Consider the following 56,675-nt stretch of genomic DNA (forward strand, 5'->3'; position numbering starts at 1 on the left):
TCTGATCAGGCGCTTCCAGGGCAGCATCGAGTGATCTCCTTGCGGCTCAAGGGACGTGCGACGACGTTCGCCCTGTGATCCGGATCACGAGGATGCTGTTCTAATGCGCCAAGTTACGGGCGAGTAGAAAAAGTGGGAAGTTACGCGTCAGTAAAAACTTCAAGTGAGCGCCGAGCACACTGACACGTGACGTCGAACCGTCACCAGGCGGGCCTGATGGGACCGTAGGGCGCGATACGTCCCAACCGCTCACGCAACGCCCGCACCTCACCCTCCCCGCCCAGCAACTCACCCCACCCGGCGACCACCTCGGCCGCCACCTCCTCCGCCGCCCGGGCGCAGGCCCACCCCCGCCCGGTCATCACCACCAGTCGGGCCCGCGCGTCACCCGGGTGCGGCCGCCGCTCCACATACCCCTTGCGCACCAGCTCGTCGACGAGCTGACTGGCCGCCTGCTTGGTCACCCCGAGATGGACGGCGAGCTCGGTGACCGTCGCCCCGTCCGGGGAGAGCCGGGTGAACGCGAAGCCGTACGAGGGCCGCCCGTCGAAGCCGCGGGCGGTCACGCCCTCGTCGATACGTCGCGTCAACTCACCGGCGGCGGCGAGGAGGGCGGCGGTCAGGGCCAGGGCTTCGGAGTTCTGCACGCCTGCATTGAAACACCCTTGACGAAGCGGTCAAGCTGCTTGACCATGTTCATATAGTCAAGTTGCTTGACCATTTGCCCCGAAGGCCCACCGACCCCAGGAGACCCGTATGCCTGTTGTCCGCCCCTCCGAAGCCGTCGTCCACGAGATCCACGGCGCCCGCTTCGTCTCGTACGCCACTCCGCGCACCGGCAGCGAGGAACTGGCCGCCTGGCGTGGGGAGATCCCCGCCGGGACCAAGGCCCCCGCGCACACCGTCAACCGGGAGGAGATCCTGCATCTGCTCGGCGGTGAGCTGCTGATCACCCTCGACGGCGGGACCCACCACGTCACGGCCGGCGACACGGTGATCATCAACCCCGGGGCCACCCTCGCCGTCGAGAACCCGACGACGGAAACCGCCGTCACCTGGGTGACCACCTCCCTCGGCCTGGAGGCGGAGCTGGTCGACGGCACGCGGATCGTGCCGCCGTGGGCCAACTGACCGACGGAAGAGGGGAGTTACGCCGCCAGCGTCCCCGGGAGCACTGCGTGCGGGCCGAACTTCGCCCGGGCCTGGTCCGCGACCTCCTCGATGCGGCGGGTCTTCTCGTCGACCGGGTCGAAGGCCAGCTGGTGGGAGGCCTGGTCGGCGGGGGTGAGCCCCTCCGCGCGCAGGGCGATCGCGCGGACGCGGGCGCGCTGGAGGCCGAGGGCGTCGTACAGGGCGTAGGCCGCCCTGGTGAGCGCCGGGGAGTGCGCGGTCGGCTCCTTCAGGGTGCGGGTGCGGACGGTGGAGGAGCGGTCGGCGTAGCGGACGGTGAGGGTCAGGGTGCGGCAGACCTTGTCCAGGGCGCGCAGCCGGGAGCCCAGTTCCCCGGCACCGGCGAGCAGTGCGCGGCGGTGCCGGTCGGGGTCCAACTCGTCGAGGGAGAAGGGGTGTTCGGTGGCGAGGGAGCGCGCGACGGCGTTCGGTACGACGCGGCCCCGGTCGACGCCGTTCGCCTTCTCGTGCAGTTCGCGCCCGGTCCGCGCGCCGACGAGGCGCTGGAGCGTGGACAGGGGCGCGCAGGCGACCGCGCCGAGGGTGTCGAGGCCGTACTCGCGCAGCGTGCGGGCGGTCGCCGTGCCGACGCCGGGCAGCGCGCCGACCGGCAGTTCGGCGAGGAAGTCCACGACCAGGTCCTCGGGCACCGCGCACGGCGACCCGGGCGCCGCAGCCCCCAGCGCCAGCCGTGCCGTCAGCGGCCCGGGCCCGGCGCCGATCAGACAGTCGACGCCGTACAGGGCGAGGGCGCGGACCCGGATCAGCCGCGCCAGCTCCTCGGCGTCCCGGCCGAAGTACCGCTCGGCGCCCCGCAGATCGGCCAGCATCCCGTCCGGCGGCAGCGCCTCCACGACCGGGGTGAAGTCCTCGACCAGCCCGAGGAGACCGGGCAGCGCGGCCTCGTACTTCGGCGGCAGCTGGAAACGTACGCAGAGGATGGTCATCCCGCACTCCCTGGACTCTGGTGCCACAACTTCCGTACCTGAGAAGGACCTTGTGCGGGCTCTTCGCCCGCGGGCCGCAGATCGGCCCATGGATGCATCTCGTAGCCGGTGGACATCCGGATCCGGCGGCCCGTGTCGCCGCGCCGCCCGCCGTCGGTGTCCCCGCTCGCCGGAACGCCTCCGGTGTCCCTGGGCTCCGGCTCCGCCAGCCGGGGCGCCACCGCGTCGAGGCCGCCCTCGCGCCGCAGCTCCACCAGCTCGGCGAGGTTCCAGGCCGCCGCGCCCACCACGCTGAGGCTGCGCGGGCCGCGCCGCTGCACCACCCCGCGCACCAGCAGCAGCCAGGAGTGGAAGACGGTGTGGGCGCAGGCGTCGTGGGAGTCGTCGAAGAAGGCGAGGTCGACCAGGCCGGTGCCGTCGTCGAGGGTGGTGAAGACGACCCGTTTGCCGGAGCGGATCGGCGGGGTCTGGGTCGCCGCCTTGGCACCCGCGACCAGCACCGTCTCACCGTGCCGCACCTCGCGCAGCCGCCGCGCCGACACCACGCCCAACTCGTCGAGGAACGCCCGGTGGTCGTCCATCAAATTGCGTGAGACGTCCATCGACAGCACGCCCAGCTCGGCGCTGAGCCGCTCGGCGGAGGACAGGTCCGGCAGCCCGGCCGAGGCGGTCTTCCGACCCCCGGACAGCGGGAGTTGGCCGCCGCCCGCCCCCCGGGCGCCCCGGTGCAGCTCGGTCAAGTGCAGTTGCAGATCACGGCGGTTGGCCCCGAACTCATCCAACGCACCGACCTGGGCCAGCCGTTGGGCCAGCGGACGGCTCGGCCGCGCCCGCTCCCAGAAGTCCAGCAGCGAGGCGTACGGCTGCCCGTCCGCGATCCGCGCCGCCTCGGCCTCACTGATCCCGTGCACATCGGAGAGCGCGAGCCGTAGCCCCCACATCGCAGGGGAATCAGACACCAGTTCGATACGGTGGGCGACCGCCGACCGGTTCACGTCCAACGGCAGGACCGGCACCCCCCGCCGCCGCGCGTCCGCCAGCAGCAGCCGCTTGGGGTACATCCCGGGGTCATGGGTGAGCAGCCCCGCGTAGAACGCCGCCGGATGATGCGTCTTCAGCCACGCCGACTGGTAGGTCGGCACCGCGAACGCCACCGCGTGCGCCTTGCAGAAGCCGTACGACCCGAAGGCCTCGACGATCTCCCAGGTCCGGGCGATCGTCTCGGCGTCGTACCCCTTCGCGGCGGCGTGCTGGGCGAACCAGACCCGGATCCGTCCCTGCGACTCGGGGTCGGAGAGCCCGCGCCGCACCCGGTCCGCCTCGTCCCGGCCGCAGCCGGTCATCAGGTGCACGATGTCGATGATCTGCTCATGGAAGACGACCACGCCGTACGTCTCCCGCAGCGGCTCCGCCAGATCCTCGTGCGGGTAGCGGACCGGCGCCCGCCCGTGCCGGGCCGCGATGAACGGCCGCACCATGTCGGCGGCGACCGGACCGGGCCGGAAGAGGGAGATGTCCACCACGAGGTCGTGGAACGTGGCCGGCTGGAGCCGCCCCACCAGGTCCCGCTGCCCCGGCGACTCGATCTGGAAGCAGCCCAAGGTCTCGGTGGAACGGATGAGTTCGTACGTCGCCGGGTCGCCCTCGCCCCGCTCGAAGTCGAGCGCGTCCAGGTCCACCCGCTCCCCCGTCGCCCGCGCCACCTCCGCCACCGCGTGCGCCATCGCCGACTGCATCCGCACACCCAGGACATCGAGCTTGAGCAGCCCGAGGTCCTCGACGTCGTCCTTGTCGAACTGGGACATGGGGAACCCCTCGCCGCTGGTCGGCATCACCGGCGTACGGCGGAGCAGGGAGGCGTCGGAGAGGAGCACCCCGCACGGGTGCATGGCGACTCCGCGCGGCAGCGCGTCCAGCGCCTCGACCAGCTCCCACAGCTGGCCGTACTTCTCCTTCTCCCCCGCCAACCGCCGTAGCTCGGGCAGCTCTTCGAGCGCCGCGCGCGCGTCCCGCGCCCGGATGTGCGGGAAGGACTTGGCGATCCGGTCGATGTCGGCGGGGTCCAGGGAGAGGGCCGCGCCCACATCGCGGACGGCGTGCCGGACGCGGTACGTCTCCGGCATCGCGACGGTCGCGACCCGCTCGGTGCCGAACCGGCCGATGATCGCGCGGTAGACCTCCAGCCGGCGCGCGGACTCCACGTCGATGTCGATGTCGGGCAGCACGACCCGCCGTTTGGACAGGAACCGCTCCATCAGCAGGCCGTGTTCGACGGGGTCGGCGTGCGCGATGTCCAGGAGGTGGTTCACCAGGGACCCCGCGCCGGAGCCCCGCGCGGCGACCCGGATCCCCATCTTCCGTACGTCGTCGACGACTTGAGCGACCGTCAGGAAGTAGGAGGCGAAGCCGTGGTGGGCGATCACGTCCAGCTCCCGGTGCATGCGCTCCCAGTACGCGCGCCGGGTGTCGTAGCCGTGCCGCACCATCCCGGCCGCCGCCCGGGAGGCCAGCGCCCGCTGGGCGGTGCGGCGGCCCGCGCCGACGAGACGCGGCTCGGGGAAGTGGACGGTGCCGAGGCCGAGGTCGTCCTCCGGGTCGACCAGACACTCGGCGGCCGTGGCCCGGGTCTGCTCCAGCAGCCGGTACGCGGTGTCGCGGCGGTATCCGGCGGCCTCCACGACCCGCTCGGCGACACCCAGCATGGCGTCCGCGCCCTTGAGCCAGGCCTCCCCGGAGTCCAGCTCGCCCCGGGGGTCGACGGGGACGAGCCGCCGGGCCGCGTCCAGGACGTCGGCGACCGGGCCCATGCCGGGGTCGGCGTACCGGACGGCGTTGCTGAGCACGGGCCGTACGCGCTGCTCGGCGGCGAAGCCCACGGTCCGGGCGGCCAGCCGCAGCGAACCGGGCCCGGTGCCCTCGCGGCCGTGCCACACCGCTTCGAGGCGCAGGGCGTCGCCGTACACCTCCCGCCAGGGCACGAGGAGCCTCGCGGCGCGGTCGGGGCGCCCGGCGGCCAGCGCGCGCCCCACGTCGGAGGCGGGCCCGAGCAGCACGGTCAGGCCCTCGGCGGCGCACTCCGCCCAGGGCAGCAGCGGCGGAGTCTCGGTCCTGCCCCCGCCCGGGCCACCGCCCGCATGCGCCGCCGAAACGATTCTGCACAGCTCGGCCCAGCCGACCTCCCCCTCGCGCGCGAGGAACGTCACCCGGGGAGTCGACTCATCGACAAAGGCACCCCCGCGCACGGGAGCGCGCCGCCGCGCCTGCCGCACCGTGGCGGCGGACGTGACGGCGGGTGCCTCCACCGCCAGATCCACCCCGAACAGCGGACGGATCCCGGCCCCGGCACAGGCCTTGGCGAACCGGACGGCACCCGCGAGGGTGTCCCGGTCGGTGAGCGCGAGGGCGTCCATACCCCGTTCGGAGGCGCGCCCGGCCAGCCGCTCCGGATGCGAGGCCCCATATCTGAGGGAGAACCCGGAGACGGTGCGCAGATGCGTGAACCCCGGCACCCGCACCTCCCGCACTCGATCAATCGACCAGCAGATCAGCCGGTGGGCCGATCAGCGATCAGCCACTCGACTCGACTCGAACATCAGTTCACAGCCTTCTCGCCTCCACCATAGACCACTTTTCGAACTTCTGTACGACAGCCGTTCAGCCCCGTCCCACCTGCGCAAACGTCCTCCGGCCCGGACCGTGGGGACATGACACAGACGCCGGACCGTGGGGAGACGACACCGACGGCCGACCCCGCCCCCAGAACATTCCTGGACGAGCTCAAGGACGGGGTCACCCCACGGGCCACCCTGCTCGTCATCGGGGTGCTCGCCCTGCAACTGCTCTTCATCGCCTCGTACGTGGGGGCGCTGCACCACCCGAAACCCAGGGACGTGCCGTTCGGGGTGGTCGCGCCGAGCGCCGCGGCGGCCGAGCAGGCGGCGACCCGGCTGGAGCGGCTGCAGGGTGAGCCGCTGGACCCGCGCACGGTGGCCGACCGGGCGGCGGCACGCGAGCAGATCGTGGACCGGGAGATCGACGGCGCCCTGCTGATCGACCCGGCCGGCACCACCGACACCCTGCTGGTCGCCTCCGGCGGTGGCCGCAGCCTCGCGAACGCGCTGGTCACGCTCGTCACCGCGCTGGAGAAGTCCGAGGGCCGCACCCTGCGGACGGTGGACGTGGCCCCGGCCGACCTCGGGGACGCCAACGGGCTCACGTCCTTCTATCTGGTCGTGGGCTGGTGCGTGGGCGGCTATCTGTGCGCGTCGGCGCTGGCGATGAGCGCGGGGGCGCGGCCCACCAACATCCGGCGCGGGATCATCCGGCTGGCTGCCCTGGCCCTGTTCGCGATCCTCGGCGGACTCGGCGGCGCGGTGATCGCCGGGCCGGTCCTGACCGCCCTGCCGGGCAGCGTGGCGGCGCTGTGGGGGCTGGGGGCGCTGGTCGTCTTCGCGGTGGGCGCGGTCACCCTGGCGCTGCAGTGCGTCTTCGGGATCGCCGGTATCGGCGTGGCCGTGCTGCTGGTGGTGATCGCGGGCAATCCGAGCGCGGGCGGCGCGCTGCCGGCGCCGCTGCTGCCGCCGTTCTGGGCGGCGATCGGCCCGGCCCTGCCACCGGGTGCGGGCGTCTGGGTGGCCCGCTCGATCGCGTACTTCGAGGGCAACGACGTCACCGGGCCGCTGCTGGTGCTCTCGGCCTGGGCAGTGGCGGGGGCCGCCATCACCGTGGTGATGGCGGCCCTGAAGAGGAAACCGGCAGCCGGCCGACAGGCCGATTGAACAGCCGATCGAAGGATCAGCCGCTCGTCTGATCTGATCAGCCGATCTCCGTATCCGTCGCCGACAGTGCCTCGGTGACGGGCTGGAAGAAGGTCTCGCCGCCCGAGGTGCAGTCGCCGCTGCCGCCGGAGGTGAGGCCGACGGCCTTGTCGCCGGAGAAGAGCGAGCCGCCGCTGTCGCCGGGCTCGGCGCAGACGTCGGTCTGGATGAGGCCGTTGACGATGTCGCCGTTGCCGTAGTTCACGGTGGCGTCGAGGCCGGTGACCGTGCCGCTGTGGACCTGGGTGGTCGAGCCGCTGCGGGTGACCTTCATGCCGACGGTCGCCTCGGCGGCCCCGGAGATGGCCTGGGCGGAGCCGTTGTAGAGGTTGACCTCGCTGGGGTGGTCGACGTCCGCGGTGTACTTGACCAGGCCGTAGTCGTCGCCGGGGAAGCTGGAGACCTCGTTCTCGCCGATGACCTGGCCGCCGGCCGACCATTCGGAGATGCCCTCGGTGCAGTGACCGGCCGTCAGGAAGAAGGGCTCGCCGCCCTTGACCACGTTGAAGCCGAGGGAGCACCGGCCGCTGCCGCCGGTGATGGCGTCGCCGCCCGCGGCGAAGGGCTTGTACTCGCCCTGGGTGCGCCTGAGTTCGGCCTTGGCGCCGAGGCCGTCCACCACCTCGGTGAGTCTCGCCAGCTCGGCCTTGGAGACGGTGCGGTCCGCGGTGACGACGACCTTGTTGGTGGTCGGGTCGGTGGCCCAGGCGGTACCGGGGATGGTGGCGTCCGCCTTGAGGGTGGTCCGGGCGCTCTTCAGCTCGGCGAGGGAGTGCTCGACGATGCGAGCCTTGGCGCCGGCCGCCTCGACGGTCTCGGCGGCGGCCTCGTCCAGCACGTTCACGACGAGGAGCTTGCTCTTCGCGTCGTAGTACGTGCCCGCCGCGTCGGCGCCGAGGTCCGCGTCGAGGGTCAGGGCGAGCTTTCCGGCCGCGGTGATGGAGAGCGCTTTCGGCTCGGGGGCCGGCGCGGTCTCGCTCGCGTTCGCACTCTGGAAGGTCACTCCGGCGGCGACCAGTGCGGCGATGCCCGCACCTGTCACGACGGCACGGCGCCTGGGTATGCGTCGGTGCTTCAACTCACGTCCTCCTGTGGGGGGTTGGCCGCGCGGGGCGTGGGGGCCCCACGCGACCGGAAGTCGTACGGGCAAGGAGGCGACAGACGACAAAAAACGCCGCGTCCATGCCAACTGTGCGGCGCCCACTATTCCTAGGCGCGAGGGGGGCACACAAGGTCGACTTCAGGCCGGACGAGCGACCGGGGCGCACGCCCTCTATGCCGCTACCGTCCGGTAACACCCCACCTCAGGGTCGCGGAGATTCGCACTGCAAACACGGGAAGCAACGACCCCTTCAGCAACGGGTGAGGTCTACTCCTGTCCGAAACTCGCCCCTCGCGTGAGGGAATCAGAGTGCGTGGGTTAAGGGCCTACGGCCCTTTCGGCCCGAAAAAGCACGGGGCGCAGCCCCTGCTTTTTCAGGGGCGCGGGGAACTGCGCGAGAAGCCCCACCGACCCGCACCCGACAATGCGCCGCACCAACTACGGCGCCCCCTGCACCGGCGGAGCCCCTTGCGCCCGCTCAAGGAACCGCAGCAACTCCACCGGAAACGGCAGCACCAACGTGGAGTTCTTCTCCGCCGCCACGGCCACCACGGTCTGCAACAGCCGCAGTTGCAGCGCGGCAGGCTGCTCGGACATCTCCTTGGCCGCCTCGGCGAGCTTCTTGGACGCCTGCAACTCGGCGTCGGCGTTGATGACCCGCGCCCGCCGCTCCCGGTCCGCCTCGGCCTGCCGGGCCATGGACCGCTTCATGGTCTCCGGCAGCGACACGTCCTTGATCTCGACCCGGTCGATGGTGACACCCCACTCCACCGCCGGACTGTCGATCATCAGCTCCAGCCCCTGGTTGAGCTTCTCCCGGTCGGAGAGCAGATCGTCCAGCTCGCTCTTGCCGATGATGGACCGCAGCGAGGTCTGGGCCATCTGCGAGACGGCGAACCGGTAGTCCTCCACCCGGACGATCGCGTCCGCCGCCGAGGTCACCTTGAAGTACACGACGGCGTCCACCCGCACGGTGACGTTGTCCCGGGTGATGCCCTCCTGCGCGGGCACCGGCATCGTCACGATCTGCAGGTTGACCTTCTGGAGCCGGTCGACGAACGGCACGATCATCGTGAAGCCGGGCCCGCGCTCCGCCGGCCTCAGCCGGCCGAGCCGGAAGACCACCCCCCGCTCGTACTGCTTCACGACCCGCGCCGCCGCCGCCACGTACACCGCGCCGACGGACGCGAGGGCCACCCCCGCCGTCACCAGCTCCTCGACCATCACGGCCCCCAGGGTCCGAAGTGGGCGTATATGAGGGAGAACTCAGTCAGGTCGACGGTAACTCCGCCGCCCGAACAAGGGCGAGCCCCCGCACACGATGTGTGCGGGGGCTCGCCTGCTGCCGGCTGCAGCGGGGTGGGACCCGACGCCGGGGGGAAGTGCGCCGGTCCCGTTCGGCCTGATGCGTACGGCCTGGTGAGTGCTACCCGATATGTACCGCCCAGCGCCTAGTAGACGCTGACCCCGTACGCGCTCAGGGCCTCGGTGACCGGCTGGAAGAAGGTCGTACCGCCGGAGGTGCAGTTGCCGCTGCCGCCGGAGGTGAGACCGTACGCCACGCCGTTGCTGCCGTAGAGCGGGCCGCCGGAATCGCCGGGCTCGGCACAGACCGTGGTCTGGATCATGCCGTAGACGATGTCGCCGCCACCGTAGTTCACGGTCGCGTTGAGAGCGGTCACGCGTCCGGTACGGGTACCGGTGGTGGAGCCGGTGCGGATGACATTGGTGCCCACGCTCGGGGTGGCCGCGCTGGTGATGTCCACGCTGCCCGCGGTGCCGTCCTTGGCGATGGTGGTGTTGCTGTAGCGCACGAGGCCGTAGTCGTTGGTCGGGAAGCTCGACCCTGCGGTCGGGCCGAGGACCGTGGTGCGGCCGGAGTTGGAGTACCAGGTGCCCGCGCCGTCGGTGCAGTGACCGGCGGTCACGAAGTAGTACGTGCTCCCGCTGCGGACGTTGAAGCCCAGCGAGCAGCGCCAGCTACTCGCATAGATGGCGTCGCCGCCCTTGATCAGCTTGTTGAACTTGCCCGGGGTCCGCTTGATCGTCAGGGCGTCGGCGTTCTCGCCCGCCGCCTGCTTGATCTGCGCCAGCTCGCCCTGGGAGACGGTGCTGTCGATGGTGACGACGACCTTGTCCGTCGCCGGGTCGATCGCCCAGGCGGTGCCCGGGATATCGGCCTTGAGCACCGATGAGCTGGCGCTCTTGAGCTCGGAGGCGCTGAACGTCTGGGTGCCTGCCGCGTTGGCGGTGGGGACCGTGACGGCGGCGGCGGCCGCGAGTCCGGCGGTCACGGCGATCAGCCGGGTCCGTCTCGCTATACCGCTGCGGGGGGTGGTGCGCGTGATCCTCACTGGTCGTTCCCTCCAAAGGGAAGTCGGGGGCCCGCGTGGGGTCGGGGCCCGTGAGGCGCAGATCAGGGACATCGGTCCGGATTCCGGACACGCCGTGCCCCTGACAAGGCGCTGGGGGGAAGTATTCGGCCGTACCGCCGACCCACGCAAGGGTGCCTTTCGGCCTCTCGGAAACCAACCGGCGCGCCCTCCACGTCCGTTGACCTCACCAGGCCATATGTGCGGGTTCTGTGTGAATGCTGAGCGGCTCCCGGAGTGACCGGCTGACGGGTCGTCGGAGCAGGCCGCAGGGCCCGGGGGCGTCGATCACCACTATCGTCCGCCGCGCCGCAGGACACTCTCCGAGGCGCCCGGTCGGAGTACCCGGGTCCACCGCCCGGGGGTGTCCGGAACTCATCCGTTGGGCCGTTCGGCCGTCAGCTCCCCTCCGGACCCACGGGTCCCACGGGTCCCACCCTCCCCGCCACGGCCTACCGGTTGGCGGGCCGGGTGAGGCCGAGGTGCTCGCGGAGGGTGCTGCCCGGGTAGAAGGTGCGGAACAGCCCGCGGTACTGGAGCAGTGCCACCGTCCCGTTGACGAGTCGTTCCAGGTCACGGCGGGGTTCGACGGGGACGAGGTGGAAGCCGTCCGCGGCCCCGGCCCGGTGCCAGGCGGTGATCAGCTCGGCGAGGTCGACGGGCCCGCCCCGGTACAGCGGGCCGTGCGCGGTCTGCCGGGGCCCGCCCCCGCCGTGCCCCGGCTCGGCCGCGTGCTCGCCACCCCCGAGATCCACCCGCAGACTCACCAGCACCCGCAGCTCATCGGGATCCCGCCCAGCCCCGATCGCCACGTCCCGCAGCTCCTGCCGTACGGCGTCGGCGTGGTCCGGAGAGACCACCCGCACGAGGGCGACATCCGCGTACGCGCCGGCGGGGCCACGGCTCTCCCCCTCGGTCGCGTCGACGACCCGCACGGGATGCCCCTGGAACGGGCGGGGCACGATCGAGGACCCCCGAACGGAGAACCCGGCACCCCCGGCACCCCCGACCCCCTCGACACCCCCGGCCCCCTCGACACCCTCGATGCCTTCGACGCCCTCGAAGTCGACGTGACGCACCTGTCCCCGGTCGATGCAGCGACCGGTCCCGGCATCGCGGACCTCGGCGTCGCCCTCCCAGCCGTCCCAGCCGTCCCCCAACCGGGCGGCAGCGTCGGCCACTTCACCGGCCTCCCGCCCCGGCACGTGGGCGGGCGCCGCGGGCCGCCGTCCGAACAGCCGGGCCTCCGCCTCCGTGCCGGACACCTCGATCCACCACCCGGCGCGCCCCCGGCTGATCCGGTCGAGCGTCGCCACGGCAGCCTGCGGACAGTACGGCTCGGTGTGGGTCGTCGGCACCGCCGGCACCAGCCCGACCCGGCCGGTCTCCGGCGCCACCCGCGCCAGCACCGCCGCCGCGTCCGGCCCCGGCCGCCCGAACGGGTCCCCGACCGTCACGAAGTCCAGCGCCCCCCGCTCCGCCAGCCGCCCCAGCTCCACGAACGCCCCGGCATCACACACTCCCGGCTGATCAATGGCGGCGGCCAGGTGCAACCGCCCCCGACCGTACGACGACCCCATCCCGACCGACCTCTCTCCACCACTCGAACGACACGCCCCCGGGGGCGCCTCTCAGGACGACACGACCCGTTCCGCCCGCCCCTCACGCGGCCGCGCGGCACTCCAGGTCGCGCAGGAACTCCAGTACGGCCCGGGCCGTCGCGTCGTTCTGGCGGAAGGCGGGCCCGCCGGTGCGGGGACGGGTGAAGGCGCCCGGGGTGCGGCTGTTGGTGTAGGGCCCGAGGGCGAACCGCCGGGGGTGCGGGCGCCCGGACCGGTCCAGCACCCGCCCGTCCGCGGGGTCCACGGCGACCAGCCCCTCGGCCGTCTCGACGACGCCCCCCGCGTCGTACAGCCCGCGCAGCAGTCCGTCCCGGACCCGCGCCACCGTCGGCTCCGGCAGCCGGGCCTCGACCAGCGCTCTCGCCTCGACCGACGCCCCGGGCACGGTGGCACCGGACGCCCGGAACACCCCGTCCTCGGCGGTCACGCGCATGTCCGCCCCGACGAAGTGCAGCAGGCCGGCCCGCGACAGGGCGAGCAACTGCCGCAGCCGGGGCCCGGGCGGCCCGGAGGCGAGATAGCTGAAGAACCCGTGCCACCAGGTCCCCACGTCACCGAGCCTGATCAACTGCCCGTAGACGGACAGCAGTCCGAAGAAAACCCCCAAGTCGGCGCTGAAGGACGGATCATGACGGCGTCTCAGATCGTCCTCGACATAGCCGCGCAGCCCGTCCTGGAACTCCTCGTACGACCCGTACCGCACCCCCTCCAACGGCCGGTCCACCGCGGCGAGGTCGAGCCGGTCGGCCGCGTCCGGGACCGCCGACGCCGCCAGCGCCTCCCGCTCCCCGGTGTCCACCGCCGCCGCGTACTTCTCCTCGAAGTCCGCCCAGGCCATGGCGGTCCGTTCGGGATGGGCGTGGAACAGCCGGTGGTAGTGCGCGAATCCCAGCTCCTTCTCCACGGCCGGCCACACATCCCGCCGGAAGTCCAGCCCGCCGACCCGGCCCGCCCGTTCCAGCAGCTCGTCGACCTCGGCCGGCCCGAAGAACCTCGGCAGCGGCGGCCGTTCCCCCTCCAGGTCGTAGCCGATCTTCGAGTGGTACGGCACCCCGCGCCGCGACCCGACGTACAGCACCGGCTCCCGCCCGGACGGGTGGTACGTCAACTCCCCGTCGGGATCGTCGGGATCGTCGGCGCCCCCTTCATAGCGCCCGCCGCGCCCCTCCGTCAGCAGCACCATGAGGTCGACGAAGGCGAGCCCGAAGCCCCGCACGAGCACCGGTTCGCCGGGGGCCAACGCGGACAGGTCGCTGTCGGCGGTGAAGTCGGGCGGCAGATGGACGAGCCCGTGGGTGCGGGCATACGCCGCCAACTCCCGCTGTTCGTCGTCGAGTTCGGCGTCCAGATGGCCGAGTGCGAGGACGACGAGGTCCGCGGGCAGCGGCCGTGGGCGCCCCTCCAGCCACACCTGCTGTCGCCCCTCGGGCGGCCCGTCGATCCGCAGCGCCCGCCGCGGGTGATGGTGGACGGCGACCCCCTCGGGCAGGTCGGCCACGGCACTGTCGTGGACCCAGCGCAGATACTCGCCCTGGGTCCGCCGGTCCGAGAAGGTCCGCCCGTCGAGACCCGCCCACTCGTGCAGGGTGGGCCCCTGCCGCACGGGCCCCTCCATCCGCACCGTCTCGTCCGTGAACATGGTGATGTCCTCGGCCTGCGAGTTCATCCACAGCAACGGCGACTGGTCCGCCCGCCAGATACGCCCGGCACCCGGCGCGTGCGGATCGACGAGATGGATGTCGAAGCCCGTACCCGCGTACAGCGCACCGGCGTTGGCGGCGATCCGCTCGATGAGCCCGGTACCGCGCGGCCCGGCACCGACGATCACCAGGGACGGCCGCGGGGCACGCGGAGCGGGAAGAGAAGCAGAGGCAGAGGCAGAGGCAGACGGCATGCGAGAGGCTCCGTGATGTCCGAGTCGAACACGGGTGCCTTCACACGGAGCGCGTCCAAGGACGTCCAGAACGTGGACGGGAACGCGAGCGACCGAGCCCCTCAGCAGCGGTCTGTGCCGAGAGTACGGCGGTCTTTCCCCCCACTGTCAAGGTTGTCCGAACTGTGAGCGCTACGTCTCAAGTCGGTTGACGCGCAATCGGATGCCTGTTCCACTTACTCCATGCATCCGCAGCAGTGGCTGGTCAAGCGCTCCCACATCGACCTCGGTCGCGTGTGGTCCTCCTCCTGTTGAGCTGAGCCGACCCCACCGCGCGCCCCGATTCCCGAGGGGCGCCGTTCGTGTTCTCCCTCTCGGCCTTCACACGCGCGCCCCTCCCCTCGCGTTCCCTCTCTCCTTTCCTCAGCAGTCGCAACCGCAGCACTCGCACGCGTCACAGCAGTCGCAGTCCCGGCAGCAGCCCTCGCGCTTCTTCCGGGACCAGGGGCCCTCGTACTCCTTCGCACAGCACATCTGGCAGGTGCAGCACAGCAGGGTGAACATCCCGCACCCCGCCCAGAACCCCCGCCGCCGCGGCGGCTGCGGCCCCGGCACACCACCGAAGCCACCGCCCCCACCACCGCCGCCGAAGGGGTTCCCACCACCACCGCCGAAGGGGTTCCCACCGCCGCCGGCATACGGATCGCCGGCGCCGCCCGCGTACGGATTCCCCGGCCCGGGCACCGGCGCCTGACCGTGCTGATGTGCTCCGCCGTACTGCTGTGCCCCGCCGTGCTGATGCGCCGCGCACATCGGCACCGTCCCGAACGCCCGGTCCACCGACCTGCGCAGTTCGTGCACGAGCAGCAGATGGGCCAGTCGGCCGTCCGTGAACTCGGCCTCGCGCAGGGCGAGCCGGATGCCGTGCAGCGCGTCGTCGGCGAGCCGCCGTGCCTCGGTCATCGAGGTCCCCGTCGCGGTCAGCGGATTCCACGCGCCGGCGGCGGCGTCGGCGGTCCGGTCCTCCACCGCGTCCAGCAGATGGGCGAGGCGTCCGAAAAGGCGTCCGGCCTCGGCGAGCGGTGGGGCGTTCTCCGGCCGTCCGGCCAGGATCGCGGTGTGCGCGAAGGCCGCCGCGGTCGCCGTCTCGGTCGGCTCGGTGACCGTCAGCAGCGGGGTGCCGGGACCGGCCAGCGCCTCGATGCCGATCTGCCGGTCCACGGCGTCGACCAGCACCGCCGTGTCGAACCCGATGTCCGCCCCCGTACGCGCTCCCGCGCTCCCCCAGTTCGTCGCGACCCGGCGCGCGGCGCGCGCGACCGGCTTGCGCGCGAGCAGTCCGTCCCCGTCGGCCACATGGTCACGCACCTTGGCCGAGGCGAGCACCAGCGAGACGGCGGCGGCGAGCCGCGCGCCCCCGCCCTGGGCGACGGAGGCGGTACGCATCCCGCGCAGCGGACAGGGCCCGGCGGTGCGCCGCCCTCCCGTGCCGCGCTCGGCCTGAGCCTCCGTCAGAACCGAGACCAGCAAACCGTCATAGTTGGTGACGATCCGGGCGAACTGCCCGTGGTCTCCGCGCAGTGCGAGACAGAGTCCGCACAGATGCGCCATCCATTGCGTCCACAGCCCGTCGCTGAGCCGGTGGCCGCAGGGCCTCACTATTCCGAACACGACACTCCCCCGTGTCTCCCCGTGCCTTCACACACCCGTCGGCGTGGCCGCATCGTAGCCGCCGGAACGTTCACCCGGACGGACCGCGACTCACCCAAACGCCGCGAACAATATTATTTCACTCCCTGTCAGCGGGTGTGTACAGCGGAGCCCTTGGGGCACATGGACTCTCGACGAATTCGTTCTGCACCAGTACCGTCACGAAACCCCCGTGCGGCGTCTATCCACTTGGCGAGACATCCGCATCATGGACGACGATAGGGATGCGGAAAGCACGAAAGACCGCTGCGAGAGGAGGCGTCCATGGGATCGGTGCGCAAGGCGAGTGCCTGGCTTGGCCTCGTCGACGACAACGACGACGAGCGTTACTACGACGACGACTACGCCGATGAGCGGGAGTCCGGCTCCGGCGAGGCCTGGGTCACCGACCCTCGTGTCAAGGTCGCGTCCGAGGCCGCGCAGGACCACGGCCGCCGGATCGGCACGGTCACACCGGACAGCTTCCGTGACGCCCGGCACATCGGCGAGCTCTTCCGGGACGGCGTCCCGGTCATCATGAACCTCACGAACATGGAGTCCGCCGACGCCAAGCGGGTCGTGGACTTCGCGGCAGGCCTGATCTTCGGTCTGCGCGGTTCGATCGAGCGGGTCTCCAACCGCGTGTTCCTGCTGACCCCCGCCGACACGGAGATCGTCAGCGGCGAGGTCGCGAGCCGTCCGGTGGACGGTTTCTTCAACCAGAGCTGAGGCAGGGCCGCCTGTCGGCCCTGCCTCCGGCATCCGGGCGTGCGACGCGGCTCAGACGTGGCTCACCGGAAGGCGTCGAGACCGGTGAGCGCCTTGCCCAGCACGAGTTGGTGCATTTCGACGGTGCCCTCGTAGGTGAGCACGGACTCCAGATTCGTCGCGTGCCGCATCACCGGGTACTCCAGGGAGATCCCGTTCGCGCCGAGAATCGTGCGGGCGGTACGGCAGATCTCGATCGCCTCCCGTACGTTGTTCAGCTTGCCGAAACTGATCTGCTCGGGACGGAGCCGTCCCGCGTCCATCCGCCGCCCCAGATGGTGGGCGAGCAGAATCCCCTTGTGCAACTCGACCGCCATGTCGGCGAGTTTGGCCTGGGTGAGCTGGAATCCACCGATCGGCTTCCCGAACTGCTCCCGCGTCTTGGCGTATTCCACGGCCGACTGGAAACTGGCGCGCGCCGCACCCATCGAACCCCACACGATTCCGTAGCGGGCGTGCGAGAGACAACTCAGCGGGCCTTTCAGCCCCTTGACCTCCGGCAGTACGGCGTCCCCGGGCAACCGCACGTCGTCCAGGACGAGTTCACTGGTGACGGAGGCGCGCAGGGACCACTTGTGCTTGATCTCCGGCGCGGAGAACCCGGCGGTGTCCGTCGGTACGACGAAGCCCCGGATGCCGTCGTCGGTCTGTGCCCAGACGACGGCGACCCCGGCGACGGAGCCGTTGGTGATCCACATCTTCCGGCCGTTGAGGATCCAGTCGCCGCCGTCCCGCTTGGCGTACGTACGCATCGACGCCGGGTCGGACCCGTGGTCGGGCTCGGTGAGACCGAAGCACCCGATCACCTCACCGGAGGCCATCCGCGGCAGCCAGGTCCGCTTCTGCTCCTCGCTGCCGAACCGGTGGATGGCGTACATGGCGAGGGAGCCCTGCACGGAGACGAGCGAGCGGATCCCCGAGTCCGCGGCCTCCAGCTCCAGACAGGCGAGCCCGTACTGTACGGCGCTCGCCCCCGCGCACCCGTACCCCTGGAGCGACATCCCGAGGGCCCCGATCGCCCCCAACTCCCGTGCCAGCTCCCGGATCCGGGGCAGTTCCCCCCGCTCGTACCACTCGGCGACATACGGCATCACCCGCTCCCCGGCCCACCTCCGCACGGTGTCCCGCACGGCAAGGTCCTCGGGTTCGAGCAGATCATCGAGGCCGAGGAGATCGGCAGGGTCGAAGCTCACGGGTGCACCTCCGGCTCATAAAACTAGCGACGCTAACCACCGTACCCATCCACCCACTCAGCCGCAGCGGCACCCGGCAAGCGCCGGTGAGCGAAACCCCGCCCATGCTCAGCCCCGGCGGAGGGTGCCGAGACAGCTCAGCGCACCGACTCCGCCCGTACAGGCGCGGCGGCGGCAGCCTCCCGCGGCCCCGGCACCTCCGCGGAAGCACCCCCGCACTCCATCCCCCGAGGCAGCCGCAGCGCCATCACCGCGCCGAGCACCAGCAGTGCCGCGCTGACCAGCAAGGTGATGTGCAGCCCGTGCACGAACGAGTCGCGCGCGGCGTGCCGCAGCGCCTCCCCCGAGGACCCGCCCAGCCGGTCCGCGACCTCGTACGCCTCGCCGAGCGAGTGCCCGGCGGCGGCGGACGCCGACGACGGCACCCCCGGCACGGACGACAACCCGGGCGCGTACGCCGCGTTCATGACGCTGCCGAGGAGGGCGATCCCGATGCCGGCGCCCAGCTGGTAGGAGGTCTCGCCGATCGCCGCCGCCCCGCCCGCCGAGGACGCGGGCGCCTCGCTGAGCATGGACTCGTACGCCCCGAAGAGCGTCGTCTCCAGCCCGAAGCCGAGCAGCACGAACCCGGCGAGCAGCAGCCCCGCGTTGTCGTGGCGCCCCATCGCCGTCAGCAGGACGACCGCGAAGGCGGTGAGGCAGAAGCCGAGGGAGACCATGCGGCGCGGCCCGAAGCGGTGCAGCAGATGGGAGCCGACGAGCCCGGCCGCCATCGCGGCGATGGTCAGCGGCAGCAGCCGTAGACCCGTCTCCAGCGGGGACAGGCCGAGGACCAGTTGCAGATACTGCGCGGCGATCAGCTCCAGGCCGACCAGCGCGAGCATGGCCAGCACGATGCAGCCGACGGAGGTGCTGAACGCGGGGCGGGCGAACATCCGCAGGTCGACCAGCGGATGCGCCCGGCGCCGCTGCCGTCGTACGAACGCGGTCAGCAGTCCGCCGCCGGCGAGGAGGGCGAGCGCGGTGCCCGGGTCGAACGGCGGGTGTCCGCCGCCGAGCCGCTTCACCGCGAGGACGACGCCGAAGAGGCCGACGGCCGCCATCAGGGCGCCGACCACGTCCCAGGGGCCGTCGCGGTCGCCCGTCGACTCGGGCAGCAGGAGCCGTCCGATCGGCAGGCTGACGAGCATCAGCGGGATGTTGACGAGGAAGACCGAGCCCCACCAGAAGTGCTCCAGCAGGAACCCGCCGAGCAGGGGTCCGACGGCCGCGCCGACGGCCGCGACCGCGCTCCAGATGCCGATGGCGAGGGCCCGTTCGCGCCGGTCGGGGAAGACCTGGCGCAGGATCGACAGGGTCGCGGGCATGATCATCGCGCCGCCGACGCCGAGCAGGGCGCGGGCCGCGATCAGGACGTGCGGGTTGTCGGCGCAGGCCGCGAGGGCGGAGGCGACGCCGAAGAGGGCGTATCCGAGCAGGAGGATCCGTCTGCGGCCGACCCGGTCGCCGAGCGTGCCGAAGAGGATCAGCAGCGAGGCGCAGACCAGCGGGTAGACGTCGACGATCCAGAGCAGCTCCATGGCGCTCGGCCTGATGTCCTCGGTGACCGCGGGCACCGCCACGTGCAGCACGGTGGCGTCGACGGCGACCAGGAGCAGGCTGACGCAGAGGACGACGAGGACGACCCAGCGGTTGGCATGGGCCCCGGTGTCCCGACGGCGGAGTGCGGCGGCCGTGGGCGTCCCGGACATGTACGTACCTCCCAGATGCTCTCGCGTTCGGCGGAACCAGCGGGGTGGGGACTCCCCGGCGGTCACGGCCCGGGAGGAGCGGTGGTCCCGGGCCCGCGCATCGAATGGCGAGCGAGCCGTCAGCGTACGCGAGTCCCGGCCGGTGAAAGGTGGCGGGTGTCTCATGGAACCCTCATGCGAGGTGTGGCATACGCCACGCCGCGGGCCGCCCACCGGTCCTCCATGACTCCTTCATCACTCGTCCGTGGTGCGTCCGTCACGGTCCATCACGGCTCCGTCACCGACGACCACGGGACCGTGTCCCGGCCGGTTCCCGACTCCGCCGATAATCGAGCGCGTGACCGATCTTGCTACGCGCCCGGCGCCGCCTCTGCTGAGCCGGGCCGCCCCCGCGCTCCTCGGGTACGCCGCCGTGCGCGCCCTGGGCCTCGTCGCCCTCGCCGGGTGGAGCGCGGCGCGGGACAAGAGCGCCCTGACACTGCTGTCGGCCCGGTGGGACTCGCTCTGGTACACCCGTGTCGCCGAACTCGGTTACGGCTACGAGGTGCGCCTGCCGGGCGGCGACGTCCACTCGAACCTGGCGTTCTTCCCGCTGCTGCCGTGGCTGGAGCGGGCGGTGTCGGCGGTGACCCCGCTGTCGTACGCCCACGCCGGCCTGGTCGTCGCCACCCTCGCCTCGCTCGCCGCGGCCTGGGGGATCTTCGCGGTCGCCGACCGGGTGTACGGGCGCCGGGTGGGGGTGTGCGCGGTGCTGCTGTGGGCGGTGCTGCCGGTGGGGATCGTGCAGTCGATGGCGTACACGGAGTCGCTGTTCACCGCGCTGGCCGCCTGGTCGCTGTACGCCGTGCTGACCGGCCGCTGGGTGGCGGCGGGTGCCCTGGCCGCTCTCGCCGGGCTGACCCGCCCGGTGGGGCTGGCGGTGGTCGCGGCGGTCTGGGCGGCGGCGGTCGTGTCGTACGTACGGGAGCGGCGGCTCGAACCCGCTCCGCCGTCCGTACGAAGCCGGAGTGCGGAGGCATCGGGCGGCGCTCGGCTCTGGCCGCGCGCCCTCGGTATGGTCCTCGCGCCCCTGGGCGCCGGTGGCTACGTCCTGTGGGTCGGCCATCGCACGGGCAAGGGCCCGCTCGGCTATCTCCACGTCCAGGCGGGGTGGCGCAACGGCTTCGACGGCGGCTACGCCTTCGCCCGTTTCGTCGCCGAAAAGTTCACGTCGTTCCCGTCCGCCCTGGCCGGTGTCGGACTGATCATCGGGGTGGCGTCGCTCGTCTGGCTGTACGTGGTGTGCGTAAGACAAGGACAGCCGCTGCCGCTGCTGGTCTACGCGGGGGTCGTGACCGCGCTGGCGCTGTGCGCGTCGAGCTACTTCGGCTCCAAGCCCCGGCTGCTGATGCCCGCGTTCCCGCTGCTGCTGCCCCTCGCCCGCGCCCTGGCGAACGCGCGTACGCGCAGGTCAGCGGCGATTCTCGGGGCCGTGGCGGTGGTGTCGGCGGGCTACGGGGCGTTCTGGCTGAATGGCTCCGGCCCGCCCTGACCCGTCTGCCACGGAGGGCGAGCGAACGGGTAATTCCACGCAAGCATTCGGTGAACGAATTCAAAAGGGCCGTAAAACGACCGCTCAGTATTAGGCCATGGAATTGAAGGCCAAGTGGCGCAACGATTCGTCATTCAGCAGAAATAAACATCAATCTGAGAGCAATCCCACATCACGGCGTCATCACAAAGCCGGTGATTCACGCCGCGTCGGAGCTCACTCGCTGTAACGTCGATTGAGTGCGTACCGAACTAAAGCCGACCCGTCTGGACCGGGTCTTCTCCAGGCTGGACCGTGAGCCGGAACGACCGGCCCACATCGATGTGCCGGTGATGACCCGGCACCGGGTGGTGCTCTTCGGCTCCACCCTGGCCTTCTACGTGGCCATCGTGTGGGCCGTCGTGATCACCTCGTGGCTGGTCCGGCTCGACTGGCAGATCATGTTCTTCCGGCCGTACCAGCAGTGGCAGCAGATCCACGCCTTCCTGGACTACTACGTGGTCCTCGGCCAGCGCGGCCCCACCGCCGTGATGGTCGCCGCCTGGCTGGGCTGGCGCTCCTGGAGACAGCACACCCTGCGGCCGATGCTGGCCCTCGGTGTCTCGCTGCTGCTGCTGAACATCACGGTCGGTGCCGCCAAGCTCGGCATGGGCCGGCTCGGTCCGCACTACGCCACCGAGATCGGCTCCAACGAGATGTGGCTCGGCGGCGACATATTTCCTTCGGGCCATACCGCCAACGCCGTGGTGACCTGGGGCATCCTGGCCTATCTGGCGTCGACGCCGCGGGCCAGGCGCTGGCTGTCCGCGCTCTCCGCCGTGATCTCGCTCGGCGTCGGACTCACCACGGTCTACCTCGGTACGCACTGGTTGAGCGATGTCCTGCTGGGCTGGGCCGCCGGTCTGCTGATCATGCTGGCGCTGCCCTGGTTCGAGCCGCTGATCGCCCGCGCCGAGGCCTGGCTCTTCTCGCTGCGGGACTCCTGGCGCGACCGTCGTACGGCATCCGCCCCGGCATCTGCCCCGGCGTCCGCGCCCGCGTCCGCGCCGACGCCCGCCGCCGTGGGCAGCGTGGGGGCCGCCCCGCTGCGCACGCCCGGCGAGGAGCCCGCGACCGCTCGGGAGACCGGGATCGCGGCCCGCGCCGCCCACCCGTCGATCGTGCCCGTGCATCTGGCCCCCGGACCGCATCTGAGCAGGTCGGAGCGGGCCCCGGTCACCCCGGCCGGCTCCCGCCGGCCGCCGCACGCGGACCGGGTCGCGCACAACGCGACCTCGGCCCGCCCCCTGGCGGGCGGCTGACACGAGACAGCGGGGCCGGTACGCACAGCCCATGCCCCGCACCGTCCCCACCGCCGCACGGCGAAGGCCCGGCTCCCCATCGGAGCCGGGCCTTCGCCCGTCCTGGACCTGACCCGACGCGCGGTCAGCCCTTCCAGGCGCGCCTCACCCGGCCGTCCTCGACCTCCAGGTTCAGCCGGCCGAAGCGGTACTCCATGGTGATGATCGCGCCCGGCGGCAGCTTTCTGACGGTGGACCAGCCGCGTTCCACGGCGCGGCGCTCGGCGTTCGGCGCCTCCAGGCCGACGTAGGCGTCGGGGTCGTCCCGGGGCTCTTCGGAGGGGGTGGGAATGGGTGCCATGCCCGCCACGGTAGGCCGCCGGAGGTCCCGCTGTCCTCCCGCAGTCACGCTTCTGTCACAGAACCACGACACCCGATTCGGCCCAACCCAGTCACACGTACGAGCGGTTCCTTACGCCTTCCGCGCGCTGCCGAACGGAATTCCCGACCCCTTCGGCACCATCGCGAATAGCCCGTCGGAATGCATGTCCGGGGCCGTGTGTGTCCGGTGCATGTCCAGCCTTTTCCCACCGATTCCCGGACGGCTCCCGGAAGCCCCCACCTCATGGGAAATACACGGTTCCCGCACACTTCCCCCCTACGCCCCCTGTCGGAGCGACCGGGACCGCGCGCATCATGGCGTGCATCACGGGCCCAGGACGCGGCAGCGAAGGGGCGAGCGATGGGGACCGAGACCGTACAGGCGCCGGCACGACCCGTACGGACCAGGAAGCCCGGACGCGTGGTGGTCGACTGGCTGACCACGACGGACCACAAGAAGATCGGGCACCTCTACCTGGTCACGTCGTTCCTGTTCTTCCTGGCCGCCGGTCTGATGGCGCTGGTGATGCGCGCGGAGCTGGCCCGGCCGGGCACCCAGATCGTGGACAACGAGCAGTTCAACCAGCTGTTCACGCTGCACGGCACGATCATGCTGCTGCTCTTCGCGACGCCGACCTTCGCCGGGTTCGCCAACGAGATCATGCCGCTGCAGATCGGCGCGCCCGATGTCGCCTTCCCCCGGCTGAACATGTTGTCGTACTGGCTGTTCCTGTTCGGCGGGCTGATCGTGCTGGGCTCGCTGCTGGTGCCGTCGGGGCCCGCCGCCTTCGGGTGGTTCGCCTATGCGCCGCTGAACAGTCTGGAGCGGTCACCGGGGATCGGGGCCGATATGTGGATCATGGGGCTGGCGCTGTCCGGCTTCGGCACGATCCTGGGCGCGGTGAACTTCCTGACCACGATCGTCGCGATGCGCGCCCCCGGGATGACGATGTTCCGGATGCCGATCTTCACCTGGAACACGCTGTTCACGTCGATCCTGATCCTGATGGCGTTCCCGGTGCTCGCCGCCGCGCTGCTGGTCCTGGAGGCGGACCGGCGGTTCGGCTCGCAGGTCTTCGACGCGGCGAACGGCGGGGCGCTGCTGTGGCAGCACCTGTTCTGGTTCTTCGGGCACCCGGAGGTCTACATCATCGCCCTGCCGTTCTTCGGGATCATCACGGAGATCATCCCGGTCTTCAGCCGCAAGCCGATCTTCGGCTATCTGACGCTGGTCGGGGCGACGATGGCGATCACGGGGCTGTCGATCGTGGTGTGGGCGCACCACATGTTCGCCACGGGCGCGGTGCTGCTGCCGTTCTTCTCGTTCATGAGCTTCCTGATCGCCGTGCCGACGGGGGTGAAGTTCTTCAACTGGACGGGGACGATGCTGAAGGGCTCGCTGTCGTTCGAGACACCGATGCTGTGGGCGACCGGCTTCCTGGTGTCGTTCCTGTTCGGCGGGCTGACCGGGGTGATCCTGGCGTCGCCGCCGATGGACTTCCATGTCACCGACTCGTACTTCGTGGTCGCGCACTTCCACTACGTCGTCTTCGGCACGGTCGTCTTCGCCACCTTCGCGGGGTTCTTCTTCTGGTGGCCGAAGTTCACCGGGAAGATGCTCGACGAGCGGCTCGGCAAGATCCAGTTCTGGACGCTGTTCGTCGGCTTCCACACCACGTTCCTGGTGCAGCACTGGCTGGGCGCCGAGGGCATGCCCCGGCGGTACGCGGACTATCTGGCCGCCGACGGCTTCACCGCCCTCAACACCGTCTCGACCATCGGCGCGTTCCTGCTGGGCCTGTCGACGCTGCCGTTCCTCTACAACGTCTGGAAGACCTCCCGGTACGGGGTGAAGGTCGACGTGGACGACCCGTGGGGGTACGGCCGGTCGCTGGAGTGGGCGACCTCCTGTCCGCCGCCGCGCCACAACTTCGTGACGCTGCCCCGGGTCCGCTCCGAGGCCCCGGCGTTCGATCTGCACCATCCGAAGTTCGCGGCGATCACCCCGCCGCAGACCCGGAAGGGCCAGGAGGGGACGCCGCATCCCCGGTTCGGTCAAGAGCGGCCGACAGGCGGTCCCGAAGTGTCCTGATCGTCTCGGTCAGCCCCTCCGGTTCGACGACCTCGAAGTCGACGCCGGTCATCATCACGTGAATGGCCATCACATCGAGGCTCGGGGCCCCGGTGCGCAGCAGACAGCTGTGCGCGTCGTAGGGCTCCAGGGTGCCCGCCGAGGGCGAGATCCGGGCGGCGGCCTCGTCGAGGGGCACCAGCAGCCGTACGACGGCCTGAGAGGCGTACACGCCCCTGGAGACGCCCTGGGAGACGTACGCGGCGAGGTCCTCGGCCGGGGGCTCGCGGGGTGTGAAGCGCGGGCCGTGCGGCGGCCGGGGCGTGAGGCGGTCCACGCGGAAGGTGCGCCAGTTGGCGCGTTCGACGTCCCAGGCGACCAGGTACCAGCGGCGCTCGGTGCACACCAGGCGGTGCGGCTCGACGGTACGGCGGGTGGCGGCGCCGGTGTGGTCGCGGTACTCGAAGCGCAGCCGCTCGGCGTCCCGGCAGGCGTTCGCCAGTTCGGTGAGCACCGCCGGGTCGATCGCGGAGAGCTGGGGGCCGCGCAGCAGCGGCACGGTGAAGGCGTTCAGGGCGCCCACCCGGCGGCGCAGCCGGCTCGGCAGCACCTGTTCGAGTTTGGCGAGGGCACGTACGGAGGACTCGCCGATGCCGTCGATGCCCTGTCCTGCGGCCGAGCGCAGTCCGACGGCCACCGCGACCGCCTCCTCGTCGTCGAGGAGCAGCGGCGGCAGCTCGGCACCCGCGCCGAGCTGGTAGCCGCCGCCGGTGCCCGGGCTGGCGTTGACCGGGTAGCCCAGCTCGCGCAGCCGGTCCACGTCCCGGCGGACGGTGCGCGCGGTCACACCGAGCCGGCCGGCGAGTTCGGAGCCGGACCATTCGCGGTGGGACTGCAGGAGCGAGAGCAGCCGCAGCAGCCGTGCCGAAGTCTCCAACATGGGGGCGAGTCTGCCAGCGGTCGAGGACAGGGTGTGTCCTCGACCGCGGCCGGTTCGGTGCGGGGCGGTTCAGCTCACGGCGGCTCAGCTCACGACAGCTCAGCTCACGGCGACCACCGTGACGGACAGGTCGTTGTGGGCCGTGTAGTACGGCTCGCCCTCCACCGGGCCGCCCTGCCCCGACTCGGCGCGGGACCGGGGATAGACGAAGACCGGGTGCTTGTCGACGATGTCGTCGAGCAGCCGCGCGACCCGCACCCTCGGACCCGGCTCCCCCTCGGGGCGCAGCCACAGGTCCCAGTGGCCGGGCGGCAGTTCGCCGTACGCGACGGTGAAGCGGACGCCGCCCGGGGCGTCCGAGGCGGTGAGGTCGGCGCGTACCGCGGGTGCCACGCCGTTCTGGTCGGTGATCTCGACGTACGCGCCGGGCGCGGTCTCGGCGCCGTACAGCCGGGCGGTGACCTCCAGCCGGCCGTCGCCGATGTGGAGTGCGCCGGCCTCGGCGTGCGGGGAGCGCTCCCAGGCGCGGAGCGTGAGGTTGCCGTGCTTGGTGCCGTACGGGATGCGGACGACGATCCGGTCGGCGGCGGGAGCCGGGGCGCGGTCGACGAGGGAGCGCAGGTCGTTGACGCCGGGGGACAGCCGGAGCGGCTCGCCGTCGGCCACCTGGAGGTGGACGTCCCAGTAGCCCTCGGGAAGGTCCAGGCTGCCCGGCAGCGCGGCCCGCAGACGGCCGTCGCCGGCCGGGGTAAGGGGCAGACGGACCTCCGGGGCACCGTCGCGGGAGACGAGGACCAGGTGGGCGGGGCCGGACTCGCCGCGGTCGGCGACCTCGAAGGTCAGACCGCCGGCGAAGTCGGCGACACAGTCGGCGCGGAGCGGCGCGATCCTGTCCTCCCGGTCGTCGCGGCGGGCGGGCTGCTGCGGAGCCAGCGTCATCATGCGGTGCGCCCCTTCTTGAGAGCGGAACGTCCGGCATCCCGAACGGCGTACGCGCCGCCGAGCAGAGCGCCACGGGTGCGGTGCAGGGAGCCCCGCATCCGGCCCACCGAGGAGGCGCCGCCACGGGCGACGAGGTCGCCGAAGAGCGTCTCGTAGCGCTCCGCGATCCGGGACGGGTCGAAGCGCTCGGAGTCCTCCAGCGCCGCGTGCGCCATCCGCTGCCGCTTGTCGTCGTCGTTGATGAGTTCCAGCAGACCGCCGGCGATGGCCTTGACGTTGCCGACCTTGACCAGGCGGCCGTCGACGCCGTCGTCGATGATCTCGCCGGGCCCGTGCGGGCAGTTGGTGGAGACCACCGGCAGTCCGCAGCGCATGGCCTCGACGATGGTCATGCCGAACGACTCCAGGCTGGAGGTGACGGCGGCGATGGAGCCCTTGGCCCACTCGGGCTCGATGGGGTTGGCGGGGCCCATCAGATAGACGTGGTTGTAGAGGCCCAACTTGTCGACGAGGGCGCGGAGTTTGTCCTTCTGCTTGCCGCCGCCGTAGATCCGCAGGCGCCAGTCGGGCCGCTCCTCGCGCACCTTGTCGAAGGCCTTGATCAGCAGGTCGTAACGCTTCACGGGCGCGAGCCGCCCGGCGGCCACGACCCACTTGCCGGTGCCGTCGGCCGGGTCGATGCCGGGCGCGGGCACCGGGTTGGGGACGGCCTGCACCCGGACGCCGGGCAGCCGCATCTTCGAGTTGTACGCGCGCGCGTCGGCCTCGGTGGTCGTGGTGAGCGCGTCGAGCCTCGGGTAGACGCCGCGCAGGGTGGCGCGCAGGGCCGGGGAGTGGCTGTCGAGCGTCAGATGCTCCTGGCCCACGCGGATCGGCCCGCGGCGGGTCTGCCGGGCCATGTGCACGTTCAGCCCGGGGCGGGTGCCGACCAGGACGTCGGCGTCGACCGAGGCGAGATGCTCGGCGATCCGGCGGTCGGTCAGGGCGCTGTACTGGTGGTGCCGGCCCTCGGCGCGCGGGAAGACCTTGGCGGGACGCTCCAGGTCGGCGTGGCCCTTGTCGGCGCCGCCCTCCCGGATGTCGACCAGGCCGCGCAGCCGGACCTTCGGGCTCACGTCGAAGACGGGCTCGTCACGGTGGCGGAAGACGGAGACGATCTCCACGTCGTGCTGTTCTGCCAGGGTGTTCGCAAGGTTGTACGTCGTACGGATCGTTCCGCCGATCCCGTACGCGTTGTGTATGAGAAAAGATATGTGCATGCGTCCCCCGAACCCCCTGGTTTCCCTGGTCATCAGCCGATTTCCCCGACCGTCCGTCCATGGCGGTGCTGGTCCACCACCACACGCTTAGACCCGGGATCCCTGGGAATGGTTGGACATCATCATCAACTCGTTCTGCAACGGTTGCCCGATCGATAGGCGCCGGAGGGAACCTGTTCGCCTCTGCGTGCATCAGGGCCTGTAGGGCAGTTGGGGCACGTCGAAGCAGGTGTCGTTCATCTCCCCCTGGCTCAGCCACCCCTTCCCGTCCTGCCAACGGGCCACGGACACACAGGTCCTGCGGGTCTTCGGGGGCTCGGCGAGCCGTTCGAAGCGGACCGGGACGAGCAGTCCGTCGGCGCTGTAGGGCTCGGCACGGTTCATGAACCGGTCGACGCACGCGCGCGTGACGCCCTCCTCCCCGCCCGCGCACGATCTCGCCGCGTCCGTGAACCACATCGCCGCGGCCCAGCCCTCCAACTGCCACTGGGAGTGCGTCTCCAGGTCCTTCGTCGCGTCCCGGAACTCCCGTACGGCCGCGTCGGATTCGTCCGCGTGGTTGCGGCTGGAGCCGGTCGCCCACAGGGCGTTGCGGCAGCGCGGGGCGTCCTTGTAGTCGTCGGCGACCGTGGAGGTCCAGTTCTGGACGTTGGTGACCTTGGCGGTGACGTCGGCGCCCACCTCGTCCAGCGCCTCGCAGAGCCGGGCGTTGCCGTGTCCGTCGATGGCGTCGAAGACCAGGTCGGCGCCCTGCTCCTTGATGTCGGCCGCCGCCGCGCGGAAGTTGGGCAGCGCGAAGTCGAGCTGCTCGGTGACCACGCGGTACCCCTCGGCCTTCAGCCCCTGGACGACCAGGCGCGCGTAGGCGGCCGACGCGGACTGGTTGTACGAGACCACGGCGGCGGTGCGGGCGCCGTGCTCCCGCTTGAAGTACCGGTACACCTCGGTGCCGCCGTACTGCTCCCCGTCCCAGCCGGTGGTGCCGTTCCGGGGCGCGAGGCTGCCGTAGACGCTGTACAGGTACGGATACGTGTCGTACGCCGGGCCGATGGGCTGGCCGCCGATGTCGGGCACGCGCGCGCGGGCGACACGGGCGGCGCCCGCGTAGTCGAGGGCGGTGGTGGCGACCAGCGCCACCACACGGTCCTCCTCGACGAGCCGGTGCACGCACTCGTTGTTGCCGACGCCGCTGCCGCCGTCGTCGCACTCCCGCACCTCGACCCGGCGGCCGTCGATGCCGCCGCGCGCGTTGAGCGCGGCGAACCAGGCCTTCGCCCCGTCGCGCGGCCCGGTGAACGCGGTCCCGCCGACCGGGCTGGTGACGCTGGTGACGATCCCGACGCGCAGCGGCTCGGCGCTCGCCGGGGCCGTGGCCGTGTCCCGGCGTTCGAAGTCGCTCTCCGGGAGCCGGCTGCCGCAGGCCGTCGCCATCGCCGTCGCCAGAAGCAGCAGCAGACCCGCGGCGGCCGTCTCAGCAGCCCGGGCCCGGGGTCGCATTGCCGCTCAGTGCGACCAGCCCGCACAGCGTCTTGACGGACACCTTCCAGGTGCCGTCCTGCTCGACGGCCGTGCCCGCCGCGTCCGGCAGGGCCGTGGCGCCCTCCAGAAGCAGGGTGTACGTCACGTCGGCGCCGGTCGCGGAGGTGAAGGCGACCTTCTGGACCTCGGCCTCCACCTGCCCGCCGCGCTCGTCGCCGCTGAACGCCGCGAGGACCGGGCCCATCTCGTCGCCGTTCTCCAGCACGGCCTGTTTCTCCTCGGTGGAGGTGGAGGGGTCGAAGAACGTCTTCCAGTTCTCCTGGATCTCCTTCTCCGCCGCCGCCGTGTCGGCGGGCCCGCTCGCGCTCGTGGTCTCCTCGGCCGGTTCGCTCGCCGTCCGTTCCACGGAGGGGGTGGGCGGTGCCGAGTCGCCGCCGCCCCCGCTGTCGTCGCTGCACGCCGCGAGGGCCGGGGCCAGGAGGAGGACCAGGGCGGCGGCCAGCGCCGTGCCCCGTCCCGCCGCCCCTGGACCACGTCCCCGCCGTCCGTTCGCCCGCCTGAGGTCGCTCCCGAGAACCATCTGGCTCACCACCGGGTGTCGGTCCGGGCGGCACGCGCCCGGTTCTTTCAGGGTCAGCTTGCAGAAGGCATAGTGCAAGCCATCGGCTGGGATGGACAGACACACGACGTGTGGGAGCCACGGATGCCCTGGATGCCCCGTACGAGGACAGCTCGACCGTGGACCGTGCATCCCGCCGCCCTCTGGACCGGCTGGGCGGGGTGGGCCGCGCTCGCCGGGGGCGCGGTGCTGTGCGTCGTCGGCTGGTACGGCGTCTCCGGTGAGCGCTTCGCCGAACGGCAGCTCCCCTATCTGGCCTCCTGCACGGTCCCCGGCGCCGCGCTGATCGTCGCCGGCGCGGTCCTCCTCGCCCACGGCCGCGAGGCCCTGGCCGCCACCCGCGTCGAGGAGCTGTACGGCCTCCTCGTCGCCGCCGAACCGGACGACGCCGGCGCGGAGTCCGGGACGACGACGGCGCCCCTCGCCGTCAGCGGCAGGCTGCTGATGGTGCCCGGCGGCACCCTCTGGCACCGCGCGGACTGCCCGCTGGTGTCCGGCAAGGCGGAGGCGGTGCCGGTGGACTCCCGGGTCCTGGCCGGCGGCGAACTGCGGCCGTGCCCGATCTGCGAGGCCCCCGACCGGGACGACGACCCCGCGGCCCCCGAAGCAAACTCCGCAGCCGACACCGCGGCCGATTCCGCCGCCGACTCCGAAACGGACTCCGAAGCGGACTCCGAAGAGGTCTGATGGCGTCTCTGACGTACGACCTCACCCTCGCGGGGCTCTCGGTCGGCAGCGCGGCGGCCCTCACCGGGATCGGGCTGGTCGTGACGTACCGGGCTACCGGTGTGCTCAACTTCGCGCACGGGGCGATCGCGATGGTGTGCGCGTATCTGCTGCGCCAGTTCGCCGTGGAGTGGGGGTGGCCCCTCTGGCTCGGCGCCCTCGTGACCCTGCTGCTGGTCGCCCCCGCCGTCGGCCTGGTCCTGGAGCGCTTCGTCTTCCGCCCGCTCGCCGTGCTCGGCGGCGAACCCGCGCGGACCCTCGTCGCCTCCATCGGCGTCTTCGTCCTCCTCGTCGGCGGGGCCGCGCTGCTGTGGGGCCAGGGCGCGCGGGACGACGCGCCCACGCTGGTGCCGGCCGACCCGTGGGGCCAACTGGCGGTGGCCGTCGCGGTCGCGGCGGCCGTGGGCGCGGTCACCCGCTGGACGCGCTTCGGCCGCGAACTGCGGGCCGTCGTGGACGACCGCTCCCTCGCCGTGCTCGGCGGCATCGACGCGGACCGGGTCGCCGCCGCGGGCTGGGCGTTCGGTTCCTTCACCGCGGGCCTGACGGGCGTGCTCCTGGCGCCCTACGTCCGCCTCGACCCGTACGGCATGCCGCTGCTGGTGATGGAGGTGGTCGCGGTGGCGGTCGCCGCCCGGATGCGGAGCCTCCCGGTGGCCGTCCTGGTCGCGCTCGGCATCGGGATCGCCCAGAGCCAGCTGACCCGGCTCCACCCCTCCGGCTGGGCGGAACCACTCCTCCAGGCCGTGGCCACCAACCTCTTCGTCGTGGCCCTCCTGATCGCGGCACTCGTCCTGCCGGGCGTGGGCACCCGCGACGCGCTGCCCCGCCCGGCGGCCGCGCGGACCGGCACCCCCGCCGGGGCGTGGATCGTGGCCCTCCTGCTGTTCCTGATCCCGCTGGGCTTCGCGGGCCATGACCTGCACACGGCCGTCCAGGTACCGGCGCTGGGCGTGGTCCTGCTCTCCCTGGTGGTGGTGACGGGCCGGGGCGGCCAGATCTCCCTGGGCCAGGCGGGATACGCGGGCCTGGGCGCCCTGTTCATGGCCCTCCTGACGGCCGGGCGCCTCCCCTTCCTCCCGGCGCTCCCCGAACCGGCCGCGCTCCTGGTGGCCGTGGTCCTGGTGGCCCCCCTCGGTCTGCTCACCGGCTGGCCCGCGATCAGCCGCCACGGGCTGGCCCTGGCCCTCGCCACGTTCGCCGTCGGCGTCGGTGTGAGCCGCTTCGTCTTCGCCCAGCCGTACGCGACCTCGGGCCTCACCGTCACCCGCCCCCAGGGCTTCGAGGGCGACCGCGCGTACTACGCCCTGGAGTTGCTCCTCCTCGCCCTCGCCCTCCTGGCCACCCACGCCCTGCGCCGGGGCCGCACGGGACGGGCACTGGCCGCCATGCGGGACCACGAGGCGGGGGCCTCCGCGGCGGGTGTCCGCGTCCCCGCGCTGAAGCTGGCGGCGTTCGTGACGGGCGCCGCGCTGGCCGCGCTCGGCGGGGGGATGCTCGCGATGGGCGTCCGCGCGTTCGACCCCGCCGCCTACGACCCCGTCCGCGGCCTCCTCTGGTTCGCCGCGATCGTCGTCCTCGGCGCCGACAGCCCCCTCGGCGCCCTCACGGCGGCCGCCCTCCTGGTGGGCCTCGACGCGGGCACCGAGGGCGGCGTGGCGGCGGCAGTCATCGGCCTCCTGGCCCTCCTCGTGGGCCGCTTCCCCAGCGGCCCCTACGAGACGGCACGCGCGGGCTACGCCCACCTCCGGGCAAGAGCGGAAGGCCGCGGCGAGCTGACAGCGGTGGGACGACGGACACGGGAGAGGGTACGGGCGGGGGTGGCGACCGGAGCGAGGGTGGCGACCGGGGCGAGGAGCGGGGGGCCTGCGGGGCTTGGCGGTAGGGCGGGGCACAGGGAGGCGGCGGGGCTTGGCGGGAGCGCGGGACCCAGCGGCGCGGCAGAGCTTGACGGGAGCGCGGGACCCAGCGGCGCGGCAGAGCTTGACGAAAGGGCGGGACCCAGCGGCGCGGCGAGGCATGGCGGGAAGGCAGGACCCAGCGGCGCGGCAGGGCTTGACGGAAGGGCAGGACCCAGCGGCGCGGCAGGGCTTGACGGAAGGGCGGAACCCAACGGCGCGGCAGGGCCTGGCGGGAAGGCGGGACCCAGCGGCGCGGCAGGGGTCGGGGGGAGCGGGGGTCCGGCGGCGGTCCGCACCATGGGTGGCTCGGCAGGGGGTTGGTGGGGTGGTGCGGAGGCGAGGGAGGACTTGCCGGCGGACGCGTCCGAGGCGACGACGGCGACGGGCGGCCCGGCAGCAGCCGGTGCCAGCGGGGCGGCGGAGCCCGGCACGGGGGGCCACCGAGCCGGTGGTCGAGATTCCGCCGAGAGTCGTTCCACGCACCGTGGCATGCCCGCCCGCAGAGCCCCCGACGACGACCGAGCACGCGGCGGCACCGGCCCCGGGCGGGCCTCGGCCGAGGCCCGACGCCCGTCGCAGGACGAGACGGGACCGGGCGAGGCCGAGCCCGGCACGAGCACCAGGCACAACCCCGGCGTCCCCGCCAGCCCCCCTCCTCGTACCTCTCCCGGCGCCACCCCGGCCGACCACACCCACCGCACCCCGCACCCCCCTTCCGTCGGCCCCTCCCCCTCCCTCCAAGCCCGTCACCTCCGCCTCGGCTACGGCGAGTTCACGGCGCTCGACGGGGTCGATCTCGATGTGCTGCCCGGTCGGGTGAGTGCCGTCGTGGGTCCGAACGGGGCCGGGAAGAGCACTCTTTTCCACTGTCTCGCCGGGACGCTGCGGCCCGGGGGCGGTCAGGTGCGCCTCGGTGGGCGGGATGTCACACGGCTGGCCGCGCACACCCGCACCCGGCTCGGGATCGCACGCACGTTTCAACAGCTCGCGGTCTTCCCGTCGTTGAGCGTGGCCGAGAACGTCCGCGTGGGCGCCGAGCAGGGACGGGTCGCCGACCCCGGCGCCGTGGAGCGGGCGTTGCGGCTGCTGGGGCTGGACGGACCGGTACGGACGGCCCCGGCGGCCGGACTGCCGACCGGGACACTACGACGGGTCGAGCTGGCGAGGGCGCTCGCCGGCAGCCCCCGCGTACTGCTGCTCGACGAGCCCGCCGCCGGACTCGACACCGCCGAGGTCGCCGCCCTCGCCCGCGTCCTGCGCGCCCTCGCCGACGACGGCATGGCCCTGCTGGTCGTGGAGCACGACCTCGACCTCGTCGCGGACCTCGCGGACGTCGTGCACGTCATGGCGGCGGGCCGGATCGTCACCTCCGGCCCCGCCACCCACGTCCTGCGCCCACCGGCCCCCTCCGTCCCGCACGACCCGGCGGCCGGACGATGACCCTCCTCTCCCTGCGCCGCGCCCGCGTCCGCTACGGCCCCCTCGAAGCCCTGCACGGACTCACCCTCGCCGCCCCGGGCCCCGGCCTCACCGTACTGCTCGGCCGCAACGGCTCCGGCCGTACGACCGCGCTGCGGGCCCTCGCCGGGACGGTGCCGCTGTCCGGCGGGGCGGTGGTGTGGGACGGGGTGGACATCTCCCGGACGCCCGCGCACGAGCGGGCCCGGCGAGGCCTCGTCCTCGTGCCGGAGCGGCGGGCCGTCTTCGGTTCGCTGACCGTGCGCGAGAACCTCGAACTCGCCGCGCCGGACCTCACGTACGCCTTGGACGCCTATCCGCCGCTCGAACCCCTGCTCCCCCGCCGCGCCGACACCCTCTCCGGGGGCGAGCAGCGCATGCTCGCCCTCGCCCGTGCCCTGTCGGCCCACGCGCGCGTGGTCCTCGTCGACGAACCCGCCCAGGGCATGTCACCGGCGGTCGCGGCCCGTACGTACGAGCTGCTGGGCGGTCTCGACGCGTGCGTGGTGATCGCCGAACAGCGGCTGCCGCCGGGGCTGCGCGACGTACCGGGCGTGCTCGTGTACGAACTCCGACGCGGGGCACTGGCGTTCGCCGGCGAGGCGGCCGAACTCGCCTGATCCGGCACCGCGCGGGCCCCGCCCGGCACAGCGGGCCGGACGGGACCTCGGCGCCCCGGGCCCGGGCACACCGGCCAAGGAGCAACCGGCCAGGGGTCAGAGGTCGAGGCGCTGCCCGGGCACGATCATGTTCGGGTCGCCGCCGATGACGGCCCTGTTCGCGGCGTAGACCTGCCGCCAGGTGGTCCCGTGCCCGGCGGCGATGCCGCTCAGGGTGTCGCCCTGCCGGACGGTGTAGTCACCGCGTGACGCGCTGCGGTCCGGGTGGGCGGGGGCGCGCGACGGCGCCTGCTTCACGGTCTTCCCGGATCCGGCGGGGGCCACCGGCTTGACGGACTTGGCGGGGGCCGAGCCCGTGGCGGGCGCCGCCGGCGCGCTGCCGGAGGCTCCGGCGCGACCGGAGCAGGTGGGCCACGCTCCCCAGCCCTGCGCGCGCTGGACCTTGGTGGCGACGGCGATCTGCTGGGACTTGGAGGCCTTGTCGGCGGTGGCCGCGTAGGCCGTGCCGCCGTAGGCGCGCCAGGTGGAGGCGGCGAACTGCAGGCCGCCGTAGTAGCCGTTGCCGGTGTTGATGTGCCAGTCGCCGCCGCTCTCGCACTTGGCGATGCGGTCCCACACTCCGCTGTCGGCCGCCGAGGCGCTGCCGGTGACGGCCAGGAGTCCCAGCGGGGCGAGCAGGACCGCCCCGGCGAGAACCGCCGTCGTACGCGTCCTGCGAGCGCTGCCGCGCGTGGTATCGGCGCATTCGGACATGAAGATTCCTCTCCACGGACCCGGGATCCCCCAAGGCGGGGCGCTTCCCGCGCTTGGACGCGGGTGTCGCGCTCCGCCCCGTCCGCCGGAGCTGGTGCTCGCGCGCTGTCTGGCTCTGCGCGGCCGGCGGACGTACCCGAGCGGTGCTCGTTGCACACGGCCGGGAATGTAGGGAGGTTGACGGGCTGTCAGCAAGCAATCGCTTGTCATACGAGGCCAGTTCACCGTTACCCCGAGTAGCGACCAGTTCCGGCCACCCACTTCATTCCCTGATTTCCTGATATGTCGGCCAGGTGTCCTGCTGATCTGTGACCCACTTCACCGGGTCAACTTCGCCGGACGCTCGGGAAGTTGGCGCGGAGTAACTGATTCCGCCCAGGGATTCACCCTGTGCTGCGGTTGGTTCGATTCCGTTCGTCGTCGGGCGTGACTCCGGCCACAGATCGCCCGTTGTCTTCTGCATGGGCCGGAACCTCCGCGCTCATGGGCCGGGCGCCACCCGGCACCGACACCGCACCGCATCCCGAGGAGCCACCGTGCCGCGCATGCTCGACGTCAGCGACGAGGTACGCGCCGAGATCGGCGACGAAGAAGCCGACCGGCTGCTCGCCGGAGAGAACGCCCCCGGCGGCTACGACTGCACGTCGTGCCGCACCCCCGGCGACTCCGAGCAGGAGCGCACCAGCACCGTCCTCTTCGTCGGCGACGAGACAGCCGTGCTCGCCTTCGCCCACGCCACCTGTCTGCCCTCCCAGGTCGTCCAGGTCACCGAGGAGCAGCTGCAGGGCGCCGCTCGTTCCATCGCCGGGGACGCCCCGGCCCAGGCCGCGCCCGAGCAGGCCGTGCTCGGCGTCACCAGCGGACTGATCCTGCTCAGCGGCGAGCTGCACCCGGCGCTGGTCGTCGAGCCGACCGCCCCCATCGCCCGCCCGGGTACGACGGGCGTGGGCGACGACTTCCTGCCGCTGCTCATCGAGCAGGGCTTCATGCCGCTCCCCCAGATCGACGCCGTACCGCCCGTGCTGCACGGCTGGTCCGTGCTGCTCGCCATGGGCCAGCTGCACGCCATCCTGCAGCCGGGTGGCTCCGGTGGTTCGCCGGTCGCGTGGTGGCAGGCCCATCAGGCGCTGCAGGTCGCCGACGCGTGGCGGGCCGCCGCGAACAAGCACCAGCAGGTGCTGATGTTCGCGGCGCCGGTGGGGTCGATCGGGCGGCAGCCGCGTGAGGATCTGCTGCGGGACGCGCTCGACAAGGCGGCGGCGAACGGGAAGTTGGTGGCGGCGACCCTGCCGCTGGCCGGGACCTGATCGCTTCACCTCGGGTGCACTTCGAGTGCACTTCGGAGTCACGCCGTAAGACTTTCGCTGGTCAGCCGGCCGCGGGTCGATCGTGGTTGATCGCGCAGTTCCCCGCGCCCCTTTCGGGGCGCTCCGCCGACCCGGAGGCTGAATGGTGGAGGCAGCGCATCTCTTGCCCCGTGGGGTCGTTGGCACAGACGTGCACGCATACGACGTACCTCGCCGTCAGTCCTATCAGTCGATCCCGTCCATGCGGCCGACTCAGGATCCGTCGGGCGGGCCCTCGGCCACGCCCATCTACGACTCGCTCTACGCGGAGTGGGTCAGGACCTACCGGACCCTGCCGGGCGACCGGCACGGGGAGGAAGGGTTGGGGTTCACAGGTTTCGGCAGTCTGTCGCACGGCTCGGGCGGACATCGCACCACCGGGACGTACGCCTCCGACTCGTACGGCGCCCGGCACGCGGCGGGGCATCTCGCCACCCAGCGCGAGACCCAGCCCGGTCAGACGACCACGACGGCGGCCGTGTGGCAGCCGGTCGGGCGGATCCCCACCGGACACACCGGGATGCACCACATCCCGTCCCCGCTGCCGCCGGGACCGCGCCGGGGTCTTTGAAGCGGGCACCTCGGGCACATGAGGAGGCGGCCACCCGGATTTCCGGGTGGCCGCCTCCTCATGTCGTAAGGCCTCGCCTCAGCGCCTTGCTACTTCTTCCAGCCGCCTACTTCTTCTTGCCGCGCTTCTCGCGCACCCGCACCGAGATGTGGATCGGGGTGCCGTCGAAGCCGAACTCCTCGCGCAGCCGACGCTCGATGAAGCGGCGGTAGCCCGCCTCGATGAAGCCGGAGGCGAAGAGGACGAAGCGCGGCGGCTTGGTGCCCGCCTGGGTACCGAAGAGGATGCGGGGCTGCTTGCCGCCCCGGATGGGGTGCGGGTGGGCCGCGACCAGCTCGCCGAGGAAGGCGTTCAGGCGGCCCGTCGGGACCCGGGTCTCCCAGCCGGCGAGGGCCGTCTCGATCGCGGGGACCAGCTTCTCCATGTGCCGGCCGGTGCGGGCCGAGACATTGACCCGGGGCGCCCAGGCGACCTGGCCGAACTCGGTCTCGATCTCCCGCTCCAGGTAGTAGCGGCGCTCCTCGTCGAGGGTGTCCCACTTGTTGTAGGCGATGACCATCGCACGGCCCGCCTCGACGGCCATCGTCACGATCCGCTGGTCCTGCACCGAGATGGACTCGGAGGCGTCGATGAGGATGACGGCCACCTCCGCCTTCTCGACGGCGGCGGCGGTGCGCAGCGAGGCGTAGTAGTCGGCGCCCTGCTGGAGGTGGACGCGCTTGCGGATGCCCGCCGTGTCGACGAACTTCCAGACGACACCGCCGAGTTCGATCAGCTCGTCGACCGGGTCACGGGTGGTGCCCGCGATCTCGTTGACGACGACACGCTCCTCGTTGGCCACCTTGTTGAGGAGCGAGGACTTGCCGACGTTCGGGCGGCCGATGAGCGCGATCCGGCGGGGGCCGCCGACGGCCGTGCCGAAGCTCTGCTCGGGCGCCTCCGGCAGGGCCTCCAGGACGGCGTCCAGCATGTCGCCGGTGCCGCGGCCGTGCAGCGAGGAGACCGGGTGCGGCTCGCCGATGCCGAGGGACCACAGCGCGGTCGCGTCGGCCTCGCCGCTCGGGCCGTCGACCTTGTTGGCGCAGAGCACCACGGGCTTGTTGGCCTTGCGGAGCAGCCGGACGACGGCCTCGTCGGTGTCGGTGACGCCGACCTTGGCGTCCACGACGAAGACGACCGCGTCGGCGGCCTCGATGGCGTACTCGGCCTGGGCGGCGACGGAGGCGTCGATGCCGAGGACGTCCTGCTCCCAGCCGCCGGTGTCGACGACCTTGAAGCGGCGGCCCGCCCACTCGGCCTCGTAGGTGACACGGTCGCGGGTGACGCCGGGCTTGTCCTCGACGACCGCCTCGCGGCGGCCGATGATGCGGTTCACCAGGGTCGACTTGCCGACGTTCGGACGGCCGACGACGGCGAGGACGGGCAGCGGGCCGTGGCCCGCCTCCTCGATCGCGCCCTCGACGTCCTCGAGGTCGAAGCCCTCTACCGCGGCGAGCTCCATGAACTCCGCGTACTCGGCGTCGCCAAGCTCTCCGTGCTCGTGCTCGGAGGGAAACTGGTCGTTCATGAAGTCCGTACCTCGTAGTTCATCGTGGTGATCGGTGGGCCACCCGGCGTGTCCGCCGGCCGGTCCACTACTCAGTGTCGCCCAGCGCCCGATCGGACGCCCGGCGTTTTACCGGCGGCCGGTGAGCCGCCGGGCGTGGTCCAGGTGTGCGCCGAGCTGCTGCTGGATGCGCACGGTCGCCTCGTCGAGTGCCTTGCGGGTGCGCCGTCCGCTGCCGTCGCCCGCCTCGAACGGGTCGCCGAAGACGATGTCGACGCGGGAGCGCAGCGGGGGCAGCCCCTTGATCAGCCGTCCGCGCCGCTCGGTGCTGCCCAGGACGGCGACCGGGACGATCGGGGCGCCGCTGCGCACGGCGAAGTAGGAGAGCCCGGCGCGCAGCGAGGCGAAGTCGCCCTCGCCACGGGTGCCCTCCGGGAAGATGCCGAGCACGCCGCCGCCCGCGAGGACGGCGAGCGCGCGGGTGATGGCGGTGCGGTCGGCGGTCGAACGGTCCACCTCCACCTGGCCGACGGCGCGCATGAACGGGCCGAGCGGACCGACGAACGCCTCCTTCTTGACCAGGAAGTGCGAGGCCCTGGGTGCCACCCCGATGACCATGGGGCCGTCGACGATGTGGGAGTGGTTGGGGGCGAGGATCACCGGGCCGGTCGCGGGGACCTTCCAGGCGCCCAGCACACGCGGCTTCCACAGCCCGTACATCAGGCCGACGCCGATGCGCCGGCCCACCTCGGCGCCGAGCGGCGAAGGAACCTCGGCCGACGGTGTCCCGGCCGAGGTCGTCCGGGCCGACGGGGCGCGGTCCGCGGAAGCCTCGCTCACTTACCCGCCCGCTTCTCCTCGACGAGGGTGACGACGCACTCGATGACCTGCTGGAGGGTGAGGTCCGAGGTGTCCACCTCGACCGCGTCGTCCGCCTTGGCGAGCGGCGAGGTCTTGCGGCTGGAGTCGGCCGCGTCCCGCTTGAGCAGGGCCTCGCGGGTCGCCTGGACGTCGGCGCCCTTCAGCTCGCCGCTGCGGCGGGCGGCGCGGGCCTCCGGGGAGGCGGTGAGGAAGATCTTGAGGTCGGCGTCCGGCAGGACGGTCGTGCCGATGTCGCGGCCCTCGACGACGATGCCGTTCTCCGCGCCCGCCGCGATGGAGCGCTGCAGCTCCGTGATCCGGGCCCGCACCTCGGGGACGGCGCTCACGGCGCTGACCTTGGAGGTGACCTCCTGGGTGCGGATCGGGCCGCCGACGTCCGTCCCGTCGACGGTGATCGTCGGCGCGGACGGGTCGGTGCCCGAGACGATCTCCGGCTTGCCCGCCACGGCGGCGATCGCGGACGGGTCTTCTATGTCGATGCCGTTGGTGACCATCCACCAGGTGATCGCCCGGTACTGGGCGCCGGTGTCCAGATAGCTCAGCCCGAGCTGCGCGGCCACGGCCTTCGAGGTGCTCGACTTGCCCGTGCCGGAGGGGCCGTCAATGGCAACGATCACTGTGGCGCGTTCCACTGGGGAGCACCTTTCCTGGTCCGAGGTGGTGGGGCGAGACGGAAAGCGCCCCGGACAAGGGTACTGGTTGCGCGTAGCCCATCCGGCCGCACCCGCCACCACCCCTACCGGAAGCGTTCCGGTACCGGAGGCGTTCCGGCCCCTACTGCCGGATCGCCCAGCCCCGCTCCCGCAGCGCCCCCGTCAGCACCGCCGCGGCCTTCGGCTCCACCATCAGCTGCACCAGACCGGCCTGCTGCCCGGTGGCGTGCTCGATCCGTACGTCCTCGATGTTGATCCCGGCGGCCCCCGCGTCGGCGAAGATGCGGGCCAGCTGCCCCGGCTGGTCGTCGATCAGGACGGCGACGATCTCGTAGGCGCGCGGAGCGGACCCGTGCTTGCCGGGGACGCGGACCTGGCCGGCGTTGCCGCGGCGCAGGACGTCCTCGATGCCGGTGACGCCCTCGCGGCGCTTGGCCTCGTCGGAGGCCTGGAGGGCGCGCAGGGCCTGGACGGTCTCGTCGAGGTCGGCGGAGACGTCGGCGAGGAGGTCGGCGACCGGGCCGGGGTTGGCGGAGAGGATGTCGATCCACATGCGCGGGTCGGAGGCCGCGATCCGGGTCACGTCCCGGATGCCCTGCCCGCACAGGCGTACGGCTGACTCCTCGGCGTGCTCCAGCCGGGCAGCGACCAGGCTGGAGACGAGGTGCGGCATGTGGGAGACCAGGGCGACGGCCCGGTCGTGGGCGTCGGCGTCCATGACCACCGGGACGGCCCGGCAGTGCGAGACCAGTTCCAGGGCGAGGTTCAGGACCTCGGTGTCGGTGTCCCGGGTCGGGGTGAGCACCCAGGGCCGGCCCTCGAAGAGGTCGCCGGTGGCGGCCAGCGGGCCGGACTTCTCCCGGCCCGACATGGGGTGGCTGCCGATGTAGGCGGAGAGGTCGAGGCCCAGCTCCTCCAGCTCCCGGCGGGGGCCGCCCTTGACGGAGGCCACGTCGAGGTAGCCCCGGGCCAGGCCCCGGCGCATGGCGTCGGCGAGGGTCGCGGCCACGTGCGCGGGCGGGGCGGCGACGATCACGAGGTCCACCGGGCCGTCGGGCGCCTCGTCGGTCCCGGCGCCGAGCGCGGCGGCCGTACGGGCCTGCTCCGGGTCGTGGTCGGTGAGGTGGACGGTGACCCCGCGCTGGGCCAGGGCGAGGGCGGCGGAGGTGCCGATCAGCCCGGTGCCGATGACGAGTGCGGTTCTCACTGGGCGATGTCCTTGCGGAGTGCGGCGGCGGCCCCCAGGTACACATGGGCGATCTCCGCGCGCGGCCGGTCGGACTCGATGTGGGCGAGTATCCGGACGACCCGGGGCATGGCGCCCTCGATGTCCAGCTCCTGCGCGCAGATCAGCGGGACGTCGGCGAAGCCGTCGCCGAGCTTGCGGGCGGCGGCGGCCGGGAAGTCGCTGTGCAGGTCGGGCGTGGCCGTGAACCAGATGCTGATCAGGTCGTCCGGGCCGAGCCCGTTGCGCTCCAGGACGGTGGTGAGCAGCTCGCCCACCCGCTCGTCCATGTGCCCCGCCTCGTCCCGTTCGAGTTGGACGGCGCCCCGGACCGCTCGTACCGCCACGGCTGTGCTCCTCGCTGATGTGCATCCCGGCTCGTTGTACGACCAGCCTAGTCAGCCCTCCCCGGGCCGGTGCGCGGCGCCCGCCTGCCGAGACGCCCGGTCCGGGAGGTGCTCCCGGTGGCGGATCTTCTTCGCGGAGCCCGACATTGTCCTGTGAATGTCACTGTCCCGTCACTTGGGGTGAAATACCTCCATGCGCCCCTGGACGCCGTCCCGTGGGTCCGCTTGCATGGGGGAGGCCGTCCGCGCCACGCCTCGGGGGAGGCTCGTATGAAGCGCTCCGGACCACTTGTCACCCTGCTCGGCGGACTGGTGCTGGCCCTGGTCCTGTTGTCGTTCAACGCGACGACCGGGACCCGCGCCGGCTCCTCGTCCACCAAGAACGACCCGCCGCCCGCCTCGGCCTCGCCGGGCCGGTCGCCGAGCCCGTCGCCCGCGAAGACCTCAGCACCACCGAGCCCGACCCCCGCCCCGCCGGCCGACGCCGACTACGCGGGCCGTACCGACGACGACTCCGCCGCGATCGCCGTGACCCTGCGCGACGGGAAGGCGGTGGCGTACTTCTGCGACGGCCGCGCCCAGGAGTCCTGGCTCAAGGGTGACGTCGAGGCCGACGGCGGGATGCGGCTCACGAGCAAGGACGGCGCCGAGCTGAACGGCACGCTGAAGGGCGGGAGCGTCCGGGGCACGGTCGACATCGGCGGCCGGGAGTACGGCTTCACCGCGCCCGAGACGGGCGAGTCCGCGCTGTACCGGGCGACGGCCAACGTCCGCGGGGCCGAGGTCGACGGCGGCTGGATCGTGCTGCCGGACGGCGACCAGGTCGGCATCGTCAAGCGGGACGGCAAGCCCACCGCGGCCCCCGAGATCGACCCGGAGACCGGTGCGGTGACGGTCGACGGACAACAGCTCACGGCCCGCCCCGTCACCCCGGAGAGCAGCTCATGACCGTCGACCCGAACGCCGCCACCCAGGACTTCCCGTCCCCGGAGCCCGCCCGCACACCCGGCGGCGCCTCCCGCTATCTGGTCCCGGCCCTGGTGGCCTGCGCGGTGGCGGTCGGTCTCGGCGTCTACGGCAAGGTGCACGACCCGGCGGGAACCGCGTTCAACCTGGCGGGCTTCAGCAGCACGGGCGCCGTGAAGTCGTGGCTGGCGACGGTGTCGTTCGGCTTCGCGCTCGTCCAGCTGACCTCGGCGCTGATGCTGTACGGCAAGCTGCCGGGCCCGAGTTGGTCGGGGGCGCTGCACCGCTGGTCGGGGCGGGTGGCGTTCCTGGTCGCGGTGCCGGTGGCGGTGCACTGTCTGTACGCCCTCGGCTTCCAGACGTACGAATCGCGCGTTTTGTGGCACTCTCTCCTGGGTTGCTTCTTCTTCGGTGTTTTCAGTGCGAAGATGCTGCTGCTCCGCTCGGAGCGACTCCCCGGCTGGCTCCTGCCGATCGTCGGCGGTCTCGTCTTCACCGCTCTCACGATCGTCTGGCTGACCTCCGCCCTCTGGTTCTTCCGCACGTTCGGAGTGACGACATGACGATGGGTTCGACGCGGCGCACGGTCCTGGCGACCGGCGCGGCGGGCACGGCAGCGCTGCTGGTGGGGTGCAGCGAGTACGGCGGTGACGACGGCGGCGACTCCTCGGAGGAGACCTCGCCCGGCGACTCCGGCACGGACGGCGCCGGCGAGGAGCTGACGAAGACGGCCGACATCCCGGTGGGCGGCGGCAAGATCTTCAAGGATCAGAAGGTCGTCGTGACACAGCCCACGGAGGGCGACTTCAAGGCCTTCTCGGCGGTCTGCACCCACCAGGGCTGCATCGTCAGCAGCGTCTCGGACGAGACGATCGACTGCGCCTGCCACGGCAGCAAGTTCAAGATCACGGACGGTGCGGTGGTGCAGGGTCCGGCCACGAAGCCGCTGCCCGCCGAGGAGATCAAGGTCTCGGGAAATTCGATTCAGCTGGCCTGAGCCACCCCGTACGCTCCCGGGCATGCAGCCCCCGCACCCGCACGACCTGGTCCGCGATCACACCGTCTACGCCTGTGTGATGGGGTCGCGGGCCTTCGGTCTCGCCACGGACGACAGCGACACCGACCGGCGGAGTGTCTTCCTGGCCCCCACCGAGCTGTTCTGGCGCTTCGAGAAGCCGCCGACGCATGTGGAGGGGCCGGCGGAGGAGCAGTTCGGCTGGGAGCTGGAGCGCTTCTGCGAGCTGGCCCTGCGCTCCAACCCCAACATCCTGGAGTGCCTGCACTCCCCCTTGGTCGAGCACATCGACACCACGGGCCGTGAACTGCTCGGCCTGCGCGGGGCGTTCCTCTCCCGCCGGGCCCACGAGACCTTCGCCCGCTACGCCCTCGGCCAGCGCAAGAAGCTCGACGCGGACGTCCGCACGCACGGCGCCCCCCGCTGGAAGCACGCCATGCATCTGCTCCGCCTCCTGATGAGCTGCCGGGACCTGCTGCGCACGGGCGCGCTCACCGTCGACGTGGGCGACCAACGCGAGCCCCTGCTGGCGGTGAAGCGCGGCGAGGTGTCCTGGGCCGAGGTCGAGTCCCGGATGGCCCGTCTGGCGGTCGAGGCCGAGGAGGCGGTGTCCCGCAGCCCTCTGCCCCCGGAGCCGGACCGGGCCCGGGTCGAGGACTTCGTCGTACGGACCCGGCGCGCGTCGGCGTTGTCGGCCACCTGAACCCCCCGGGGCGAACCGATTCTTCGCCCGACTCGGCCCTCGGACCGACTCAGGCCTTCAGGCCTTCAGGGCCCTCCAGCCGGACGCGGACGACGAAGTCGTGCAGGGCGTCGTACGCGGCCGGGTTCTCCGGGAGCGCGGACAGGGCCTGTTCCTCGTCCAGGACTCCCTGGAGCCGCTCGACGTCCTCGGCGACGCGCTCCTGGTCGACGTCCGCCGTGCCGTGCTCCCGGGCCGCCTTCGCCGCGACGAGGTCCGGGAGATACGCGGGGGCCTCGTCGATCTCGGGCAGCAGCGTGGGCAGATGGGCTTGCACCTCGCCGCTGCGCATGAGGTGGATGCCGGTGAGCAGCACGCGGAACGTGTAGAGCAGCGGCTTGAGTTCGCCGGTCTTCTCGAACAGCCGCCACTGGGTGGTGGCGAACCCCCGGTAGTGGTGGGCGTGGTGGCGGGTGAGGACCCCCGGGGCGAGCGCGACCAGCTCGCGGTGGGCCTCGCCGCTGTGCACGACGAGCGGCGAGAGCAGCTGCTCCAGCACATAGCCGTTGCGGCGCAGCATCAGCCGGGCGAACTTGCGCAGGTCGTGGGTGACGAGGTCCATCTCGACGCCGTCCCGGTCCCACATCCTCGACCGGGTCTCCTCCGGCTCGCGCAGCCCGACCAGTTCGGCCGCCGGCAGCAGATGCACACCGCGCAGGTCGACGTCCGAGTCACGCGAGGGGAAGCCGTACAGATGGGCTCCGGAGACGGTCGCGAACAGCAGCGGGTCGGGCTGTTCGGCGACCACCGGGGCCAGCACCGGGGCCAGGTCGATGTCGAGGGCGGCGGTCAGCGCGTCGGTCATCCGTCAAGCGTCCCAGAGGGCTCCCAGCGAGACGAGGTCGCCCTGGTACTCGATCCGGTCGGCCCACTCGGCGGGCCAGGCGTCCGGCCCGTGGTAGGCGCCCGCGAAGGCACCGGCGAGGCAGGCGATCGAGTCCGAGTCGCCCGAGGTGCAGGCGGCGCGGCGCAGCGCGGTGACGGGCTCGTCGACGAAGAGCAGGAAGCACAGCAGGCCGGTGGCGAGGGCTTCCTCGGCGATCCAGCCCTCACCGGTGGCCAGGCAGGGGTCCGTCTCGGGCGACGGCAGCCGCAGCGCGGCCTGGACACGGTCCAGGGCGTCCAGGCAGTCGTCCCAGCCCCGGGCGATGTAGTGCTCGGGCGAGGGGTCCTGGCTGTAGGTCCACAGGTCGCCGAGCCAGCGCGCGTGGTAGCGGGAACGGTTGTCGTAGGCGTACGACCGCAGCCGGCCGACCAGGCCCATCGGTTCGGCGCCCTGGGCGAGCAGCCGTATCGCGTGGGCGGTGAGGTCGGAGGCGGCGAGCGCGGTGGGGTGGCCGTGGGTGAGGGCGGCCTGCAACTGGGCGGCGCCCGCGCGCTGTTCGTCGCTGAGCGGGCCGATGAGGCCGAGGGGCGCGACCCTCATGTTGGCGCCGCAGCCCTTGGAGTGGATCTGGCTGGCGAACTGCCAGGGGTGACGGTCGACCGCGAGGAGGTCGCAGGCGACCAGGCAGGTGTGGCCGGGGGCGCGGTTGTTCTCCGGGGAGCGGGACCACTCCACGAACTCCTTGCGCACGGCCCGCTCCAGGGCCTCGGGGCCGAGCGACCCTCGGTCCATGGCCGTCCGCAGCCCGTGTCCCAGCGCCAGGGTCATCTGGGTGTCGTCGGTGACGATCGCCGGCTTCGGCAGGTCCATCTTCCGCCAGGGGCCGCACTTGGCGAGGATCGAGGGGACGTCGTTGAACTCCGTCGGGAAGCCGAGGGCGTCTCCGAGGGCGAGGCCGATCAGTGATCCGGTGGCGGAGCGCTTCGTTCGGAGCGTCATGGTCATCAGGGCCGTCCTTCCGTGGTGGGCCGGAGCAGGGGCGGGTGCAGGGCGGTGGCCCCACCCGCTCGGTACAGCGCGGCGGGCTTGCCGCGACCGCCGGTCAGGCGGGCGGCGCCGGGCACCTGTTCGACGAAGCCCGGCGTGGCCAGCACCTTGCGCCGGAAGTTGGGCCGGTCGAGCGGAGTGCCCCACACGGTCTCGTAGACCTGCTGCAGCTCGCCGAGGGTGAACTCGGGCGGACAGAAGGCGGTGGCGAGACAGGTGTACTCGAGCTTGGCGCCGACGCGTTCGTGGGCGTCGGCGAGGATGCGGTCGTGGTCGAAGGCGAGCGGACCGATGGCGTTGAACCGCAGCCACTGGGCCTGGGCCGCGTCTCCGCCGCCGTGCGGGACGGGCGGGTCTGGGAACAGCGCGGCGAACGCGACGGTGACGACCCGCATCCGCGGGTCCCTCCCCGGCTCGCTGTAGGTCCGCAACTGCTCCAGATGAAGCCCGGCGACGTCCTTGACCCCGGTCTCCTCCGCGAGTTCCCGCCAGGCGGCCTCCTCCGCGGACTCGTCCGGCAGCACGAACCCGCCGGGCAGCGCCCAGCGGCCGGCGTACGGCTCCTGCCCGCGCTCGACGAGCAGCACCTGGAGGGTGCCCGCGCGGACGGTGAAGACGGCCAGGTCGACGGTGACGGCGAAGGGTTCGTAGGCGTACTTGTCGTAGCCCTCGGGTGAGGTCATGCCCGCCGCCCCCTTTTATGGTCACCCTGACTAATAGTCATCACGACTATAAAGGCGGCGACCTGGGACCCACAACCCCTTTACGAGGAAAGGAAGCCCAAGAACCGCGTCAAGTGCGGCGCCGGGAACGGCAAAGGGCCGGCCCCGACGGCAAAGCCGGGACCGGCCCACTGCTCGAACGCGACGCGGACCCTAGAGGTCGACCTCCTGCATCAGCATCCCGACCTCGGTGTTGGACAGCCGGCGCAGCCAGCCCGACTTCTGGTCGCCGAGGGTGATCGGCCCGAAGGCCACGCGCACCAGCTTGTCGACCGGGAAGCCGGCCTCCGCCAGCATCCGGCGCACGATGTGCTTGCGCCCCTCGTGCAGGGTCACCTCGACGAGGTAGTTCTTGCCGGTCTGCTCGACGACCCGGAAGTGGTCCGCGCGCGCGTACCCGTCCTCCAGCTGGATGCCGTCCTTGAGCTGCTTGCCCAGGTCGCGCGGGATCGGGCCCACGATGTGCGCGAGATAGACCTTCTTCACGCCGTACTTGGGGTGGGTCAGCCGGTGCGCCAGCTCACCGTGGTTGGTGAGCAGGATGACGCCCTCGGTCTCGGTGTCGAGCCGCCCGACATGGAACAGCCGCGTCTCGCGGTTGGTCACATAGTCACCGAGGCACTGCCGGCCCTCGTTGTCCTCCATCGTGGAGACGACACCGGCCGGCTTGTTCAGCGAGAAGAACTGGTACGACTGCGTCGCGACCGTCAGACCGTCGACCTTGACCTCGTCCTTCTCCGGGTCGACGCGCTTGCCCTGCTCCAGGACGATCTCGCCGTTGACCTCGACCCGCGCCTGCTCGATCAGCTCCTCGCAGGCCCGCCGGGAACCGTAGCCCGCGCGCGCGAGGATCTTCTGGAGCCGCTCGCCCTCCTGCTCGGCACCGGGGAAGGTCTTGGGCAGCTTGACGTCCTTCTTGCCCGCATACCGCTCCCGGTTGCGCTCCTCGGCCCGCGCGTCGTACTCACGGGAGGTCGCCGGGGCCCAGCGGCCCCGCCCGGTGCTGCCCTGGCCCTGCTTGGGGCCGCCCTTGGCGCCACCGCGCGCGGACGCGCCGCGCCCCGACTTCGGCCCCTCCGGGGAGGCGCCGGGGCCCACGTCGTAGCGCCGCTCCTCCGGGCGCGGCTTCTTCGGCCGGCCGGCGCCGCCCTGCCTGTCGTCGCGGTCGTTCCCGGCACCGCGGTAGTTGCCGCGGCCCGCGCCGCCGCTCCCGCCTCGGCCACCGCCGCTACCGCCGCGGCCGCCGCTGTTGCCACCACGGCTCCCGCCGTTGTTTCCGCTGCTGTTCCTGCCGCTGCTGCTTCGCATCAAAGTTCCGTCTTGTCGTCTGCGTCCTCGGAATCCGGGGCGTCCGGATCGAACGACGGGACCCCTTCCATCGTCTCGGCCTCGATCGCCTCCGCCTCCGGGAGGAAGGGCGCGAGCTCCGGGAGCTCGTCCAGGCCGCGCAGGCCCATCCGCTCCAGGAAGTAGTTCGTCGTCCTGTACAGGATCGCACCTGTTTCGGGTTCCGCGCCCGCCTCCTCGACCAGCCCCCGCTGCAGGAGGGTCCGCATGACCCCGTCGCAGTTGACTCCGCGCACGGCCGAGACCCTGCTCCGGCTCACCGGCTGCCGGTACGCGACCACGGCCAGCGTCTCCAGCGCGGCCTGGGTCAGCCGGGCCTGCTGCCCGTCCAGCACGAACCGCTCGACGGCGGCGGCGTACTCGGGCCGGGAGTAGAACCGCCACCCCCCGGCGATCAGCCGCAGCTCGAAGCCGCGCCCCTGGGCCGCGTAGTCGTCGGACAGTTCCCTGAGCGCCTTGGAGATCTGCCGCTTGGGCCGCTCCAGGATCTTGCTCAGATGCTCCACCGTCGCGGGCTCGTCCACGACCATGAGGACGGCTTCCAGGGCCGGCTTGAGGTCGAGGTCGGCGACGGTACGCGGACCCGCGGGCGTCTCGGTTCTCTCCTCGCTCACGCCTTCTCCTCCTTGGGCCGCTCGTCCTTGGCCGGCTCGGGCGGCCGGTCGAACTCGTCCGTGACCACGGGCTCGGCGTCCCCGTCCCCGCCGGTCCAGCGCACGATCAGATCGCCGAGCGCGGTCTCCTGGTCGAGGGCCACGGCCTTCTCGCGATACAGCTCCAGCAGCGCGAGGAAGCGGGCGACGACGGTGAGGGTGTCGTCGGTGTCCTCGACGAGTACCCGGAAGGAGGCCTCGCCCAGCTCCCGCAGCCGGGCCACGACGATCCCGGCCTGCTCCTGCACGCTGACGAGGGGCGCGTGGATGTGATCGACGTACACCTGCGGCTTCGGCTTCGGCTGCATCGCCTTCACGGCCAGCCTGGCGAACCCTTCCGCCCCGATGCTGATGACCACCTCGGGAAGCAGTGCGGCGTGGTGCGGCTCCAGCCCGACGGTCCGTGGATACCGCCGGGCCTCCTCGTCCAGCCGCCGGTTGAAGATCTCCGCGATCTGTTTGTACGCCCGGTACTGCAGCAGCCGCGCGAACAGCAGGTCCCGGGCTTCGAGCAGCGCGAGATCCGCCTCGTCCTCGACCTCGGCGGCGGGCAGCAGCCGGGCGGCCTTCAGATCCAGCAACGTGGCCGCGACGACCAGGAACTCCGTCGTCTCGTCCAGATCCCAGTCCGACCCCATCCCCCGGATGTGCGCCATGAACTCGTCGGTGACCTTGGAGAGCGCCACTTCGGTGACGTCCATCTTGTGCTTGGAGATCAACTGAAGCAGCAGATCGAACGGCCCCTCGAAGTTGGCCAGCCGAACCTTGAAGACCCCGTCGTCGGGTTCTTCGGCGGGGACGGCGGCGAGCAGCGCCTCGTCGTCCCCGCCCACGCCGACATCGACCGGCTCAACCGGCTCGACCGGCGGAGCCGAGGGCGGAGCCAGTGCTCCCCTCCCCAGCGCACGCCGACGGCCGCCGGGACCACCGGAGGCCGAGCCGGAGCCAGAGGAGTCAAACGAGGTCATAGCCCCCGCAGGCTACCCCTACCGCCCACGCAGCCGTCGTACGAGGATGCTCGCGTCCCCCCGGGACTCCAGATCCGCCAGGACCACGGCGACGGCCTCCCGTACGATCCGGCCGCGGTCGACGGCCAGCCCGTGCTCCCCGCGCAGCACCAGCCGCGCGTGTTCGAGATCCATCAGCTCCTCGGCGGAGACATACACGGTGATCTTCTCGTCGTGCCGCTCGCGCCCACTGGGCCGGCGCCCGGAGGCCCGCCCCTTCTTGCGGGGCCCAGCGGCGGCAGAACCTTCCTGCGGCCTCGGCTGAGGCTGAGGCTGACGCCCGGCCGCGGCGGCCCGCTCGGCCCCGGCCGCCGCGGAGCGGCTGCGCGGCTGTTCGCCGTCGGCCTCGGCGTCCGCGGCCACATGCTCGGACCCCTCGCCGTCACCGCCCTGCACGGGCACGGACGGCGGCGCGTCCTCCGCGGCACCGGCCCCGTCGCTGTCCCCGGCGGGAGCGGGCACACGGGCTTCTCCGTTGGCCCCCCGCCGGGGAGTGGACGGCTGCAGCGCCATTCCCCCTGTCGTACGGAAGAGTTCGTCGGCCCCCGGCAGACTCACTCGGCGTGACACCGGGCGAGCACCTCCCTGGCGAGCTGACGGTAGGCGGCGGCGCCGACGGAGTTGGAGGCGTACGTGGTGATCGGCTCACCGGCGACCGTGGTCTCCGGGAAGCGGACCGTGCGCCCGATGACCGTGTGGTAGACGTGCTCGTCGAACGCCTCGACGACGCGCGCGAGAACCTCACGGCTGTGCACGGTGCGTGAGTCGTACATCGTGGCGAGGATGCCGTCGAGCTCCAGGTCGGGGTTGAGCCGCTCCTGGACCTTCTCGATGGTCTCGGTGAGCAGTGCGACTCCGCGCAGGGCGAAGAACTCGCACTCCAGAGGCACTATCACCTTGTGGGCGGCGGTCAGCGCGTTCACCGTGAGCAGGCCGAGCGAGGGCTGACAGTCGATCACGATGTAGTCGTAGTCGGCCAGCAGCGGCTTGAGCGCCCGCTGCAGCGTGGACTCGCGCGCGACCTCGGAGACCAGCTGGACCTCGGCCGCCGACAGGTCGATGTTGCTGGGCAGCAGGTCCATGTTGGGGACCGCGGTCTTCAGCAGGACCTCGTCGGCCGACATGCCCCGCTCCATGAGCAGGTTGTAGACCGTGAGGTCGAGCTCCATCGGGTTCACCCCGAGGCCGACCGAGAGGGCGCCCTGCGGGTCGAAGTCGACGAGCAGGACCCGGCGGCCGTACTCCGCGAGCGCGGCACCCAGGTTGATGGTCGACGTGGTCTTGCCGACGCCGCCCTTCTGGTTGCACATCGCGATGATCTTCGCGGGACCGTGGTCGGTCAGCGGACCCGGGATCGGGAAGTACGGCAGCGGGCGACCGGTCGGACCGATGCGCTCGCGGCGCTGGCGGGCCGCGTCGGGCGCGAGCGTGGCCGCGTACTCCGGATCGGGCTCGTACTCGGCGTCGGGGTCGTAGAAGTGCCCGTCGGGCAGCTCGTCGTAGTCGGCGAAGTGGTTGTGGACCCCGCCACTTCCGTCGCCGGCCATGGCGTTCACGTGTAGGCCATCCATGCTCTGGAGTGCTGTCGGAGTTGCCTGCGGACTCTGGCGGGCTGCGAAGGTGCGGACAGCGACGGAGCCGACAGCCGCGAACCCAGTAGGGCCCGAGACCGGCGCAGGCATTCCTGGTTGACCACCCCCGGGAGTAAATGTCGACTCATTCACAAGTCGTCTTACCTCCTTGGTGACCAGGAAACTTCTAGATAGGTCAGCGTGGCACCATGCCGACAGCTGGCGACTCTATGGCGTGTCGGCGGTCCGCAGCAACACAATCCGCCGGACCCGGCCCGATGTGTCGGCAATGAAACATGCGGCTGTCAAGGGCGTAGGGCCGTCGCACGGCAGGATTCACCGGTGCGCGAAACAACCGAACGGTTACGTTCGAGGCGAGTTGCGCGAGTGTCGCAAAGTGACCATACACACATCCGGCCGGACCTTGTCGGGCAAGATCCGGCCGGGAAGCCGCTGTTGACGACCTGTGTTGACGTATCGCCTTTTACCGAAAGGTGACTTAAAACCAGCCGGTCAGACCAGCAGCGAGGCCAGCTCGACGTGCTCCAGGCCGTGCGCCTCGGCGACCTCGCGGTAAACGACCCTGCCGTCATGGGCGTTGAGCCCCTTGGCGAGCGCCGGGTCGCGGCGCGCGGCCTCGGCCCAGCCGTGGTCGGCGAGTTCCACGATGTACGGCAGCGTGGCGTTGGTCAGTGCGTAGGTGGAGGTGTTGGGCACGGCGCCGGGCATGTTGGCGACGCAGTAGAAGACCGACTCGTGGACCGGGAAGGTCGGTTCGGCGTGGGTGGTGGGCCGGGAGTCCTCGAAGCAGCCGCCCTGGTCGATGGCGATGTCGACAAGGACACTTCCGGGCTTCATCCGCGACACCAGCTCGTTGGTGACCAGCTTCGGGGCCTTGGCGCCCGGGATGAGGACGGCGCCGATGACGAGGTCGGCCTCCAGGCAGGCCTTCTCCAGTTCGAAGGCGTTGGAGACGACGGTCTGGATCTTCGTGCCGAAGATCTTGTCGGCTTCCTTGAGCTTGTTGATGTCCTTGTCGAGCAGGGTGACGTGGAAGCCCATGCCGATGGCGATCTGCGCGGCGTTCCAGCCCGACACGCCGCCGCCGATGACGACCGCCCGGCCGGCCAGCACGCCCGGCACCCCGCCTGGCAGGACACCGCGTCCGCCGTTGGCGCGCATCAGGTGGTAGGCGCCGACCTGCGGGGCGAGCCGACCCGCGACCTCGGACATCGGGGCGAGCAGCGGCAGCGCGCGCCCGGGCAGTTCGACGGTCTCGTACGCGATGGCGGTGGTGCCCGACTCGACGAGGGCGTCGGTGCACTCCTTGGAGGCGGCCAGGTGCAGATAGGTGAAGAGCGTCTGGTCCTTGCGGAGGCGGTGGTACTCCTCGGCGATGGGCTCCTTGACCTTGAGCAGCAGGTCGGCGGCGGCCCACACCTCGTCGGCCGTGGCCAGGATCTCGGCGCCGGCGGTGACGTACTCGGCGTCCGGGATGGACGAGCCGACTCCGGCGCCCTGCTCGATGACCACCTGGTGGCCGTGGCGCACCAGCTCGTGTACGCCGGCCGGGGTGATGGCCACCCGGAACTCGTTGTTCTTGACCTCGCGGGGGATGCCGACCTTCACGTCGATCACGGTCCTTGGCTCGGAGGGGTGTGTGCACTCGCACGCACCGGCGGAACATGCCCGATCAATGCGGGGCATACCCGTACGCATCGGAGCGCACCGGGAGACACCGCAGGAGAACCGGCGGCGTAGCCAGTCTAATGAAGGTGTCCCCGCTGTCTAGCCTTTCAATGCATCAATCTTTCGCGGATGCACTACGGATTTCGCAGGCGTTAGCGTCCTGTTCCGGCTCGATCTCATGGGTTTCGGGGTCCGGAACCTCGTCGCCGAGCAGCCGCTCGGCGGCTCCCCGGTGCAGTCCGGCCGCCGCCGGGTCGCCGAGCCGCTCCAGGGTGTCGGCGATCCGGAGCTGCATCGCGGCCTGCAGCCGGACGTCGTCGGCGCGGCGCGCCCACTCCGCCGCCTCCTGGCAGGTCCGCAGCGCCTCCTCGGGCCGCCCCGCGTACCCCTGGACCCGCGCCATCTCGCTCAACGCCCTTGCCTGGCCGCCCACATCGCCGAGCCTGCGGTGCCCGGTGAGCGCCGAACTCCAGTTGCGCAGCGCCTCGCCGTAGCGGCCCGCGTAGGTGTGCGCGGCGGCGATCCGGCCGTACAGCCGGGCGGCGTCCTCGCGCTCGTCCCGGGCGAGCCGCTGGGCGAGCGCCCTGCCGAACCAGTCGGCGGCCCGGTCGTAGTCCTCCAGCTCCTGATGGGCACCGCCTACGGATTCCATCGCGCGGCCGGTCGCGTACGGGTCGTTCGCGAGCCGTCCGGCGTCGAGCGCGGCCCGGTAGCGGGCCAGCGCCGCCTTCGTACGGCCGGTCCTGGCGTCGAGGTCGCCGAGGTTCAGCAGGGCCGCGGCCTGTTCGCGGGGCAGGTCGCGGCGCTCGGCGACGTCGAGGACGAGCCCGTGGAGGTCGTACAGGTCGGGGGCGGCGGCCTGGGTCCCGAAGTGCGCCACCATGGCCCGGACCAGCTGGGACATCAGCCGCCGGGCGAGGGTGTCCAGCTCCCCGTCGGCGACCGCGAGCCGGGCCGCGGCCAGTAGCGCGGGCCGGCGCACCCGCAGCCACTCCTCGGCGGCGCGGGGGGTGGGGAACCGCAGCGCCTTGGGCATCGCGAGGAGTTTCTCGCGGGCCTGCGGGCTGTCGGTCTCGGTGATGGCCCGGCAGGACTGCAGCAGCCGTACCGTCCGCTCCAGCATCCGCGCGCGGGCCAGTTGCAGCTCGCCCGGCCGTTCCTGGCTCTCGGCGAGGGACCACAGCAGCGGCTGGAGGCAGCCGGGGACCTCGTACTGCGGCAGCGGCGACTCGATCCGGTGCAGGAACCCGAGGTCCACGAAGTCGTCCAGCGTGGTGCGGGCCGCGCCGACCGAGCAGCCGGCCAGCCCGGAGGCGATGTGCGGGTCGACCAGGCCCGCCGGGGCGAGCGCGAGGAGTCGCAGTATCCGGGCGGCGGTGGTCGGCAGCGAGGCGTACGCCAGCTTGAGGACCCTGGCGAGCGGCGGGCTGTCGTCCTCCTCGGCGCGCAGCTGTTTGGCGAGGTCGGAGACGGCGGCGGCGGGCCGGGCCGCCAGCCAGCCCCCGGCGAGCCGCAGCGCGGCGGGCTGGGCCCCGCAGACCTCGGCGAGCCCCTCGGCCGAGCGCGGGTCCACGGTGATCCGCACCGAGCCGCTGAAGCGTTCCAGCAGCTCCACGGCGGACTTGGTGTCCAGTCCGCCCAGAGTGCACGGGCGGACGTCGGAGATCCCCGTCAGCGGCCCCTCGGAGACCGCCACGACCAGCGAGTCGGGGGTGTCCGGGAGCAGTGCGTCGACCTGCTCGGCGTCGGTCGCGTCGTCCAGCAGGAGCACCACCCGGCGGTCGGCCAGGGCCTCCCGCAGCGCCTCGCTCAGGTCGTCCTCGTCGGCCCCGGCCGGCGCCGGCAGGCCCAGCTCCCCGAGCAGTTCCCGCGCCGCGCGTTCGACGGGCACCCGGGTGCCGTCGGGTTCGGTGAGCCGGGCCCGCAGCACCCCATCGGGGTAACCGTCGGTAACCTGCCGGACCAGTTCCTCGGCGAGCGCGGTGCGGCCGTAGCCGGGCCGGCCGGCGACGAGCAGCACACGCGCGTGGGGCGCCTTGCGGCCGGCGAGGGTGTTGAGCCCGGCCCGGCCGATGTCGGCCCGCAGTTCCTTCAACTCTCGTGTCCGGCCGAGGAACTGACTGTCCGTGGGGGCGGCCTCGACAGCCGCGGGCCGCCCTGTTCCGGACACCCGGGCACCCCCGAGGTCCACCGCCTGATCCGCCACGGGCCACTCTCCCGTCCCACCGCACGAGCAAGCCCGCCGGGACTCCGGTTCGGGCGTTTCCCGAGCCTAGTTCACGCTCTGCGACGATCTGGGCGGAGCGGGGCGGTGAGATCGCTCGATCGGATCAGCAGATCGTACGACTGGTGCGGTGAGGGCAACGTGAAGGAGAGCCGAGCCCCAGGTTTTCAGGGGCGCGGGGCTGTATCGATATGCGGCTCCGCCGCGTGGGCGCGATCAGCCACGACGGACCCGCGGTCGCCCCACGACCTGGACCGCCCCTAGATCTCGAACGGCCGCGCAGGCCACGGCGCCTCAGCCGCCCGCAGCGACTCCACCCCGTCCCCGCTCCGCACGGCCACCAGCGAAAGCACCCCCACCACAAGGCAGTTGTTGTGCAACTCCCCCGCGAGCACCCCCCGCACCAGCTCGTCCAGCGGCACCCGGGCCAACTCCATGTCGGCCTCCTCGTCCTCCACCTCGAACCGCTGCCCCTCGGCCTCGGAGAGATCCCGCGCCAGGAAGATCCGCACGGCCTCGTCGCAGCCGCCGGGCGTGGTGTAGACGTCGGTCAGCACCCGCCACTCCTCCGCCTTGACGTGCGCCTCCTCGTACAGCTCGCGCTGGGCGGCGTGCAGCGGGTTCTCACCGGGCACGTCGAGCAGCCCGGCGGGGATCTCCCACAGCCGCTCGCGGACGGGGTGGCGGTACTGCCGGATGACCAGCACCCGGTCCTGGTCGTCCACGGCGAGGACGGCGACGGACCCGGGGTGCACCTGGTAGTCACGGCGGACGACCGACCCGTCGGGCATGACCACGTCGTCCGTGCGCACGGAGGTCTTCTTGCCGACGAACGGCGTCTCGCTCGCCCGGACCTCCCACTCCTCGGCGCTGTCCTTGATCGTCATGTCGACTCGTCCTCCCACACGTACAAAAAGAAACCGGGGCACACATCCCGAAAGACGCGCACCCCGGTCACCGTACAGCTCTCGTGCCACTCGGTTTTACTTACCGGTCTTCCGCTCCACCGCGGCCTTCACCAGCCCCGCGAAC

At 72.0% G+C, this 56,675-nt stretch carries 50 protein-coding genes and 1 pseudogene (2 of these 51 running past the window's edge); 15 read left to right on the plus strand and 36 right to left on the minus strand.

Translation table 11 applies throughout. The features are described from left to right. Nucleotides 1-27, minus strand: the 5' portion of a protein-coding gene (locus tag ACZ7MG_RS40500) for an esterase/lipase family protein (protein ID WP_471395134.1). Its footprint begins 843 nt before the window's first position; only the first 27 of its 870 coding nucleotides appear in the window; its start codon is at nt 25-27; the stop codon falls past the left edge of the window. A gap of 173 nt (nt 28-200) precedes the next feature. After that, nucleotides 201-647, minus strand: coding sequence for a MarR family winged helix-turn-helix transcriptional regulator (locus tag ACZ7MG_RS40505; protein WP_471395136.1), 447 nt, complete (start codon nt 645-647; stop codon nt 201-203). Nucleotides 648-756: 109 nt separating this feature from the next. Between ACZ7MG_RS40505 and ACZ7MG_RS40510 the strand changes: the two genes are divergently transcribed. Next, nucleotides 757-1,131, plus strand: coding sequence for a cupin domain-containing protein (locus ACZ7MG_RS40510; protein ID WP_471395138.1), 375 nt, complete (start codon nt 757-759; stop codon nt 1,129-1,131). 17 nt (nt 1,132-1,148) lie between these two features. Here ACZ7MG_RS40510 and ACZ7MG_RS40515 read toward each other — a convergent pair whose 3' ends face one another. Beyond that, on the minus strand, nt 1,149-2,117 hold the full coding sequence (locus ACZ7MG_RS40515) for a DNA polymerase Y family protein (RefSeq protein WP_471395140.1): 969 nt from the start codon (nt 2,115-2,117) through the stop codon (nt 1,149-1,151). Continuing rightward, nucleotides 2,114-5,626, minus strand: a complete 3,513-nt coding sequence (locus ACZ7MG_RS40520; protein ID WP_471395141.1) for a DNA polymerase III subunit alpha — start codon at nt 5,624-5,626, stop codon at nt 2,114-2,116. The genes ACZ7MG_RS40515 and ACZ7MG_RS40520 overlap by 4 nt, the downstream gene beginning before the upstream one ends. A gap of 195 nt (nt 5,627-5,821) precedes the next feature. On the opposite strand from ACZ7MG_RS40520, the gene ACZ7MG_RS40525 reads away from it, so the two are divergent. Further along, the gene (locus ACZ7MG_RS40525; protein WP_471395143.1) at nt 5,822-6,895 is read left to right on the plus strand and encodes an ABC transporter permease; all 1,074 of its coding nucleotides are present in this window, start codon (nt 5,822-5,824) and stop codon (nt 6,893-6,895) included. Between the two features lie 37 nt (nt 6,896-6,932). On the opposite strand, the gene ACZ7MG_RS40530 is transcribed toward ACZ7MG_RS40525, so the two are convergent. The 6 genes from ACZ7MG_RS40530 to ACZ7MG_RS40555 all read right to left on the minus strand — a co-directional run bounded on the left by ACZ7MG_RS40530 (nt 6,933) and on the right by ACZ7MG_RS40555 (nt 15,574). Beyond that, on the minus strand, nt 6,933-8,012 hold the full coding sequence (locus ACZ7MG_RS40530) for a S1 family peptidase (protein WP_471395144.1): 1,080 nt from the start codon (nt 8,010-8,012) through the stop codon (nt 6,933-6,935). A 462-nt stretch (nt 8,013-8,474) separates the two neighbouring features. Beyond that, on the minus strand, nt 8,475-9,260 hold the full coding sequence (locus ACZ7MG_RS40535; RefSeq protein WP_471395236.1) for a slipin family protein: 786 nt from the start codon (nt 9,258-9,260) through the stop codon (nt 8,475-8,477). Nucleotides 9,261-9,487: 227 nt separating this feature from the next. Then, the gene (locus ACZ7MG_RS40540) at nt 9,488-10,390 is read right to left on the minus strand and encodes a S1 family peptidase (RefSeq protein ID WP_471395145.1); all 903 of its coding nucleotides are present in this window, start codon (nt 10,388-10,390) and stop codon (nt 9,488-9,490) included. A 470-nt stretch (nt 10,391-10,860) separates the two neighbouring features. Then, nucleotides 10,861-11,988, minus strand: a complete 1,128-nt coding sequence (locus ACZ7MG_RS40545) for an LLM class flavin-dependent oxidoreductase (RefSeq protein WP_471395147.1) — start codon at nt 11,986-11,988, stop codon at nt 10,861-10,863. An 82-nt stretch (nt 11,989-12,070) separates the two neighbouring features. Next, nucleotides 12,071-13,924: an FAD/NAD(P)-binding protein gene (locus ACZ7MG_RS40550; RefSeq protein WP_471395149.1), complete on the minus strand. Its 1,854-nt coding sequence runs from the start codon at nt 13,922-13,924 to the stop codon at nt 12,071-12,073. Nucleotides 13,925-14,326: 402 nt separating this feature from the next. Next, nucleotides 14,327-15,574, minus strand: coding sequence for a DUF5685 family protein (locus tag ACZ7MG_RS40555; protein ID WP_471395151.1), 1,248 nt, complete (start codon nt 15,572-15,574; stop codon nt 14,327-14,329). A 303-nt stretch (nt 15,575-15,877) separates the two neighbouring features. Between ACZ7MG_RS40555 and ACZ7MG_RS40560 the strand changes: the two genes are divergently transcribed. Continuing rightward, nucleotides 15,878-16,321 carry a cell division protein SepF gene (locus ACZ7MG_RS40560; protein ID WP_471395152.1) on the plus strand — a complete coding sequence of 148 codons (444 nt, stop codon included), beginning with the start codon at nt 15,878-15,880 and terminating at the stop codon, nt 16,319-16,321. Between the two features lie 62 nt (nt 16,322-16,383). On the opposite strand, the gene ACZ7MG_RS40565 is transcribed toward ACZ7MG_RS40560, so the two are convergent. Then, a complete protein-coding gene (locus tag ACZ7MG_RS40565) occupies nt 16,384-17,553 on the minus strand; it encodes an acyl-CoA dehydrogenase family protein (protein WP_471395154.1) in 1,170 nt (389 codons plus the stop codon). A gap of 137 nt (nt 17,554-17,690) precedes the next feature. Further along, on the minus strand, nt 17,691-19,304 hold the full coding sequence (locus tag ACZ7MG_RS40570) for an MFS transporter (RefSeq protein ID WP_471395156.1): 1,614 nt from the start codon (nt 19,302-19,304) through the stop codon (nt 17,691-17,693). Between the two features lie 337 nt (nt 19,305-19,641). Between ACZ7MG_RS40570 and ACZ7MG_RS40575 the strand changes: the two genes are divergently transcribed. Next, the gene (locus ACZ7MG_RS40575) at nt 19,642-20,835 is read left to right on the plus strand and encodes a glycosyltransferase family 39 protein (RefSeq protein ID WP_471395158.1); all 1,194 of its coding nucleotides are present in this window, start codon (nt 19,642-19,644) and stop codon (nt 20,833-20,835) included. A 239-nt stretch (nt 20,836-21,074) separates the two neighbouring features. Then, on the plus strand, nt 21,075-22,136 hold the full coding sequence (locus ACZ7MG_RS40580; RefSeq protein ID WP_471395160.1) for a phosphatase PAP2 family protein: 1,062 nt from the start codon (nt 21,075-21,077) through the stop codon (nt 22,134-22,136). Between the two features lie 124 nt (nt 22,137-22,260). On the opposite strand, the gene ACZ7MG_RS40585 is transcribed toward ACZ7MG_RS40580, so the two are convergent. Continuing rightward, complete coding sequence (locus tag ACZ7MG_RS40585; protein WP_471395162.1) at nt 22,261-22,476, minus strand: I78 family peptidase inhibitor; 216 nt, start codon at nt 22,474-22,476, stop codon at nt 22,261-22,263. Between the two features lie 381 nt (nt 22,477-22,857). Here ACZ7MG_RS40585 and ctaD point away from each other — a divergent pair, with 381 nt between their 5' ends. Then, nucleotides 22,858-24,588: an aa3-type cytochrome oxidase subunit I gene (gene ctaD / locus ACZ7MG_RS40590; RefSeq protein WP_471395164.1), complete on the plus strand. Its 1,731-nt coding sequence runs from the start codon at nt 22,858-22,860 to the stop codon at nt 24,586-24,588. On the opposite strand, the gene ACZ7MG_RS40595 is transcribed toward ctaD, so the two are convergent. The 5 genes from ACZ7MG_RS40595 to ACZ7MG_RS40615 all read right to left on the minus strand — a co-directional run bounded on the left by ACZ7MG_RS40595 (nt 24,497) and on the right by ACZ7MG_RS40615 (nt 29,767). Then, on the minus strand, nt 24,497-25,507 hold the full coding sequence (locus ACZ7MG_RS40595; RefSeq protein WP_471395165.1) for a helix-turn-helix transcriptional regulator: 1,011 nt from the start codon (nt 25,505-25,507) through the stop codon (nt 24,497-24,499). The two genes, ctaD and ACZ7MG_RS40595, sit on opposite strands and share 92 nt — an antisense overlap. A gap of 99 nt (nt 25,508-25,606) precedes the next feature. After that, nucleotides 25,607-26,449 carry a hypothetical protein gene (locus tag ACZ7MG_RS40600; protein ID WP_471395167.1) on the minus strand — a complete coding sequence of 281 codons (843 nt, stop codon included), beginning with the start codon at nt 26,447-26,449 and terminating at the stop codon, nt 25,607-25,609. After that, nucleotides 26,446-27,708: a glycosyltransferase family 4 protein gene (locus tag ACZ7MG_RS40605; RefSeq protein WP_471395169.1), complete on the minus strand. Its 1,263-nt coding sequence runs from the start codon at nt 27,706-27,708 to the stop codon at nt 26,446-26,448. The genes ACZ7MG_RS40600 and ACZ7MG_RS40605 overlap by 4 nt, the downstream gene beginning before the upstream one ends. A gap of 192 nt (nt 27,709-27,900) precedes the next feature. Then, on the minus strand, nt 27,901-29,205 hold the full coding sequence (locus ACZ7MG_RS40610; protein ID WP_471395170.1) for an ABC transporter substrate-binding protein: 1,305 nt from the start codon (nt 29,203-29,205) through the stop codon (nt 27,901-27,903). Beyond that, the gene (locus tag ACZ7MG_RS40615) at nt 29,180-29,767 is read right to left on the minus strand and encodes an MTB12 C-terminal domain-containing protein (RefSeq protein ID WP_471395172.1); all 588 of its coding nucleotides are present in this window, start codon (nt 29,765-29,767) and stop codon (nt 29,180-29,182) included. The genes ACZ7MG_RS40610 and ACZ7MG_RS40615 overlap by 26 nt, the downstream gene beginning before the upstream one ends. A 132-nt stretch (nt 29,768-29,899) precedes the next feature. Here ACZ7MG_RS40615 and ACZ7MG_RS40620 point away from each other — a divergent pair. From ACZ7MG_RS40620 to ACZ7MG_RS40630, 3 genes and pseudogenes are all read left to right on the plus strand, one after another. Then, a pseudogene (locus ACZ7MG_RS40620) lies at nt 29,900-30,394 on the plus strand (hypothetical protein); the annotation flags it as partial. 98 nt (nt 30,395-30,492) lie between these two features. Further along, on the plus strand, nt 30,493-33,873 hold the full coding sequence (locus ACZ7MG_RS40625) for an ABC transporter permease subunit (RefSeq protein WP_471395174.1): 3,381 nt from the start codon (nt 30,493-30,495) through the stop codon (nt 33,871-33,873). Then, nucleotides 33,870-34,511, plus strand: coding sequence for an ATP-binding cassette domain-containing protein (locus tag ACZ7MG_RS40630; protein ID WP_471395176.1), 642 nt, complete (start codon nt 33,870-33,872; stop codon nt 34,509-34,511). Before ACZ7MG_RS40625 ends, ACZ7MG_RS40630 begins: the two co-directional genes overlap by 4 nt. 96 nt (nt 34,512-34,607) lie before the next feature. Here ACZ7MG_RS40630 and ACZ7MG_RS40635 read toward each other — a convergent pair whose 3' ends face one another. Continuing rightward, nucleotides 34,608-35,264: a transglycosylase family protein gene (locus tag ACZ7MG_RS40635; RefSeq protein WP_471395178.1), complete on the minus strand. Its 657-nt coding sequence runs from the start codon at nt 35,262-35,264 to the stop codon at nt 34,608-34,610. Nucleotides 35,265-35,800: 536 nt separating this feature from the next. Here ACZ7MG_RS40635 and ACZ7MG_RS40640 point away from each other — a divergent pair. Then, a complete protein-coding gene (locus ACZ7MG_RS40640; RefSeq protein WP_471395179.1) occupies nt 35,801-36,571 on the plus strand; it encodes a hypothetical protein in 771 nt (256 codons plus the stop codon). A 241-nt stretch (nt 36,572-36,812) separates the two neighbouring features. Further along, nucleotides 36,813-37,181, plus strand: a complete 369-nt coding sequence (locus tag ACZ7MG_RS40645; RefSeq protein ID WP_471395180.1) for a hypothetical protein — start codon at nt 36,813-36,815, stop codon at nt 37,179-37,181. 106 nt (nt 37,182-37,287) lie between these two features. Here ACZ7MG_RS40645 and der read toward each other — a convergent pair whose 3' ends face one another. The 5 genes from der to aroH all read right to left on the minus strand — a co-directional run bounded on the left by der (nt 37,288) and on the right by aroH (nt 41,834). After that, nucleotides 37,288-38,748 carry a ribosome biogenesis GTPase Der gene (gene der / locus ACZ7MG_RS40650; RefSeq protein WP_471395181.1) on the minus strand — a complete coding sequence of 487 codons (1,461 nt, stop codon included), beginning with the start codon at nt 38,746-38,748 and terminating at the stop codon, nt 37,288-37,290. 108 nt (nt 38,749-38,856) lie between these two features. Next, nucleotides 38,857-39,567, minus strand: a complete 711-nt coding sequence (locus ACZ7MG_RS40655) for a lysophospholipid acyltransferase family protein (protein WP_471395182.1) — start codon at nt 39,565-39,567, stop codon at nt 38,857-38,859. Further along, on the minus strand, nt 39,564-40,241 hold the full coding sequence (gene cmk / locus ACZ7MG_RS40660) for a (d)CMP kinase (RefSeq protein ID WP_471395184.1): 678 nt from the start codon (nt 40,239-40,241) through the stop codon (nt 39,564-39,566). The genes ACZ7MG_RS40655 and cmk overlap by 4 nt, the downstream gene beginning before the upstream one ends. A gap of 142 nt (nt 40,242-40,383) precedes the next feature. After that, nucleotides 40,384-41,469, minus strand: coding sequence for a prephenate dehydrogenase (locus tag ACZ7MG_RS40665; protein WP_471395186.1), 1,086 nt, complete (start codon nt 41,467-41,469; stop codon nt 40,384-40,386). Further along, nucleotides 41,466-41,834 (minus strand): chorismate mutase, encoded by a 369-nt coding sequence (gene aroH, locus ACZ7MG_RS40670; protein ID WP_471395188.1) that lies wholly within the window; start codon nt 41,832-41,834, stop codon nt 41,466-41,468. Before aroH ends, ACZ7MG_RS40665 begins: the two co-directional genes overlap by 4 nt. Before the next feature lie 270 nt (nt 41,835-42,104). Between aroH and ACZ7MG_RS40675 the strand changes: the two genes are divergently transcribed. From ACZ7MG_RS40675 to ACZ7MG_RS40690, 4 genes are read left to right on the plus strand one after another with little or no spacing between them, the layout of a single operon-like run. After that, nucleotides 42,105-42,782, plus strand: a complete 678-nt coding sequence (locus ACZ7MG_RS40675; RefSeq protein WP_471395189.1) for a hypothetical protein — start codon at nt 42,105-42,107, stop codon at nt 42,780-42,782. Beyond that, nucleotides 42,779-43,363, plus strand: a complete 585-nt coding sequence (locus ACZ7MG_RS40680; RefSeq protein WP_471395191.1) for a DUF6529 family protein — start codon at nt 42,779-42,781, stop codon at nt 43,361-43,363. The genes ACZ7MG_RS40675 and ACZ7MG_RS40680 overlap by 4 nt, the downstream gene beginning before the upstream one ends. Next, nucleotides 43,360-43,797: a Rieske (2Fe-2S) protein gene (locus ACZ7MG_RS40685; RefSeq protein WP_471395193.1), complete on the plus strand. Its 438-nt coding sequence runs from the start codon at nt 43,360-43,362 to the stop codon at nt 43,795-43,797. The genes ACZ7MG_RS40680 and ACZ7MG_RS40685 overlap by 4 nt, the downstream gene beginning before the upstream one ends. 22 nt (nt 43,798-43,819) lie before the next feature. After that, the gene (locus ACZ7MG_RS40690) at nt 43,820-44,518 is read left to right on the plus strand and encodes a nucleotidyltransferase domain-containing protein (protein ID WP_471395195.1); all 699 of its coding nucleotides are present in this window, start codon (nt 43,820-43,822) and stop codon (nt 44,516-44,518) included. A 49-nt stretch (nt 44,519-44,567) separates the two neighbouring features. Here the strand turns inward: ACZ7MG_RS40690 and ACZ7MG_RS40695 are convergent, their stop codons facing one another. The 12 genes from ACZ7MG_RS40695 to ACZ7MG_RS40750 form a co-directional block, all read right to left on the minus strand. After that, nucleotides 44,568-45,362 (minus strand): nucleotidyltransferase domain-containing protein, encoded by a 795-nt coding sequence (locus ACZ7MG_RS40695; RefSeq protein ID WP_471395197.1) that lies wholly within the window; start codon nt 45,360-45,362, stop codon nt 44,568-44,570. 3 nt (nt 45,363-45,365) lie between these two features. Then, nucleotides 45,366-46,388 (minus strand): ADP-ribosylglycohydrolase family protein, encoded by a 1,023-nt coding sequence (locus tag ACZ7MG_RS40700; protein ID WP_471395198.1) that lies wholly within the window; start codon nt 46,386-46,388, stop codon nt 45,366-45,368. Then, nucleotides 46,388-47,113, minus strand: coding sequence for an NUDIX hydrolase (locus ACZ7MG_RS40705; RefSeq protein WP_471395200.1), 726 nt, complete (start codon nt 47,111-47,113; stop codon nt 46,388-46,390). Before ACZ7MG_RS40705 ends, ACZ7MG_RS40700 begins: the two co-directional genes overlap by 1 nt. A 192-nt stretch (nt 47,114-47,305) precedes the next feature. Continuing rightward, on the minus strand, nt 47,306-48,460 hold the full coding sequence (locus tag ACZ7MG_RS40710; protein WP_471395202.1) for a pseudouridine synthase: 1,155 nt from the start codon (nt 48,458-48,460) through the stop codon (nt 47,306-47,308). Beyond that, the gene (gene scpB / locus ACZ7MG_RS40715; protein WP_471395204.1) at nt 48,460-49,113 is read right to left on the minus strand and encodes an SMC-Scp complex subunit ScpB; all 654 of its coding nucleotides are present in this window, start codon (nt 49,111-49,113) and stop codon (nt 48,460-48,462) included. Before scpB ends, ACZ7MG_RS40710 begins: the two co-directional genes overlap by 1 nt. Next, on the minus strand, nt 49,110-50,120 hold the full coding sequence (locus ACZ7MG_RS40720) for a segregation and condensation protein A (RefSeq protein ID WP_471395206.1): 1,011 nt from the start codon (nt 50,118-50,120) through the stop codon (nt 49,110-49,112). Before ACZ7MG_RS40720 ends, scpB begins: the two co-directional genes overlap by 4 nt. A gap of 18 nt (nt 50,121-50,138) precedes the next feature. Beyond that, entirely contained in the window at nt 50,139-50,729 is a 591-nt protein-coding gene (locus tag ACZ7MG_RS40725; RefSeq protein ID WP_471395207.1) for a hypothetical protein, read from the minus strand. Further along, nucleotides 50,714-51,841, minus strand: coding sequence for a ParA family protein (locus tag ACZ7MG_RS40730; protein ID WP_471395209.1), 1,128 nt, complete (start codon nt 51,839-51,841; stop codon nt 50,714-50,716). Before ACZ7MG_RS40730 ends, ACZ7MG_RS40725 begins: the two co-directional genes overlap by 16 nt. A 402-nt stretch (nt 51,842-52,243) precedes the next feature. Continuing rightward, nucleotides 52,244-53,368, minus strand: coding sequence for an alanine dehydrogenase (ald, locus tag ACZ7MG_RS40735; protein WP_179202899.1), 1,125 nt, complete (start codon nt 53,366-53,368; stop codon nt 52,244-52,246). 166 nt (nt 53,369-53,534) lie between these two features. Beyond that, nucleotides 53,535-55,625, minus strand: a complete 2,091-nt coding sequence (locus ACZ7MG_RS40740; RefSeq protein ID WP_471395212.1) for a tetratricopeptide repeat protein — start codon at nt 55,623-55,625, stop codon at nt 53,535-53,537. Nucleotides 55,626-55,903: 278 nt separating this feature from the next. Beyond that, entirely contained in the window at nt 55,904-56,530 is a 627-nt protein-coding gene (locus ACZ7MG_RS40745; RefSeq protein WP_471395214.1) for an NUDIX domain-containing protein, read from the minus strand. A 96-nt stretch (nt 56,531-56,626) separates the two neighbouring features. Beyond that, nucleotides 56,627-56,675, minus strand: the 3' end of a protein-coding gene (locus ACZ7MG_RS40750; RefSeq protein WP_471395216.1) for a CTP synthase. 1,610 nt of this gene lie beyond the right edge of the window; only the last 49 of its 1,659 coding nucleotides appear in the window; its start codon lies beyond the right edge, outside the window; the stop codon is at nt 56,627-56,629.

The sequence above is a fragment of the Streptomyces sp. NPDC107538 genome (assembly GCF_055657445.1).

What these genes read in the sequence shown, in the direction of transcription:
- ACZ7MG_RS40680 (WP_471395191.1), top strand. Translation starts at nt 42,779, where the DNA reads ATGACCGTCGACCCGAACGCCGCCACCCAGGACTTCCCGTCCCCGGAG.
- ctaD (WP_471395164.1), top strand. Translation starts at nt 22,858, where the DNA reads ATGGGGACCGAGACCGTACAGGCGCCGGCACGACCCGTACGGACCAGG.
- ACZ7MG_RS40525 (WP_471395143.1), top strand. Translation starts at nt 5,822, where the DNA reads ATGACACAGACGCCGGACCGTGGGGAGACGACACCGACGGCCGACCCC.
- ACZ7MG_RS40610 (WP_471395170.1), bottom strand. Translation starts at nt 29,205, where the DNA reads ATGCGACCCCGGGCCCGGGCTGCTGAGACGGCCGCCGCGGGTCTGCTG.
- ACZ7MG_RS40560 (WP_471395152.1), top strand. Translation starts at nt 15,878, where the DNA reads ATGGGATCGGTGCGCAAGGCGAGTGCCTGGCTTGGCCTCGTCGACGAC.
- ACZ7MG_RS40595 (WP_471395165.1), bottom strand. Translation starts at nt 25,507, where the DNA reads ATGTTGGAGACTTCGGCACGGCTGCTGCGGCTGCTCTCGCTCCTGCAG.
- ACZ7MG_RS40635 (WP_471395178.1), bottom strand. Translation starts at nt 35,264, where the DNA reads ATGTCCGAATGCGCCGATACCACGCGCGGCAGCGCTCGCAGGACGCGT.
- ACZ7MG_RS40550 (WP_471395149.1), bottom strand. Translation starts at nt 13,924, where the DNA reads ATGCCGTCTGCCTCTGCCTCTGCCTCTGCTTCTCTTCCCGCTCCGCGT.
- ACZ7MG_RS40690 (WP_471395195.1), top strand. Translation starts at nt 43,820, where the DNA reads ATGCAGCCCCCGCACCCGCACGACCTGGTCCGCGATCACACCGTCTAC.
- ACZ7MG_RS40605 (WP_471395169.1), bottom strand. Translation starts at nt 27,708, where the DNA reads ATGCACATATCTTTTCTCATACACAACGCGTACGGGATCGGCGGAACG.
- ACZ7MG_RS40585 (WP_471395162.1), bottom strand. Translation starts at nt 22,476, where the DNA reads ATGGCACCCATTCCCACCCCCTCCGAAGAGCCCCGGGACGACCCCGAC.
- ACZ7MG_RS40645 (WP_471395180.1), top strand. Translation starts at nt 36,813, where the DNA reads ATGCGGCCGACTCAGGATCCGTCGGGCGGGCCCTCGGCCACGCCCATC.
- ACZ7MG_RS40720 (WP_471395206.1), bottom strand. Translation starts at nt 50,120, where the DNA reads ATGACCTCGTTTGACTCCTCTGGCTCCGGCTCGGCCTCCGGTGGTCCC.
- ACZ7MG_RS40675 (WP_471395189.1), top strand. Translation starts at nt 42,105, where the DNA reads ATGAAGCGCTCCGGACCACTTGTCACCCTGCTCGGCGGACTGGTGCTG.
- ACZ7MG_RS40515 (WP_471395140.1), bottom strand. Translation starts at nt 2,117, where the DNA reads ATGACCATCCTCTGCGTACGTTTCCAGCTGCCGCCGAAGTACGAGGCC.
- ACZ7MG_RS40745 (WP_471395214.1), bottom strand. Translation starts at nt 56,530, where the DNA reads ATGACGATCAAGGACAGCGCCGAGGAGTGGGAGGTCCGGGCGAGCGAG.
- ACZ7MG_RS40625 (WP_471395174.1), top strand. Translation starts at nt 30,493, where the DNA reads ATGGCGTCTCTGACGTACGACCTCACCCTCGCGGGGCTCTCGGTCGGC.
- ACZ7MG_RS40570 (WP_471395156.1), bottom strand. Translation starts at nt 19,304, where the DNA reads ATGTCCGGGACGCCCACGGCCGCCGCACTCCGCCGTCGGGACACCGGG.
- ACZ7MG_RS40510 (WP_471395138.1), top strand. Translation starts at nt 757, where the DNA reads ATGCCTGTTGTCCGCCCCTCCGAAGCCGTCGTCCACGAGATCCACGGC.
- ACZ7MG_RS40730 (WP_471395209.1), bottom strand. Translation starts at nt 51,841, where the DNA reads ATGCCTGCGCCGGTCTCGGGCCCTACTGGGTTCGCGGCTGTCGGCTCC.
- ACZ7MG_RS40545 (WP_471395147.1), bottom strand. Translation starts at nt 11,988, where the DNA reads ATGGGGTCGTCGTACGGTCGGGGGCGGTTGCACCTGGCCGCCGCCATT.
- der (WP_471395181.1), bottom strand. Translation starts at nt 38,748, where the DNA reads ATGAACGACCAGTTTCCCTCCGAGCACGAGCACGGAGAGCTTGGCGAC.
- ACZ7MG_RS40695 (WP_471395197.1), bottom strand. Translation starts at nt 45,362, where the DNA reads ATGACCGACGCGCTGACCGCCGCCCTCGACATCGACCTGGCCCCGGTG.
- ACZ7MG_RS40630 (WP_471395176.1), top strand. Translation starts at nt 33,870, where the DNA reads ATGACCCTCCTCTCCCTGCGCCGCGCCCGCGTCCGCTACGGCCCCCTC.
- ACZ7MG_RS40685 (WP_471395193.1), top strand. Translation starts at nt 43,360, where the DNA reads ATGACGATGGGTTCGACGCGGCGCACGGTCCTGGCGACCGGCGCGGCG.
- ACZ7MG_RS40535 (WP_471395236.1), bottom strand. Translation starts at nt 9,260, where the DNA reads ATGGTCGAGGAGCTGGTGACGGCGGGGGTGGCCCTCGCGTCCGTCGGC.
- ACZ7MG_RS40600 (WP_471395167.1), bottom strand. Translation starts at nt 26,449, where the DNA reads ATGATGACGCTGGCTCCGCAGCAGCCCGCCCGCCGCGACGACCGGGAG.
- ACZ7MG_RS40710 (WP_471395202.1), bottom strand. Translation starts at nt 48,460, where the DNA reads ATGCGAAGCAGCAGCGGCAGGAACAGCAGCGGAAACAACGGCGGGAGC.
- ACZ7MG_RS40615 (WP_471395172.1), bottom strand. Translation starts at nt 29,767, where the DNA reads ATGGTTCTCGGGAGCGACCTCAGGCGGGCGAACGGACGGCGGGGACGT.
- ACZ7MG_RS40705 (WP_471395200.1), bottom strand. Translation starts at nt 47,113, where the DNA reads ATGACCTCACCCGAGGGCTACGACAAGTACGCCTACGAACCCTTCGCC.
- ACZ7MG_RS40700 (WP_471395198.1), bottom strand. Translation starts at nt 46,388, where the DNA reads ATGACCATGACGCTCCGAACGAAGCGCTCCGCCACCGGATCACTGATC.